The organism is Paenibacillus sp. FSL L8-0502, assembly GCF_038593055.1.
Lineage (GTDB): Bacteria > Bacillota > Bacilli > Paenibacillales > Paenibacillaceae > Paenibacillus > Paenibacillus polymyxa_D.
Window position 1 is genome coordinate 185001 of record NZ_CP151958.1, and the last position, 57671, is coordinate 242671.

At 45.4% G+C, this 57671-nt stretch carries 52 protein-coding genes, 9 tRNA genes, 1 rRNA gene and 1 other RNA gene (2 of these 63 cut by a window edge); 59 read left to right on the top strand and 4 right to left on the bottom strand.

The window, feature by feature from the left end; translation table 11 throughout:
- From NSQ57_RS00770 to NSQ57_RS00935, 34 genes are all read left to right on the top strand, one after another.
- Window positions 1-1587 (top strand): 23S ribosomal RNA (locus NSQ57_RS00770); it begins 1342 nt to the left of the window's first position.
- 129 nt (window positions 1588-1716) lie between these two features.
- Window positions 1717-1808 (top strand) — tRNA-Ser (locus NSQ57_RS00775).
- 31 nt (window positions 1809-1839) lie between these two features.
- Window positions 1840-1916 (top strand) — tRNA-Met (locus NSQ57_RS00780).
- A 10-nt stretch (window positions 1917-1926) separates the two neighbouring features.
- Window positions 1927-2002, top strand: a tRNA-Val gene (locus tag NSQ57_RS00785).
- A 4-nt stretch (window positions 2003-2006) separates the two neighbouring features.
- Window positions 2007-2082: transfer RNA gene (locus NSQ57_RS00790), tRNA-Thr, on the top strand.
- Window positions 2083-2105: 23 nt separating this feature from the next.
- A tRNA-Asp gene (locus tag NSQ57_RS00795) sits at window positions 2106-2182 on the top strand.
- A gap of 78 nt (window positions 2183-2260) precedes the next feature.
- Window positions 2261-2333: transfer RNA gene (locus tag NSQ57_RS00800), tRNA-Phe, on the top strand.
- Between the two features lie 9 nt (window positions 2334-2342).
- Window positions 2343-2428 (top strand) — tRNA-Tyr (locus NSQ57_RS00805).
- A gap of 7 nt (window positions 2429-2435) precedes the next feature.
- Window positions 2436-2508 (top strand) — tRNA-Lys (locus tag NSQ57_RS00810).
- Window positions 2509-2668: 160 nt separating this feature from the next.
- Window positions 2669-3811: a helix-turn-helix domain-containing protein gene (locus NSQ57_RS00815; RefSeq protein WP_165149384.1), complete on the top strand. Its 1143-nt coding sequence runs from the start codon at window positions 2669-2671 to the stop codon at window positions 3809-3811.
- A 103-nt stretch (window positions 3812-3914) separates the two neighbouring features.
- Window positions 3915-5039 carry a sn-glycerol-3-phosphate ABC transporter ATP-binding protein UgpC gene (gene ugpC, locus NSQ57_RS00820; protein ID WP_029519022.1) on the top strand — a complete coding sequence of 375 codons (1125 nt, stop codon included), beginning with the start codon at window positions 3915-3917 and terminating at the stop codon, window positions 5037-5039.
- 337 nt (window positions 5040-5376) lie between these two features.
- Complete coding sequence (hprK, locus tag NSQ57_RS00825; RefSeq protein ID WP_029519020.1) at window positions 5377-6315, top strand: HPr(Ser) kinase/phosphatase; 939 nt, start codon at window positions 5377-5379, stop codon at window positions 6313-6315.
- Window positions 6316-6358: 43 nt separating this feature from the next.
- Window positions 6359-7414 (top strand): prolipoprotein diacylglyceryl transferase, encoded by a 1056-nt coding sequence (gene lgt, locus NSQ57_RS00830; protein ID WP_318628126.1) that lies wholly within the window; start codon window positions 6359-6361, stop codon window positions 7412-7414.
- Window positions 7411-8064 carry a pyrophosphatase PpaX gene (ppaX, locus tag NSQ57_RS00835; protein ID WP_029519017.1) on the top strand — a complete coding sequence of 218 codons (654 nt, stop codon included), beginning with the start codon at window positions 7411-7413 and terminating at the stop codon, window positions 8062-8064. Before lgt ends, ppaX begins: the two co-directional genes overlap by 4 nt.
- Window positions 8061-8555, top strand: coding sequence for an acyltransferase (locus tag NSQ57_RS00840; RefSeq protein ID WP_029519016.1), 495 nt, complete (start codon window positions 8061-8063; stop codon window positions 8553-8555). The genes ppaX and NSQ57_RS00840 overlap by 4 nt, the downstream gene beginning before the upstream one ends.
- A gap of 147 nt (window positions 8556-8702) precedes the next feature.
- On the top strand, window positions 8703-9854 hold the full coding sequence (locus NSQ57_RS00845; RefSeq protein WP_342425500.1) for an acyltransferase: 1152 nt from the start codon (window positions 8703-8705) through the stop codon (window positions 9852-9854).
- A gap of 232 nt (window positions 9855-10086) precedes the next feature.
- Window positions 10087-11334: an ATP phosphoribosyltransferase regulatory subunit gene (locus NSQ57_RS00850; RefSeq protein WP_069012130.1), complete on the top strand. Its 1248-nt coding sequence runs from the start codon at window positions 10087-10089 to the stop codon at window positions 11332-11334.
- Complete coding sequence (hisG, locus tag NSQ57_RS00855; RefSeq protein WP_029519011.1) at window positions 11288-11932, top strand: ATP phosphoribosyltransferase; 645 nt, start codon at window positions 11288-11290, stop codon at window positions 11930-11932. Before NSQ57_RS00850 ends, hisG begins: the two co-directional genes overlap by 47 nt.
- 69 nt (window positions 11933-12001) lie before the next feature.
- The gene (hisD, locus tag NSQ57_RS00860; protein WP_340931159.1) at window positions 12002-13315 is read left to right on the top strand and encodes a histidinol dehydrogenase; all 1314 of its coding nucleotides are present in this window, start codon (window positions 12002-12004) and stop codon (window positions 13313-13315) included.
- Entirely contained in the window at window positions 13299-13907 is a 609-nt protein-coding gene (gene hisB / locus NSQ57_RS00865) for an imidazoleglycerol-phosphate dehydratase HisB (protein WP_029519009.1), read from the top strand. Before hisD ends, hisB begins: the two co-directional genes overlap by 17 nt.
- A 3-nt stretch (window positions 13908-13910) precedes the next feature.
- Window positions 13911-14540: an imidazole glycerol phosphate synthase subunit HisH gene (hisH, locus tag NSQ57_RS00870; protein WP_340931160.1), complete on the top strand. Its 630-nt coding sequence runs from the start codon at window positions 13911-13913 to the stop codon at window positions 14538-14540.
- A 95-nt stretch (window positions 14541-14635) separates the two neighbouring features.
- Window positions 14636-15367 (top strand): 1-(5-phosphoribosyl)-5-[(5-phosphoribosylamino)methylideneamino]imidazole-4-carboxamide isomerase, encoded by a 732-nt coding sequence (gene hisA, locus NSQ57_RS00875; RefSeq protein WP_029519006.1) that lies wholly within the window; start codon window positions 14636-14638, stop codon window positions 15365-15367.
- A gap of 11 nt (window positions 15368-15378) precedes the next feature.
- Complete coding sequence (gene hisF, locus NSQ57_RS00880) at window positions 15379-16137, top strand: imidazole glycerol phosphate synthase subunit HisF (protein ID WP_342425501.1); 759 nt, start codon at window positions 15379-15381, stop codon at window positions 16135-16137.
- Complete coding sequence (gene hisIE / locus NSQ57_RS00885; protein WP_069012126.1) at window positions 16134-16874, top strand: bifunctional phosphoribosyl-AMP cyclohydrolase/phosphoribosyl-ATP diphosphatase HisIE; 741 nt, start codon at window positions 16134-16136, stop codon at window positions 16872-16874. Before hisF ends, hisIE begins: the two co-directional genes overlap by 4 nt.
- A 36-nt stretch (window positions 16875-16910) precedes the next feature.
- A complete protein-coding gene (hisJ, locus tag NSQ57_RS00890) occupies window positions 16911-17735 on the top strand; it encodes a histidinol-phosphatase HisJ (RefSeq protein WP_069012124.1) in 825 nt (274 codons plus the stop codon).
- A 235-nt stretch (window positions 17736-17970) separates the two neighbouring features.
- The gene (locus tag NSQ57_RS00895; protein ID WP_165149358.1) at window positions 17971-19740 is read left to right on the top strand and encodes a tetratricopeptide repeat protein; all 1770 of its coding nucleotides are present in this window, start codon (window positions 17971-17973) and stop codon (window positions 19738-19740) included.
- 39 nt (window positions 19741-19779) lie between these two features.
- Window positions 19780-20733, top strand: a complete 954-nt coding sequence (gene trxB / locus NSQ57_RS00900; protein ID WP_029518998.1) for a thioredoxin-disulfide reductase — start codon at window positions 19780-19782, stop codon at window positions 20731-20733.
- Window positions 20734-21025: 292 nt separating this feature from the next.
- Window positions 21026-21976 carry an ROK family glucokinase gene (locus NSQ57_RS00905; protein WP_029518997.1) on the top strand — a complete coding sequence of 317 codons (951 nt, stop codon included), beginning with the start codon at window positions 21026-21028 and terminating at the stop codon, window positions 21974-21976.
- A gap of 65 nt (window positions 21977-22041) precedes the next feature.
- Window positions 22042-22941: an RNase adapter RapZ gene (gene rapZ, locus NSQ57_RS00910; RefSeq protein WP_013308254.1), complete on the top strand. Its 900-nt coding sequence runs from the start codon at window positions 22042-22044 to the stop codon at window positions 22939-22941.
- Between the two features lie 12 nt (window positions 22942-22953).
- Window positions 22954-23940, top strand: coding sequence for a YvcK family protein (locus tag NSQ57_RS00915; RefSeq protein WP_023986485.1), 987 nt, complete (start codon window positions 22954-22956; stop codon window positions 23938-23940).
- Between the two features lie 5 nt (window positions 23941-23945).
- Complete coding sequence (gene whiA / locus NSQ57_RS00920; protein WP_029518996.1) at window positions 23946-24890, top strand: DNA-binding protein WhiA; 945 nt, start codon at window positions 23946-23948, stop codon at window positions 24888-24890.
- 136 nt (window positions 24891-25026) lie between these two features.
- Window positions 25027-25296: an HPr family phosphocarrier protein gene (locus NSQ57_RS00925; RefSeq protein ID WP_013308257.1), complete on the top strand. Its 270-nt coding sequence runs from the start codon at window positions 25027-25029 to the stop codon at window positions 25294-25296.
- 271 nt (window positions 25297-25567) lie between these two features.
- The gene (locus NSQ57_RS00930; RefSeq protein ID WP_029518994.1) at window positions 25568-26329 is read left to right on the top strand and encodes an SIMPL domain-containing protein; all 762 of its coding nucleotides are present in this window, start codon (window positions 25568-25570) and stop codon (window positions 26327-26329) included.
- Window positions 26330-26570: 241 nt separating this feature from the next.
- A complete protein-coding gene (locus tag NSQ57_RS00935) occupies window positions 26571-27677 on the top strand; it encodes a DUF4163 domain-containing protein (RefSeq protein WP_069012119.1) in 1107 nt (368 codons plus the stop codon).
- A 127-nt stretch (window positions 27678-27804) separates the two neighbouring features.
- Here NSQ57_RS00935 and clpP read toward each other — a convergent pair whose 3' ends face one another.
- A complete protein-coding gene (gene clpP, locus NSQ57_RS00940; RefSeq protein WP_013368815.1) occupies window positions 27805-28401 on the bottom strand; it encodes an ATP-dependent Clp endopeptidase proteolytic subunit ClpP in 597 nt (198 codons plus the stop codon).
- 210 nt (window positions 28402-28611) lie between these two features.
- Window positions 28612-28686: transfer RNA gene (locus tag NSQ57_RS00945), tRNA-Arg, on the bottom strand.
- 255 nt (window positions 28687-28941) lie between these two features.
- Between NSQ57_RS00945 and NSQ57_RS00950 the strand changes: the two genes are divergently transcribed.
- The 19 genes from NSQ57_RS00950 to NSQ57_RS01040 all read left to right on the top strand — a co-directional run bounded on the left by NSQ57_RS00950 (window position 28942) and on the right by NSQ57_RS01040 (window position 48440).
- Window positions 28942-29979 (top strand): sugar-binding domain-containing protein, encoded by a 1038-nt coding sequence (locus NSQ57_RS00950; protein WP_029518990.1) that lies wholly within the window; start codon window positions 28942-28944, stop codon window positions 29977-29979.
- Between the two features lie 94 nt (window positions 29980-30073).
- Window positions 30074-31084, top strand: coding sequence for a type I glyceraldehyde-3-phosphate dehydrogenase (gene gap / locus NSQ57_RS00955; RefSeq protein WP_023986488.1), 1011 nt, complete (start codon window positions 30074-30076; stop codon window positions 31082-31084).
- Between the two features lie 123 nt (window positions 31085-31207).
- On the top strand, window positions 31208-32389 hold the full coding sequence (locus tag NSQ57_RS00960) for a phosphoglycerate kinase (protein WP_029518988.1): 1182 nt from the start codon (window positions 31208-31210) through the stop codon (window positions 32387-32389).
- 59 nt (window positions 32390-32448) lie between these two features.
- On the top strand, window positions 32449-33201 hold the full coding sequence (gene tpiA, locus NSQ57_RS00965; RefSeq protein WP_023986490.1) for a triose-phosphate isomerase: 753 nt from the start codon (window positions 32449-32451) through the stop codon (window positions 33199-33201).
- A gap of 1 nt (window position 33202) precedes the next feature.
- Window positions 33203-34747, top strand: a complete 1545-nt coding sequence (gpmI, locus tag NSQ57_RS00970) for a 2,3-bisphosphoglycerate-independent phosphoglycerate mutase (RefSeq protein ID WP_013308265.1) — start codon at window positions 33203-33205, stop codon at window positions 34745-34747.
- Between the two features lie 63 nt (window positions 34748-34810).
- The gene (gene eno, locus NSQ57_RS00975; protein WP_013308266.1) at window positions 34811-36097 is read left to right on the top strand and encodes a phosphopyruvate hydratase; all 1287 of its coding nucleotides are present in this window, start codon (window positions 34811-34813) and stop codon (window positions 36095-36097) included.
- A 341-nt stretch (window positions 36098-36438) separates the two neighbouring features.
- Window positions 36439-36672 carry a preprotein translocase subunit SecG gene (gene secG, locus NSQ57_RS00980; RefSeq protein WP_013308268.1) on the top strand — a complete coding sequence of 78 codons (234 nt, stop codon included), beginning with the start codon at window positions 36439-36441 and terminating at the stop codon, window positions 36670-36672.
- A 195-nt stretch (window positions 36673-36867) separates the two neighbouring features.
- Window positions 36868-39483: a ribonuclease R gene (gene rnr / locus NSQ57_RS00985; RefSeq protein ID WP_342425502.1), complete on the top strand. Its 2616-nt coding sequence runs from the start codon at window positions 36868-36870 to the stop codon at window positions 39481-39483.
- 283 nt (window positions 39484-39766) lie between these two features.
- Window positions 39767-40246 carry an SsrA-binding protein SmpB gene (gene smpB / locus NSQ57_RS00990; protein WP_013308270.1) on the top strand — a complete coding sequence of 160 codons (480 nt, stop codon included), beginning with the start codon at window positions 39767-39769 and terminating at the stop codon, window positions 40244-40246.
- A gap of 250 nt (window positions 40247-40496) precedes the next feature.
- Window positions 40497-40861: a transfer-messenger RNA gene (gene ssrA, locus NSQ57_RS00995) on the top strand.
- Window positions 40862-41195: 334 nt separating this feature from the next.
- The gene (locus NSQ57_RS01000; RefSeq protein WP_342425503.1) at window positions 41196-41489 is read left to right on the top strand and encodes a recombinase family protein; all 294 of its coding nucleotides are present in this window, start codon (window positions 41196-41198) and stop codon (window positions 41487-41489) included.
- 102 nt (window positions 41490-41591) lie between these two features.
- A complete protein-coding gene (locus tag NSQ57_RS01005) occupies window positions 41592-41873 on the top strand; it encodes a recombinase family protein (protein ID WP_342425504.1) in 282 nt (93 codons plus the stop codon).
- 11 nt (window positions 41874-41884) lie between these two features.
- A complete protein-coding gene (locus tag NSQ57_RS01010; RefSeq protein ID WP_342426143.1) occupies window positions 41885-42628 on the top strand; it encodes a recombinase family protein in 744 nt (247 codons plus the stop codon).
- Entirely contained in the window at window positions 42526-43020 is a 495-nt protein-coding gene (locus tag NSQ57_RS01015; protein WP_342426108.1) for a zinc ribbon domain-containing protein, read from the top strand. Before NSQ57_RS01010 ends, NSQ57_RS01015 begins: the two co-directional genes overlap by 103 nt.
- 358 nt (window positions 43021-43378) lie before the next feature.
- Window positions 43379-45016: a hypothetical protein gene (locus NSQ57_RS01020; protein ID WP_342425505.1), complete on the top strand. Its 1638-nt coding sequence runs from the start codon at window positions 43379-43381 to the stop codon at window positions 45014-45016.
- Window positions 45017-45170: 154 nt separating this feature from the next.
- Complete coding sequence (locus tag NSQ57_RS01025; protein ID WP_342425506.1) at window positions 45171-46289, top strand: hypothetical protein; 1119 nt, start codon at window positions 45171-45173, stop codon at window positions 46287-46289.
- Window positions 46290-46722: 433 nt separating this feature from the next.
- On the top strand, window positions 46723-46950 hold the full coding sequence (locus NSQ57_RS01030; protein WP_342425507.1) for a DUF896 domain-containing protein: 228 nt from the start codon (window positions 46723-46725) through the stop codon (window positions 46948-46950).
- A 67-nt stretch (window positions 46951-47017) separates the two neighbouring features.
- On the top strand, window positions 47018-47416 hold the full coding sequence (locus NSQ57_RS01035) for a DoxX family protein (protein WP_342425508.1): 399 nt from the start codon (window positions 47018-47020) through the stop codon (window positions 47414-47416).
- Between the two features lie 73 nt (window positions 47417-47489).
- Complete coding sequence (locus NSQ57_RS01040; protein ID WP_342425509.1) at window positions 47490-48440, top strand: ring-cleaving dioxygenase; 951 nt, start codon at window positions 47490-47492, stop codon at window positions 48438-48440.
- A gap of 75 nt (window positions 48441-48515) precedes the next feature.
- On the opposite strand, the gene NSQ57_RS01045 is transcribed toward NSQ57_RS01040, so the two are convergent.
- On the bottom strand, window positions 48516-48848 hold the full coding sequence (locus NSQ57_RS01045) for a helix-turn-helix domain-containing protein (RefSeq protein ID WP_342425510.1): 333 nt from the start codon (window positions 48846-48848) through the stop codon (window positions 48516-48518).
- A 175-nt stretch (window positions 48849-49023) separates the two neighbouring features.
- Here NSQ57_RS01045 and NSQ57_RS01050 point away from each other — a divergent pair, with 175 nt between their 5' ends.
- The gene (locus NSQ57_RS01050; protein WP_165149348.1) at window positions 49024-49671 is read left to right on the top strand and encodes an NAD(P)H-dependent oxidoreductase; all 648 of its coding nucleotides are present in this window, start codon (window positions 49024-49026) and stop codon (window positions 49669-49671) included.
- A 182-nt stretch (window positions 49672-49853) separates the two neighbouring features.
- Here NSQ57_RS01050 and NSQ57_RS01055 read toward each other — a convergent pair whose 3' ends face one another.
- Window positions 49854-51005 (bottom strand): glycosyltransferase, encoded by a 1152-nt coding sequence (locus tag NSQ57_RS01055; RefSeq protein WP_341071496.1) that lies wholly within the window; start codon window positions 51003-51005, stop codon window positions 49854-49856.
- Window positions 51006-51357: 352 nt separating this feature from the next.
- Between NSQ57_RS01055 and NSQ57_RS01060 the strand changes: the two genes are divergently transcribed.
- From NSQ57_RS01060 to NSQ57_RS01080, 5 genes are all read left to right on the top strand, one after another.
- Window positions 51358-52080 carry a GntR family transcriptional regulator gene (locus NSQ57_RS01060; protein ID WP_023986502.1) on the top strand — a complete coding sequence of 241 codons (723 nt, stop codon included), beginning with the start codon at window positions 51358-51360 and terminating at the stop codon, window positions 52078-52080.
- A 294-nt stretch (window positions 52081-52374) separates the two neighbouring features.
- On the top strand, window positions 52375-54759 hold the full coding sequence (locus tag NSQ57_RS01065; RefSeq protein WP_241113452.1) for a phosphoketolase family protein: 2385 nt from the start codon (window positions 52375-52377) through the stop codon (window positions 54757-54759).
- Between the two features lie 273 nt (window positions 54760-55032).
- Window positions 55033-55875 (top strand): aldo/keto reductase, encoded by an 843-nt coding sequence (locus NSQ57_RS01070; protein WP_318628139.1) that lies wholly within the window; start codon window positions 55033-55035, stop codon window positions 55873-55875.
- A gap of 184 nt (window positions 55876-56059) precedes the next feature.
- Complete coding sequence (locus tag NSQ57_RS01075) at window positions 56060-56680, top strand: PspA/IM30 family protein (protein WP_342425511.1); 621 nt, start codon at window positions 56060-56062, stop codon at window positions 56678-56680.
- A gap of 27 nt (window positions 56681-56707) precedes the next feature.
- On the top strand, window positions 56708-57671 hold the 5' portion of the coding sequence (locus tag NSQ57_RS01080) for a TFIIB-type zinc ribbon-containing protein (protein WP_342425512.1). It continues 71 nt past the right edge of the window; 964 of the gene's 1035 nt are visible here — the first part of the coding sequence; it begins with the start codon at window positions 56708-56710; its stop codon lies off the right edge, out of view.

Below are 57671 nucleotides of genomic sequence, written 5' to 3' on the forward strand. Positions count from 1 at the left end.
GAAAGCCTAAGGGTTCCTGAGGAAGGTTCGTCCGCTCAGGGTAAGTCGGGACCTAAGGCGAGGCCGATAGGCGTAGTCGAAGGACAACAGGTCGAAATTCCTGTACCACCGTAATCCGTTATGAGCGATGGGGTGACGCAGTAGGGTAGTGACGCGGACTGATGGATGTCCGTCTAAGCAGTGAGGCTGATGTGTAGGCAAATCCGCACATCGTTAAGGCTGGGCTGTGATGGGGAGCGAAAATTATAGTAGCGAAGGTCATGATCTCAGACTGCCAAGAAAAGCCTCTAGCCAGGAGAAGGTGCCCGTACCGCAAACCGACACAGGTAGGCGAGAAGAGAATTCTAAGGCGCGCGGAAGAACTCTCGTTAAGGAACTCGGCAAAATGACCCCGTAACTTCGGGAGAAGGGGTGCCTCGGTAGGGTGAATAGCCCGAGGGGGCCGCAGTGAAAAGGCCCAAGCGACTGTTTAGCAAAAACACAGGTCTGTGCGAAGCCGCAAGGCGAAGTATACGGGCTGACGCCTGCCCGGTGCTGGAAGGTTAAGGGGAGTGGTAAGCCCTTCGGGGCGAAGCTATGAACCGAAGCCCCAGTAAACGGCGGCCGTAACTATAACGGTCCTAAGGTAGCGAAATTCCTTGTCAGGTAAATTCTGACCCGCACGAATGGCGTAACGACTTGGGCGCTGTCTCAACGAGAGATCCGGTGAAATTTTAATACCTGTGAAGATGCAGGTTACCCGCGACAAGACGGAAAGACCCCATGGAGCTTTACTGCAGCTTGATATTGAATTTGGGTACGATCTGTACAGGATAGGTGGGAGCCGTCGAACTTTGAGCGCCAGCTTGAAGGGAGGCATCCTTGGGATACCACCCTGATCGTATCTAGGTTCTAACTTGGTACCGTAAACCGGTGCGAGGACAGTGTCAGGTGGGCAGTTTGACTGGGGCGGTCGCCTCCTAAAGAGTAACGGAGGCGCCCCAAGGTTCCCTCAGAATGGTTGGAAATCATTCGAAGAGTGCAAAGGCAGAAGGGAGCTTGACTGCGAGACCTACAAGTCGAGCAGGGACGAAAGTCGGGCTTAGTGATCCGGTGGTACCGCATGGAAGGGCCATCGCTCAACGGATAAAAGCTACCCTGGGGATAACAGGCTTATCTCCCCCAAGAGTCCACATCGACGGGGAGGTTTGGCACCTCGATGTCGGCTCATCGCATCCTGGGGCTGAAGTAGGTCCCAAGGGTTGGGCTGTTCGCCCATTAAAGCGGTACGCGAGCTGGGTTCAGAACGTCGTGAGACAGTTCGGTCCCTATCTGTCGTGGGCGTAGGAAATTTGAGAGGAGCTGTCCTTAGTACGAGAGGACCGGGATGGACGTACCGCTGGTGTACCAGTTGTTCCGCCAGGAGCACCGCTGGGTAGCTATGTACGGAAGGGATAAGCGCTGAAAGCATCTAAGCGTGAAGCCCCCCTCAAGATGAGATTTCCCAGTATGTAAGACCCCTTGAAGACGACGAGGTAGATAGGTTGGGGGTGGAAGTGCAGTAATGCATGGAGCTGACCAATACTAATCGGTCGAGGGCTTATCCTAAGATAAAACGCAAATGAGTTTCGGATCCAGTTTTCAGGGTGTAACCTTGAAATTGCGCTTGATATTCCAAATCACTTTGTTGAGATACAGAATAACTTGCGGAGTTTTGCTAAGTGAGTCCATTTATATGGAGAGATACCCAAGTGGCTATAAGGGGACCCTCTGCTAAGGGGTTAGACTGCGAAAGTGGTGCGAGGGTTCGAATCCCTCTCTCTCCGCCATTTAGGACAAGCTAGCGAAATATTATGTTATGGCGGTGTAGCTCAGCTGGCTAGAGCGTACGGTTCATACCCGTGAGGTCGGGGGTTCGATCCCCTCCGCCGCTACCATACATACCCAGGAGGCTTAGCTCAGCTGGGAGAGCATCTGCCTTACAAGCAGAGGGTCGGGGGTTCGATCCCCTCAGCCTCCACCATTGTGCCGGTGTAGCTCAACTGGTAGAGCAACTGACTTGTAATCAGTAGGTTGGGGGTTCAAGTCCTCTCGCCGGCACCATTTTTGAATTTTGAAAAATCCAGGGAACTGTGGTGTAGAGGCCTAACATGCCTGCCTGTCACGCAGGAGATCGCGGGTTCGAATCCCGTCAGTTCCGCCATTTTTCAATTCAATAGTTTTACCGTACTAAAGTGGGAAGGGGTATCCCTCCGCACTTTATTTTTTTGTTAATGGATATGGCTCGGTAGCTCAGTCGGTAGAGCAGAGGACTGAAAATCCTCGTGTCGGCGGTTCGATTCCGTCCCGAGCCACCTTTATATGGAGGATTAGCGAAGTGGCCAAACGCATCAGACTGTAAATCTGCTCCCTTACGGGTTCGGTGGTTCGAATCCATCATCCTCCACCAGTTTTACGAGCCATTAGCTCAGTTGGTAGAGCACCTGACTTTTAATCAGGGTGTCGAAGGTTCGAGTCCTTCATGGCTCATCAGAAGTCATCAACTATAGGTTGATGGCTTTTTTTGTATTGTTTTAAGTTATGTTTTTATATAGCCTTTTTATTTTACGGTATCGACAGGTTATAATGAGTTCATTATGTTCGCTTAGTGCTTATTCTATATTCTAAAAAAAAGTGAAGTGGTGATCGCGTGACTCTGGATACAGAATGGATTCAGCAACAGCTTCAGAATATTATTCAAGCGCCTTTTACCATAGTGCCTTGGTGCCCGGAAATGATGGCAGAGGGAGAGACAGCCGATTCAGTTATTCCGGATAGATCGTTTGTCCGTGACAACAAGTTATATTTTCCATTTCGTGCGTCGGCAGGTGAACTGGCTGCATTTGTGGTAGAGGCCAGATATTTGACGGATCGAGAACGGAAACTGGTAGAAGCGCTATTGGGGAACATGGAGCAGGTCTGGCAGAACGGTCCACAATTGTCGGATAACCCGGTTTATAGCGAGGAAGAGCGCATGAATCGTTATGGACAATGGCTTATACAGCAGGCTGCCAATCTAAACAAGGAAGAAGAGGTTCCAGATGAATTGCAGCTTCGTGATTCGCTATCAGCGTGTATGGTTCCGATTTTACTGAATGGCGAGGGAACACAGGAGGGGGCTATTACTTATACCCAGCTCCATCGATTGTTCGCGAGCTATTTTGGAGGGGATGTGCTGCTTACTCCATTGGACAAACAGTCTTGGCTGATTATGGCTAAAAAGGAGCTTTTATTAGGAGCGGACGATGAACGGGATAAAGACACTGAGTCCAGGGATGCAGATTTTACGGAATCGTTGGAGGAGGTTCTCACGGCTTTTAGCTTGGGTCTATATGAGCTTATTGCGAATGAGTGGGTGGGTGTATTCCATTTGGCGGTTTCTAAGCCTTCAATCCCTTTGCAAAGTCTTCCCCAAGAGCTGAATTTGTTATGGGAGACCATACATTTGGGCAAGATTTTTCATGTAACAGAGCACATCCACTTTTCATGGGAGCTTCATTTGGAAAGGCTGTTAAACCGCATTTCCAAGGAACAACGCGTATTATTTTTAGAGCAGGTAATGAAGTCATCTGTCATACTGGAAGACTCAGAAACGATGGCCACATTAGACATCTTTTTTCAACTGGATTGTAATGTGAGTGAGACAGCTAAGCGTCTATATGTGCATCGAAATACGTTAATTTACCGTTTGGACAAGATCAAACAGGAGACTGGATTGGACGTGCGGACGTTTAATGATGCGGTTTTAGTCAAGCTCTATCTTCTATTGTACAAAGTGACAAAAAGGAAATAGCATTTTTGTGCAGTTTGCGAATAGCCATGCTACGGGGACTAGGATAAGATACAAGTAAGAAATGTATTCGATTTCATAACTTGATCTTAGGGAGGCAAAAGCTATGGCTGGTGTACGTTTAGAGCATATTTTCAAAAAATATCCGGGTGCAGATAAAGCTACGGTTGTTGATGTCAATTTGGACATTCAAGATAAAGAGTTTCTCGTGTTGGTTGGTCCTTCCGGTTGTGGTAAATCTACTACGCTCCGTATGATCGCTGGTCTAGAGGAAATTTCAGACGGTAAATTGTACATTGGAGATCGTGTTGTGAACGACGTGGCTCCAAAGGACCGCGATATCGCGATGGTATTCCAATCCTATGCCTTGTATCCGCATATGAATGTATATCAAAACATGGCTTTTGGTCTGAAACTCCGTAAGGTGAAGAAAGAAGAAATTGACAAACGTGTACGTGAAGCGGCTAAAATCCTTGATATTGAGCATCTGCTGGACCGCAAGCCGAAAGCGTTATCAGGTGGTCAACGCCAGCGTGTTGCCTTGGGACGTGCGATTGTGCGTGACCCGCAAGTGTTCTTGATGGATGAGCCACTGTCCAACTTGGATGCCAAGCTGCGTGGTCAGATGCGTGCGGAAATCACGAAGCTGGCTAAGCGTCTGGAAACGACTGTTATCTACGTAACCCATGACCAGGTCGAAGCCATGACGATGGGTGACCGGATTGTAGTTATGAAGGATGGTATTATCCAACAAGCTGCATCCCCAGATGAACTGTACAACCGTCCAGTGAATCTGTTCGTAGCTGGTTTTATCGGCTCTCCTACGATGAACTTTATCACAGGTAAGCTGGTTGAAAAAGAAGGTGCATTGCATTTTGCTGCGCCGGGTCTGGATCTGTTTGTACCAGAAGGTAAAGGACAGATTTTAAAAGCGAAGGGCTATATCGGGAAAGAAGTGATCTTGGGTATCCGTCCTGAGGATATTCATGAAGAGCCTGTATTCTTGGAGGCTTCTCCGAATACGATCTTTACATCCACTGTGGATGTAACGGAAAACCTCGGTCATGAAATGCTGTTGTACCTGAGCGGTGCTGGAAATGATACGATTATTGCCCGTGTAGACGGACGCTCCAATACTCGTGATGGTGTCAAAGCGAAGTTGGCTGTTGATATGAACAAGGTTCATATTTTTGATAAGGAATCGGAATTGAGTGTTCTGGTTGGCGAATAAAATTTGCCTCTGGAAGAGAGTCGCAGTTTTCCCCGAGCGGAGAACTGCGACTCTTTTTATATATCGCATACGGCTACTAGCTTCGGCATTGCATTCATTGGAAAATTCCGATACGATGGGTACAATGGACAGGTCTAGATGTAGGTTCGTTGGCAGGAGTCCTAGATGGGATCAACCCAGCTGGCGGAATGGAGCTAGCCTGGAACCATATGTTAAATCAAGTGGAGTGTGCATTGGCGCAGGATAGACTGGCGTTGGGTTGTATGGTTAATAGGGTAAAGCTACATAAATCAAGTGACGTATAGAATCTGGTTTTGCAGATGAAGGGGAGAATAAAATGGCTAAACAGGTAAAGGTATCCGAGCTTGTACAGCAGTTTCAAATGGAAGTTATTTCCGGTGAAAAAGGTCTGCGAAGACTGATCACAGTGGACGATTTAAATCGCCCAGGTCTGGAGATGGCCGGGTATTTTGAATATCATACACAAGAGCGGGTACAGCTTCTGGGAAGGTCTGAGTTGGCTTTTCTGGGAATGCTTCCTCCTGAGGAACGCCGGGATCGGATGGAGCGTCTGTGTACAGAGCTGACTCCATGCATTATCGTCACACGTGGTCTAGAGGTACCGGCTGAGTTAGTGGAGGCGAGCGCAGAGCGAGATATTCCTGTACTGCGCACTAATATGGCGACGACGATTTTATCAAGCCGCATCACAGGCTTTCTCGAAAGAAAGCTGGCTCCTACAGCAACTATTCATGGTGTACTGTGTGACGTGTATGGCGTGGGAATGCTTATCACAGGAAGTAGTGGAATTGGTAAAAGTGAAACGGCACTGGAACTGGTTAAACGTGGACATCGCTTGGTAGCAGATGACGCGGTAGAAATTCGGCAAACGTCCGATTTTCAGCTGCATGGTACAGCACCTGAGCTGATCCGTCACCTGTTGGAAATTCGTGGCGTGGGCATTATTAATGTGATGACGCTGTTTGGGGCCGGTGCAGTTCGTAATAACAAACGGATTACATTGGTTGTTCGTCTGGAGGCATGGCAGCAGGACAAGCAGTATGACCGTCTTGGTCTTGATGAGGAAACGACACGCATTATTGATACAGATGTTCCACTGGTTACGATTCCAGTTCGTCCGGGCCGAAACTTGGCTGTTATTATCGAGGTGGCGGCGATGAACTATCGTTTGAAACAAATGGGTGTTAATGCAGCCCTGCAATTTACAAACAAGCTGACTGCTACAATTTCTGAAGATATGGAAGAGATGGATTAAGGTTTGTTCGTTTGCAAGGAAGAACGAGGAGTGAGAGAAACATATGTCAACGGCAACATTACTGCTGAATCCGATCGCTTTTTCAATCGGGGCAATCAAGGTCCACTGGTATGGGCTTATTTTGGGGCTGGCGGCGCTTGTGGGTTTATATCTTGCCATCCGTGAAGGAAAAAGATTCGGTATTCCGCAGGACTTTTTTATGGATATGCTGCTTCTGGGTGTTCCCTCAGCTATTATTGGAGCGCGTATTTATTATGTAGCCTTCAAATGGGAAGACTACCGAGATAATCTATGGGATGTTTTTAAAATTTGGAATGGCGGTATTGCGATATACGGTGCCTTGATCGGGGCCATTATATGTGCGGTCATTTATTTCCGGTATAAAGGGTATAACTTCTGGCGTATCGCTGATATTTGTGCACCAGGCCTACTGATCGGTCAAGCGATTGGACGCTGGGGTAATTTTGTCAATCAGGAAGCCTACGGTGGACCGACGGAAGAGACATTCTTGCGAAATCAGCTCCATCTGCCGGATTTCATTGTGAATCAGATGAACGTTAACGGGGTGTTCCATCACCCTACATTTTTATATGAATCACTGTGGAGTATTGTAGGTGTGATTTTGCTGCTCGTCATTCGTCGTATGAAATTTGTGCGTGCAGGCGAAATGTTTGCATTTTACTTCATTTGGTACTCAATTGGCCGTTTCTTCATCGAGCGTGTACGGACGGACAGTTTGGCTTTTCAGGGACCGGATTGGCTGGCTTCCTTTGTGAATGCTTTGTGGTCTCCTATGGTATGGCTAGGGTTTGAACCAGGGCATCTGGACCCGAGTTACGGTAATGTACGGATCTCGCAATTGCTGCCTATCTTTATTGTTGTAGCTGCCGTGATTTTCATTTTGGTTCGTCGCCGGAAGGGTACATCTGTTGCTCGATATAGCGATCCGATTATCTCCAGCAAAGCGGGGATTGATCAGGTACCTGACGTGATGCCAGAGCAGGTATCCCGTCCAGGACAGGACGCGGTTCCTCCAACAGCTACGGCGGATAAGCTACCTAAGGAAGACACGGACGAGGACAAGAAGGAGCATCTATGATAAATACGATTTTGTTTGATTTAGACGGCACCATCATGGATACGAATGAGCTGATCATCAGCACATTTCTACACATTTTGAATCATCCGGATGCTGATCCGCTGACGCGGGAGCATATTATTCCTCATATGGGTGGAACGCTGGACGATCAACTCCGTACTTTTTCGGGATTAACGGATGTATCTAGGTTGGTTAAGGACTACCGTGCTTATAATCAGATTCATCATGACCAAATGGTGAAGCCATTTCCATATGTCATTGAGGTCATTCAGGAGTTGCGTGCGAGAGGGATTAAGCTGGGGGTTGTGACAACCAAAATACGACCATCCACGATACGTGTACTTAATCTGTTCAATCTGACTTCCTCAATGGACTATATTGTAACGGTAGACGATGTGGAACATCCAAAGCCACACGCTGAACCAGTGCTCAAGGCCTTGACAGGTTTGAATGCTGAAGCAAAGCATACATTGATGGTCGGAGACAGTTCTTTTGATATTTTGTCAGCTCAGGCAGCAGGTGTGAAATCGGCTGGTGTAGCTTGGTCGCTCAAGGGCGAGGAAACTCTGCGCGGATATGGGCCTGACTACATGTTGCATGATATGCGGGATTTGCTGAAGCTGGAGCTTCAAGGTGTCAATGTATCGTGAGAAGGGTGAACCGCTATCCTGTAGAAGGTCCCAATGCGTTGTGGCAGATTTATCGGACGGTGAGCCGCTGGAAAGGCATTAAGAACTTTATTTTTATACAGATTGCCCGGTATTGTCCTGTGCTTTCTCTGAAAAACGTCATTTACCGCAGAGTGCTGGGGATGAAGGTGGGGCAACATGCGGCCTTCGGCCTGATGGTGATGGTGGATGTTTTTTTTCCGGAGCATATTACGATAGGGAACAATTCGGTCATTGGATATAACACAACGATACTGGCTCACGAATACCTCATACAAGAGTATCGTATCGGTAAAGTGGTGATTGGTGATCATGTGCTGATCGGCGCCAACACAACCATTTTGCCGGGTGTCACCATCGGTGACGGAGCTATCGTAGCAGCCGGAGCGGTCGTGCATAAAGACGTGCCCGCAGGTGCATTTGTAGGTGGCAATCCGTTGCGTGATTTAAGACGCTCTGGTGTGGATGAGTAGGAAATAGCACAATAAGGAAGACCCCTTATGTATTAAGGGGTCTTCCTTATTGTTGTTTTTCTGTATAATAAGTGGGGTAATGCATGTTAATTATGTTTAAAAATTGATAACAGACATATTTGCAAAGCGATATGGGAGCGTGTTGATTTGGTCAAAAAAGAACGTATACCAGAGCTTGATGTTTACCGGGGAATATTAATTGCAGCCGTTGTTACCATTCATGCGACTTCAATGGCTTTAATTGATGCGCGCCATTCTCTATTGTTTTACCCTTTTCTATTTTTAAATATGTTTAGTAGCTTTGCGGTGCCAGTATTTATTTTTGTGAGCGGGTTTGTTTTATTTTACAATTATGTCGATAGGCCGCTTCGTGGTAAGAATATGCTTATATTCTTCCGAAAAAGACTGATGTTTATTGTGTTGCCGTACGTTTTGTTTTCTCTTGTGTATTATTTGACCTTGGTAACACGCGGGTTGATGCCGCTCAGTGATCTTCCGCTCGTGCTGTTAACGGGAAAGGCGTACACGCATTTGTATTATGTCATCATCATCATCCAATTTTATTTGGTCTTCCCACTGTTGTTGTGGGGAGTGCAGCGCTTATATCATTGGATATCGAGTCCACGGAGAGCAGCCTGTATCATTTTGGCAGTAGGGTTAGTCATTCAATGGGGGTTTGTATTGCTGAACAAATATGTTTGGCAAGAGGAAAGAGGAAGTCTCGCGATTACGTATATCAGTTATTTTGCCTTGGGCGCAGCTGTAGCGATTGGATATGAAGGGTTTAAAAAGTGGCTTTTTCCGGTGTCAGGTACAGTAATTAGACGCGGACAGTTGATCAGTTGGTGGGGCTTGTGGGTGGCTTGGCTACTCCTGGGTATAGCATATGTACAAATATGGTTTGTAGCATATCGCGAAGCCATCTATGCAGACTCGCTGATCTATGAACTGCTCCATAATGCATATGCCCTCGTCTCAGCGCTGGTGCTGTTTCAGTTCTCGGTTTTATTATATCGTCATGCTAACGATAGGCTGCGAATGTTAATCAGCTGGCTGGGCTCATGCTCATTCGGCATTTATTTACTTCACCCGGCGTTATTGAGAGTATATCGCAAGCTGGATTTGCACGGAACGCCAGTAGAATATATCTTCTCTGTTACGGGTGGATGGTTGTTGGCGTTGTTTGGCTCATGGTTGATTGTGACGTTGTGTTTTCGATATGTACCATTTGCATGGATCGGTTTGGGCACGGTTCCGAAGTTTCCTTCCCGGAGTAAAGATGAACAAATGAATAGCTAAATATTTTGATTGTATTGGACTGTTGGCTTAGGGCTGGCAGTCTTTTTTTTAGGATTCGTGTATTTTGCATTGGATAAAATATAGAAAGGGGCAGCGGCTTGGCGAATCTGTAAAAAAGGGCTGCTCCGTTCGGTTGACGTTCACAAGTAGAGCATGATAATATATCGAATATACTTTAGTTTGTTAGCACTTTACCATGATAAAGATATTGTGAAATCATGAGGTGATAGAGATGTCTAAGCCAAAAGGATTCGAAATCCCTGTAGGGGTTCGAGATTATCTTCCACGTGCAGTGTCGAAGCTGCGGGCCATTGAACTGAATGTACTCGAATGCATGGAGCGCTGGGGTTACCGCCAGATTATGACGCCTACGATGGAATACTACGATACGGTGGGAGTGGCTAGTTCTACTTCCGATCGAAAGCTGTTTAAATTACTCAATAACCGGGGAACCACGTTGGTGCTGCGATCGGATATGACCGCTCCCATTGCGCGGGTGGTATCTTCGCTGCTAAAGGAAGAGGAAGTACCACTCCGACTTTCCTACCACGCAAATGTATTTCGGGCGATTGAGGAAGAGGCAGGAAGAGAAGCGGAGTTTTTTCAGACAGGTGTGGAGCTGGTAGGTGATGATTCGCCTGAGGCTGATGCAGAAGTTGTAGCATTGGCTATTGCATCATTACAGGCGGCAGGAGTGGCCTCTTTTAAAATTGCCATGGGACATGTGGGATTTCTGAACGGCTTATTTGAGGAAATCATTCCAGGCCGTCAGGCTGAACAACAAGCGCTAAAGGAACTGTTGCTCAGTCGTGATGTAGTGGGCTACCGAACAGCGATTGAAGCTTTGGGCTTGGCTCCCGAACATCGGGATAAGCTGGAAGCTATTCTTCGGTTGCGCGGTGGAAAAGAAATTTGTGACCAGGCTACCCGTCTTAGTGTGGAGCAGCAGACGATTCGATCCATTGCACATTTGTGCGAGGTGTGGGAAGTACTGGAGGCATACGGCGTATCTGAGCATGTGTTAATCGACCTTACCATGATCGGGGATTTTTCATATTATACAGGAATGACTTTTGAGGGCTATGCGGCGGAGATTGGGTTCCCGGTATGCAACGGGGGTCGCTATGACAATCTGCTTCAGCAGTTTGGTCGATCCGTACCTGCAACGGGATTTGCATTGAAGACAAACCGGATCGTCGATGGTGTGGATGGTATCCAAATGGAGACGAAGCTTCCTGTACTTATCCGTTATGACGAACAGGGACGCCAAGAGGCGTTATCTGCAGCGGCACAGCTACGCGCAACAGGTCTTACTGTAGTAACAGGGCTCACGGGCGGACCGGAAGATCGACGTCGTGAGCAGCAGGGGCTGTACGCAGAGGTATACAGCTATACAGCCGAAGGAAGAGAGCCAGTACAAGGGGGGAACTGCCATGACAGAAACATTGAAAGTAGCCATGCCCAAGGGAAGGATTTATAAGCAGGCTTCCGAGCTGTTTCGCCAGGCGGGGGTTCCAATTCCACTGGATGTGGACGAAACGCGCAAGCTGGTCATTCCACTGCCTGAGCTAGGCATGGAATTTATTATGGCGAAGCCCGTCGATGTTCCTACGTATGTGGAGTACGGGGCGGCGGACATCGGCATTGTGGGCAAGGATGTTTTGCTGGAAGAAAACAAGGATGTGTATGAACTGCTGGATCTGGGGATTGCCCGTTGTCGGATGTCAGTGATTGCTTTACCAGATTGGCAGCCAGGTATTCGTCAGCGGGTCGCTACAAAGTATCCGAATGTGGCTTCCCAGTATTTTCGGGAGCAAGGCCAGCAGGTGGAGGTTATTAAGCTGAATGGCTCCATTGAGCTGGCGCCGTTAATTGGTCTGGCAGACCGCATTGTTGATATGGTAGAGACGGGGCAGACCTTGCGGGAGAATGGATTGGTCGAGCAGATCAGCATACTGGATATTACCAGTCGTCTGATTGCCAATCGGGTCAGCTACCGGATGAAAAACAGCTCGATTCAGGCATTGTGTGATCGATTGCATCAGGTGATTCCCAATGCGGTGGCACCTCGGGAGTAAATCAACTAAAGGAATAAGCCAAGGGTTAAAGGAGCATTCTGCAAGCTGCAAGTAAGGGGGAATGGACAAATGAAGATTGTATCAGCCCGTGATTTCAGTCTCCAACGGGAGGTGGATTACGGCACACCTGAGCAAAATGAGGCTGTGCGTACCATTATTCAGTCGGTACGCCAAGAGGGGGATGAGGCTGTCCTGCGGTATACGCAATCGTTTGATGGTGTATCGCTGATCGCAGAGCAACTTCGTGTGACGGAGGAAGAATTGAAGGCGGCATATGACAAGGTAGAGCCTTCTTTTTTACAGGCGATTCGAGAAGCGGCGGATAATATCCGTGCTTTTCACATGAAGCAAAAACGTAATTCTTGGATGGATTTACAGCCAGACGGTAGCTTGCTCGGCCAAATTATCCGACCGTTGAAACGTGTAGGCGTGTATGTTCCGGGTGGTAAAGCAGCCTATCCGTCCTCGGTGCTGATGAATGTCATTCCCGCTCAGGTGGCTGGTGTACCGGAGATTGTCATGGTGACCCCCCCGGCGACAGGCGGCAAGGCAGGGATAGATCCATATACACTGGTAGCTGCGGCAGAGGCTGGTGTAACGGAAATATATAGGGTTGGCGGAGCGCAGGCGATTGCTTCTCTCGCTTACGGAACACATAGCATTGAACCAGTCGATAAAATTTGCGGTCCCGGTAACATTTATGTAGCGCTGGCGAAGCGCGAGGTGTACGGCGCGGTGGATATCGACAGTATAGCGGGACCAAGTGAAATTGTCGTGTTGGCTGACGACACGGCGAATGCCTCATATGTAGCGGCTGACCTGCTTTCACAGGCGGAACATGACGAGATGGCCTCAGCCATACTGGTTACGCCCTCGCAACGCTTGGCCGAAGAAGTATCAGCTGAAGTACAGTGCCAATTGGCAGAGCTACCGCGTAGAGATATTGCTGCTGCATCGGTGGAGGCATACGGGGCTATCATTGTCGTCGACACTTTGGAAGAGGGCATCCATATTGTAAACCGACTGGCACCAGAACATTTGGAAATTATGACAGAGCAGCCGATGGAGCATGTAGGTCTGATCGAAAACGCGGGAGCTATTTTCCTGGGAGCGTACAGCTCGGAGCCAGTAGGCGATTATTTTGCCGGACCTAACCACATTATTCCGACGAATGGAACGGCGCGTTTTTCCTCACCAGTGGATGTTGATGATTTTATCAAGAAGTCGAGTATGATCTATTACAGCAAAGAAGCGCTACTGCGCAATGGTGAGACGATTATGCAGCTTGCCCGCCATGAAGGACTGGAAGGTCACGCACGGGCGATACAAGTTCGATTGGACAATGAAAAGAAGGCGGTGGATGGCGATGGGGAACGAAAATAACGTAGCAGGACGTACAGGCAGCGTCAGCCGAAAGACGAACGAAACGGATATTCAGCTATCTTTTGCAGTAGACGGCACAGGGCAAGCTGAGATTGAAACGGATGTTCCTTTTCTGAATCACATGCTGGACTTGTTCACCAAGCACGGACACTTTGATCTGAATGTGCAGGCCAGAGGGGATGTTGATATCGACGATCATCATACCGTAGAGGATATTGGTATTTGTCTGGGACAGACCTTGCTGGAAGCATTGGGTGATAAAAAAGGAATTAAGCGCTATGCCAGCGTCTTTGTACCAATGGATGAGGCGCTCGCACAGGTTGTCATTGATCTGAGTAACCGACCTCATTTTGAGTATCGTGCGGAGTATCCATCACAGCAGGTAGGGAGCTTTTCGACAGAGCTGGTGCATGAATTTCTGTGGAAATTTGCGTTGGAGGCCCGCATGACGCTACACGTCATCGTTCACTACGGGCAAAATACCCACCATATGATTGAGGCCGTGTTCAAAGCGCTGGGACGTGCACTGGATGAAGCGACATCCATTGATCCACGGGTGACTGGAGTGCCTTCAACGAAGGGAGTGCTGTAGCCTATGTCCATTGCCATTGTGGATTACGGCAGAGGCAATCTGCATAGTGTGAGCAAGGCAGTTGAGCGTCTTGGCTATGAGGCTGTAGTAACGGGAGATGCCCAAGTGATTCGTTCCTCCAGCGGTGTGATTTTGCCGGGTGTAGGGGCATTCGGGGATGCTATGGAGCATTTACGTTCCAGCGGATTGGATCGGGTGATTCAGGAGGTTGCAAGCGCTGGACAACCACTGCTCGGTGTTTGTCTAGGAATGCAACTGATGTTCACTCGTGGTGAAGAATACGGCAGTCACGAAGGGCTTAATATTTTACCAGGTGAGGTCGTTCGGTTTGCTCCTGATCTGGGGGTTAAAGTGCCGCATATGGGCTGGAATCGTCTGCGTATGACTCAGCCGAACCACCCGTTGTTACAGGACTTGGAGGAAGGACATGTGTATTTTGTACATTCCTATCATGCGAAGCCGGAGGCCGAAAGTGACCTACTGGCGGTGACTGACTACGGTGGGCCCGTAACGGCTATCGTGGGCAGAGGCCATGTATATGGCATGCAGTTCCACCCGGAGAAAAGCGGGGAAATGGGGATGCGGTTGCTTCGACAGTTTTTGGAACTGGCGGAAGCGGAAAAGCGAGCGTAACGATTCATGTGTCTATAGTTGAGGGTACGCCAACTTTGGTCGTTGATGGATGTAAAGGCATATAGATGTTGAATAGCTCACAAGGGGGTCATACTTTGTTCACGATATACCCAGCGATTGATATTCGCGATGGCAAATGTGTACGACTGGTACAAGGAGATTATAGCCAGGAGACGATATACAACGAAAACCCAGTGGAGGTTGCCCAAGAATGGGAGCGTATGGGCGGCTCCTACATTCACTTGGTTGATTTGGACGGTGCTAAAGCAGGCCAACCGGTGAACGATGAGCTCATTGGGCGCATCGCTTCTGCGGTGCAAGTGCCTGTACAAGTGGGTGGCGGCTTGCGTACGCGTGAACATGTGGAGCGGCTGTTGTCGTTGGGCGTGAGCCGTGTGATCTTGGGTACGGCAGCGATTGAGGACCGTGCTTTTACGGAAGCGGTATTGGGTACCTACGGTGATCGGATCGCCATTGGTCTGGATGCACGGAATGGCTATGTGGCCACGCGCGGATGGCTTGAAACCTCGGAGGTTCGAGCGGACGAATTGGCTGCTGAGTTGGCCTCCAAGGGAGCGGAAACGTTCATTTTCACAGACATTTCCCGCGACGGAATGATGCAAGGCCCGAATGTCGAGGCGGTCGTAGCGCTTGCGAAAAGCAGTGGACGAACCGTGATCGCTTCCGGCGGTGTCAGTAAGATGGAAGATCTAATCACGCTGAGCACCTATGCGAAGGAGGGTGTAGGTGGTGCTATTGTGGGTAAAGCATTGTATACAGGGAGCATTGATTTACAGGTTGCCATACAAGCTGTAGCAAAGGCATAGGGGGAGTAGGCATGCTGGCTAAACGTATTATTCCCTGCTTGGATGTAAAGGATGGCAGGGTGGTTAAGGGCGTTAATTTTGTGAACCTACGCGATGCAGGTGATCCGGTGGAATTGGCGGCGCTTTATGACCGGGAAGGGGCAGATGAAATCGTATTTCTGGATATTTCTGCTTCAGTTGAAGGGCGTGCCACCATGGAAGAAGTAGTTCGTCAGACAGCCGGGGAAATTGCCATTCCTTTCACCGTAGGTGGCGGGATATCTCATGTCGATGATATGAGACGCATTTTGCGTGCAGGGGCTGATAAAATCGGCGTAAATACGGCGGCTGTCCGTAATCCTCAGCTGATTGCGGAGGGGGCGCGCAGCTTTGGCTCACAATGTATCGTTGTTGCCATTGATGCCAAGTACAACGAGGCGTGGGGCGAGTGGGAAGTATATACCCACGGAGGCCGCACGCCATCTGGTATTCGCGCCTTGGCCTGGGCCAAGGAAGCTGAACAGTTGGGAGCCGGTGAGATTCTGCTGACCAGCATGAATGCGGACGGAACCAAGGACGGCTTTGACCTGCCGCTGACTTCTGCGGTATCGGATACCGTCGGAATTCCAGTTATTGCTTCTGGCGGAGCAGGCAAACAGGAGCATTTCTATGACGTGTTTACGGCGGGCAGAGCGGATGCTGGATTAGCAGCAACGATTTTTCACTATAAAGAAATAGGAATCCCTGACCTAAAACGGGATTTGAAGCGCAGAGGAGTGGAGATACGATGAGCAACGAATTGAACCAACAGCTATCTCTGGAGCAGATACTGGATAATGTCCGCTGGAATGAGGTGGGTCTTGTCTCGGCGATTGTGCAGGATGATGCCACCCTTCAGGTGCTTACGCTGGCCTACATGAACCGCGAGTCGCTGAAACTGTCTTTGGAGTCGGGAGAGACCTGGTTCTGGTCTCGTTCCAGACAGGAGCTGTGGCACAAGGGGGCTACTTCAGGGAATACGCAAAAAATCACTTCCATCCAGTTGGATTGTGACGGTGATGCTCTGTTGATACGTGTCATTCCGAACGGTCCTGCCTGTCATACAGGAGCAACGAGCTGCTTTTTCCGTGATATTTCCGCGCCAGGGACGGCTGTAGCACCTGTTGCAGGAAATGCAGGAGACCACACGCTGGTAAATCAAACCGATGATATTTCCAATGCTTCAGCAGACCGCTTTGAGGTACTTGCCCAGCTGGAGGCGATTATTAAGGAGCGCGAAGAGACACGTCCTGAAGGGGCCTATACGACCTATCTTTTTGATAAAGGTGTAGACAAAATCTTGAAAAAGGTTGGCGAAGAAGCATCCGAGACGATCATTGCCGCCAAAAATAAAGATAATGATGAACTGCGCCTGGAGGTTAGCGACCTGATTTATCACCTGCTGGTGCTGTTGCAGGAGCGCAAGCTACCGCTAGATCACGTGCTGGCTGAGCTGAATCGCCGTCATGAACGACCTCGTCGTGATTAGTACGATTTGTTGTAGTGTTGAAAGGGGGAGGATCGCATGAAAATTGACTATCATACGCATCACGCCCGCTGTGGGCATGCCATAGGGAGTCTGGAAGAGTATGTACAGCAGGGAATTCGGCTGGGGCTGGATCAGCTCGGCTTGTCCGATCACATGCCACTACTGCATGTAAAACCGGCTGACTATTACCCGGAAATGGCGATGCCTATGGAGGAGCTGCCCCGATACGTGGAAGAATGTTTGGAACTGAAGGAACGTTTTAAAGAGCAAATTGATATTCGTGTTGGCTTGGAAGGCGACTACATTGAGGGCTGGGAACGAGAAATCGAAGATATCATCACCGCGTATCCCTGGGATTATGTGATTGGTTCCGTCCATTTTCTAGGTGAATGGGATATCACGGACTTCCGTCAGGTACACCATTGGGAAGGCAAAAATGTGCTTGAGGTGTACCGCACGTATTATAATGCGGTTTCTAAGGCGGCAGCTACCGGTTTGTATGACATCATGGGGCATTTGGATGTCATTAAGCGCTTCGGCTATCATCCGAAGCCGGAGGAAATGGAGGAGCTGCGTGAACTGGAGCGCTCCGCACTCTCAGCCGTTGCCCGCAGCGGTCGGGCGATGGAACTGAATGCATCAGGGCTTTCGAAGCCCTGTGCTGAGATGTTCCCGAGCCGCCGCATGCTGGACGAAGCTTTTTCGCTAGGCATCCCGCTGACCGTAGGATCGGATGCCCATGATCCGGCGAAGCTGTCCGAGCACTTGGAGAAGGCACGCGCGCTTCTATATGAAGTCGGCTATCGCGAGCTTGCCGTATTTCAGCATCGCGAGCGCTCGCCGGTGCCGCTGACGCTTTAATTATTACGTTTATTGGGTCTAAGTATCATATCCAGTGGCTAGCCGAACGCTCCTTATTTATACAGGGAAAAGCGTTCGGCTATTTAGCGTATTCTTGTATATATATCTATCGTATACGAGCATATATCCGTTTTTTGGAATGAGGTAGGATCGACTGTCAAGTCGTTTTGAAGTTGTGGTATACTGAAGGGTATGAACATGTCAGTTACTTTTAAAGGAGGTGCCTTGGTTATTTATGAAAGGGAAACATCTGCGAGTATCGGAACCTAGCCCTAAGATTATTGCTTTGCGTTTCGACGCATCTTTCTTTTTTGAGAAAGCTGTGCGCTCGCTTGATCGCAATCATTATGACAAGGCATTGAAATATTTTCGCAAAGCCGTTGAATATGAACCGGATAATCCGGTGAATCATTGCAATATGGCGGGTATATTATCAGAGATGGGGGATTATGCAGGTTCGAATGAGATCCTGTCCTCTGTTCTGAGTGACGTAGACTCGTCGATGACAGAGTGTTATTTCTATATGGCGAATAATTACGCTAATATGGAGCAGTTTGAAGAAGCGGAGAAAGCATTGGTCACGTACCTGGAGGAGGACGAAGAAGGCCAGTTTCTTGATGAAGCGGAGGAAATGATGGAGCTGCTGTATTATGAGCTGGACCGTCCAACGAAGCTGAACCGCATTAAGGCCCGGCAGGGAGTAGTAGAGCATGATCAGGCTCGTGTCCTGCTGGAGGAGGGGAAATTTGCTCAGGCAGCCCAGTTGCTCAAGCAAATTTCAGAGGAACAACCGGATATGTTCGCTGCGCGAAATAATCTGGCGTTAGCGTATTACTACATGGGATTGTTCCAAAATGCTAAGGCTACCATTATTCAAGTGTTGGAGGATGAGCCGGGGAATTTACACGCATTGTGCAACTTGGCGATCTTTTATCAGCACGAGGGCGGCGGCCCGGAATTGGATCGTCTGGTGCAGACTTTGGCGGTCACTATACCGTTTCAGGAGGAGCAGGTATTCAAGCTGGCGACCACTATGGGCATTCTCGGACGCCATGAGGAGGCCTACAGACATTTCCGCAGGTTGCTTCATGGCGATGGAGAGAACAATGCGGACGCTTCTTTGTACCATTACACGGCGGTAGCTGCCAGCAATACGGGAAGATATGCGGAAGCACGGCGGTTGTGGAGTCATTTGCAAAAGCAGGATGCTTCCTCGGAAGTTCCGCGGTTTTTCCTGTCCCGACTGGAGGAACTCCAGCAGGAGGGTACACCGCTGCAAGTGCTCAGCTATCATTATCATCTCCCGTTTGAGGAGCAATTCCGCATGTGGGAGAAGTTTGGTGCTGACCAGGTGCCTGACAGCATGAAGAAGGACCCGCTAATCCGGTCATCCTTCTTCTGGGCCTTGCGCCACGGGGACCGGGCGACTCAGCTTCAGGTCATTCAGGCGTTAAGCTTGATCGGTGATGATGAGGTGCGTCAGGCACTGGAGTCCTTCGTAGAAGACCCGGACCAGGAGGATGAGCTGAAACGCCGTGCCTTGCAAGTATTGCAAGAGCTGGCGGAGCAGGGTGAGCAGAAAATGTACCCGGAAACGGAACGTTCTGATCAGTTGGAGGTTGAGAACGATCCTCATACAATTGAAGGTGATGTATCTGCCTCCCCGGTTGATCCACAATGGCAGGCAGTGCTGGATAAGGTACTGACCGTTATGAGCAAGCCATCCGATCCGGTCATGCAGCACGACTTGAGATCGCTGTGGCTGGAGTATTTGGATCGGCTTGCCCCGGAAGTTCCGATGGTTCAGCATACTGAGGGATGGGCAGCGGCGCTGGAATATTTGACTGCCAAAATGCATCATCATTCAGTCACCTATCAGGAAGTAGCCGATCGCTATGGTATTTCCGTATCGACCGTAAGCCGCTATGCACGCCAGATTGACAGCGTGTGTGGTATCAAACAGAAGCTGAAGCAGCCGCTCTCCACGTTTAAAAAGCAGGTCTGAGACCTGCTCCAAACATCACTTAAAGGAGGCAACAAACGTATGTATAAATCCATAATTATTGGTACAGGTCCTGCAGGCTACACAGCGGCTATTTATTTGGCACGTGCTAACATGAATCCGCTGATCATTGAAGGGATGCAGCCCGGTGGGCAGCTTACTACAACGACCGAAATTGAAAATTTTCCGGGTTTTGAGCAAGGTATCCTCGGGCCTGAACTGATGGATAATATGCGCAAGCAGGCTGAACGTTTTGGCGCTGAATTTACTTCCGGTTGGGTAGAGGAAGTGGATTTTAGCAAACGTCCTTTTAAAGTGAAGGTAGAGGGTAAAGGCATCATTGAGGCGGAGTCGGTCATTATTGCTACAGGTGCGTCCGCCAAATATCTTGGTATTCCGGGTGAGCAGGACAATGTAGGTCGCGGAGTCAGCACTTGCGCAACTTGCGATGGCTTCTTTTTCCGCGGGAAAAAGATTGTCGTGGTTGGCGGTGGCGATTCAGCCATGGAGGAAGCGAGCTTCTTGACCCGTTTTGCTTCCAGTGTAACCTTGGTCCATCGTCGCGATGAGTTGCGGGCATCCAAAATTATGCAAGATCGCGCGCGTGAGAACGAAAAAGTACATTGGGCATTAAACCGGACTCCTCTGGAAGTTGTGACGGGAGAATCTGGTTTAAAGGGTTTGAAGGTACACAATAATGAGACCAATCAGGATGAGCTGATTGAGGTAGATGGCGTGTTCGTAGCCATCGGGCATACACCGAATACAGGTTTCCTGAACGGACAAATCCATACGGATGAACACGGCTATATTGTAGTGAAGCCAGGCACAACGGAAACGAACATCCCCGGAGTTTTTGCCTGTGGGGACGTACAGGATAATCGTTACCGTCAAGCGATTACGGCTGCGGGAACGGGCTGTATGGCGGCTATGGACTGCGAGAAATATCTCGAAGGCAGTGCTGTTCACGACTGGAGCGAAACACTGGATCAATAAAAGCGTGTCTATAGTACACAAAAAGGCTAACGGGAGAGCGAAGGAAACCTCTGTTATGCCACATCTTTTGTTCAGGAAGAGAAAGCCTGCTGCGTTTGCACGGGCTTTCTCCTTTTTATGGGTGCATAAGGTTAAAAGTTCCTCTAATCGTACACTTTTCAACAAGGAAGTGTCCTTGACCGTAACGAGGGCTTCAATTATAGTTGGAACGTAGGATTACTATTATGAAGTAGGAATTATAAGCATATATTTCATACCAGGTTTTTAAGTAAACATAAAGGTGGCTTGGAACATGTCTGAAAGTATCTATGTGGGTGTCGATTTGGGCGGTACAGCGATTAAAGTAGGCATTTGTAATGAGAACGGACAGCTTTTGCACACATACGAGGGACCAACCGAAACCGATAAAGGTGTAGATGTTGTCATTGGTAATATCGAAAAATATGTGCGGCACATTGTTGAGGAATCTCCTTATGAGTGGGATCAACTCAAGGGTGTCGGTGCAGGCGTTGCAGGTTTTACGAATGTTCGTGATGGTATTATTGTCCTCGCTCCTAATATTGGCTTTCGTGACGTACCGATCCGTGCGCTCCTAGAGAACCGGATTGGCAAGCCTGTGAAAATAGACAATGATGCGAATGTTGCTGCGCTAGGTGAGGCTTGGGCTGGTGCAGGCAAAGGCATCGAAAACTGCGTATGCTATACCCTGGGAACAGGAGTAGGTGGCGGTATTATTATAAACGGTAGAATATACCAAGGTTCTTCAGGCATGGCCGGGGAAATTGGTCATATCAGCGTCGTACCTGATCTGGAGGCAATTCAGTGTGGATGCGGCAAAATGGGTTGCTTGGAAACTGTATCTTCTGCAACAGGCATCATTCGTATGGCCAAGGATGCTGTGGAACGTGGCGACCGGACCTCTCTGGCGCTGGAGGATCAAATTGCCGCCAAGGAAGTATTTGATGCTGCTAAAGCCGGGGATGAAGTCGCACTGCGTATCGTGAACCGGGCTGCCTTTTATTTGGGGAAATCCATGGCAGCGGTTGCCGCTGTGCTTAATCCAGAGTTGTTTATTATAGGCGGCGGTGTTTCTAAAGCAGGCGACTTTTTGTTTGAAGAGATGCGTCGCGTATACGCCAAGCTGGCACCTGAACCGCTTCAAAAAGGTGTATATATCGTACCAGCGGTGTTAGGCAATGACGCGGGTGTTGTAGGGGCTGCAGGGTTGCTGCTACGCTCCTGACCACAGGTTACTGATAATACGGGTACTGGCATAGAGCGAAGAAGCAAAAGGAGAGGGAAGTCCATATGACAGATAACCTAAAAAATGCTGCGCCGTGGGCAACGCTCATTATTATTACGGGGATGTCAGGCGCAGGGAAGACCATTGCGGTTCAGAGCCTGGAAGACTTGGGCTTCTTCTGTGTTGATAATTTGCCCCCTGTACTGATTCCCAAATTTGCAGAGTTGATTGAGCAGTCTAATGGTAAAATAGGCAAGGTTGCACTCGTCATTGATTTACGCGGACGAGAATTTTTCACTGCCTTGTCGGAATCGTTGAATTATATTAAAGATCATTTTACGATTCATTGTGAAATTTTATTCTTAAATGCGAATGATGGCGTTCTCGTACAGCGGTATAAGGAAAGTCGTAGACGTCATCCGCTGGCTCCAGACGGTATGCCTTTGGATGGGATTCGGTTGGAGCGCAAGATGTTGGAAGAACTAAAAAGCTCGGCTACACAGGTTATTGACACAAGTGTGATGAAGCCTGCAACTTTAAAGGCAAGGATTATTTCACGATTTTCTCATCTGGAGAGCAGTATGCTTTCCGTGAACATTACTTCTTTTGGCTTCAAGTATGGTATTCCCATTGATGCCGATCTTATATTCGATGTGCGCTTCCTGCCTAATCCCCACTATGTGGATCAACTACGTCCCCACACTGGACAGGATAGCGATGTATATGATTATGTCATGAAATGGCCCGAGACTCAGGCATTCTTGACCAAGTTGCTGGATATGTTACACTTTTTGATTCCGCAATATCGCAAAGAAGGCAAAAGCCAGGTCATTATCGGCATTGGCTGTACTGGCGGTAAGCATCGTTCTGTTGCAATATCGGAGTATTTAGGAAAAATGCTGGGTGCCAGCGAGACAGAATCTGTTTCTGTTTCGCATCGGGATGCTGATCGGGACCGGCATTAATGAGGTGAAATCATGAAAGAGACCGGATCACAACGGGAGCGCCCACGTATAGTTGTTATGGGCGGCGGAACCGGCTTGTCCGTCATGCTGCGGGGCTTAAAGCAAAAGCCGCTAGATATTACGGCTATTGTTACAGTCGCTGACGATGGCGGAAGTTCCGGGATTTTGCGCAGTGAGCTGCAGATGCCCCCCCCAGGGGATATTCGCAATGTGCTGACTGCCTTGGCTGACGTGGAACCAGTGATGTCAGATATGCTGAAATACCGTTTCGGTGCGGGATCAGGATTGTCAGGCCATAGTCTGGGCAATCTGATTTTAGCAGCGATGACCGATATATCGGGAGATTTTGTAACGGCGGTGCGTGAGCTTAGCCGTGTATTTGCTGTCCGGGGACGTGTGCTGCCAGCAGCCGAGGAAGGCGTTGTGCTAAGCGCCGAAATGGAGGATGGCACGGTGATTACCGGAGAGTCCAAGATCCCAGAAGCGGGCGGACGAATCAAACGCGTCTTTCTTGAACCGACTCACGTGGAGCCGTTGCCTGAGGCTGTAGAGGCCATTAATGAAGCTGATGCGATTTTGATTGGCCCCGGCAGTCTATATACCAGCATATTACCGAATTTGCTTGTACCTAAACTCGCTGAAGCTGTAGTGAAATCAGACGCTATCAAAATATTTGTCTGTAACGTTATGACCCAGCCTGGTGAAACCGATGGCTATACAGTAGGAGACCATCTGCAAGCTATTTTTGAGCATGTAGGGCATCATCTCTTCGACTATGTCATTGTAAATAACGGAGAAATTCCACCCCAAGTACAGGAAATGTATGCCGAGCAGGGAGCCAAGCCAGTTCAAGTAGACATGGGCGAGCTGACCGACCGGGGATATAAAGTGGTGGCAGATACATTAGTTCTGTTCCGCACGTATTTACGGCATGATGCAGACAAATTGAGCCAGCATATTTACCAATTGGTACAAAACTGGATATTAAGAAGGAGGTGAGTCCCTTGTCCTTTGCGGCACAAACGAAAAAAGAGCTTACGATGATTGAAAGCCAGTCCTGCTGTGAGAAAGCGGAACTATCTGCGCTCATACGTATGCTCGGATCCGTACAACTGTCGAATAAAAGGGTGATATTGGACGTGTCCACAGAAAATGCCGCGATTGCAAGGCGGATTTACTCCTTGATCAAGAAGCATTTTCAACTTCATATCGAACTGCTTGTACGGAAAAAAATGCGCTTGAAAAAAAATAATGTGTACATTGTCCGTATTCCTAATGATGTGCAACAACTGCTAAAGGATCTTTATATCGTCTCAGAAGGTTTCTTGTTCACTGACGGGATTAATCGGGATATTGTTCGGAAAAACTGTTGTAAGAGAGCTTATTTACGGGGCGCCTTTATGGCAGGTGGCTCTGTCAACAATCCTGAAGGATCATCTTACCACCTTGAAATTTCTTCGATGTATGAGGAGCATTGTCAGGCACTCGTTGATCTTGCGAATGAGTTTCATCTAAATGCTCGCTGTATTGAGCGAAAAAAGGGTTTTATTCTCTACATCAAGGAAGGCGAGAAGATCATTGAGCTGCTTAGCATCATTGGGGCGCATCAAGCCTTGTTCAAATTTGAAGATGTACGCATTATGCGCGATATGCGCAATTCCGTGAATCGTATTGTCAATTGTGAAACGGCTAATTTGAACAAGACAATTGGAGCTGCTGTCCGGCAAATTGAGAATATTAAGTTGCTGGAGAGAGAAGTTGGCTTGGAGACCTTGCCGGATAAACTGCGTGAAGTGGCAGAAGTTCGGCTCGCTCATCCCGATTTGAATTTGAAAGAAGTCGGGGAAATGCTCAAAGGGGTCGTGAGTAAATCGGGTGTAAATCATCGGCTTCGCAAAATTGATGAGATGGCTGACAAAATCAGGGGCGAAAATGGCCTGATTCCGTAAAAAGAATGTTGGTGGGGCTTTTAGCCCCAGTTTTTTTAGTTTTTTTTCTAGTGTCTGTCCCGGGTTAATGTTATAATGTGATAAATAAAATGGAGTAAGTAGTGTCCAGATTTATTTGATGAGGGGGTAAGCTGACATGTCAAAACATCCGGTAGTCGTACGTTTGAAAACAGGACTGCACGCCAGACCTGCTGCGTTGTTCGTACAGGAAGCGAATAAATATTCATCTGAGATTTTTGTGGAAAAAGATGACAAAAAGGTTAATGCCAAGAGCATCATGGGTATTATGAGTCTTGCCATCAGCACAGGTACTGAAATCAATATTAGTGCTGAAGGTGCGGATGCCGAACAGGCTGTAAACGCTTTAGTAAGTCTGGTTAGTAAGGTAGAGCTGGAAAATCAATAAACAAAGAATTGCTTGTAATATAGTGTATGATCTTAGTGAAAAGCCCCTTTGGGGCTTTTTTTATATCCAGAAAAAAATCCTTCGAACACTCCTCAGCTAACTGTTTTATTGTGGATTTATTGGATATAGAGGCCGTATTAAGTTCAAACTATAAATAATGAAAATCCTCGTGGTCATGCTCTGTTTCGGAAATTTGTACGCTTGGCTGCAACCTTTTTCCGTCTTTTCCGTCTGGAAGGTACAAACATTTACTAGAAAGAGGTTGAATTCAATGAGACTTTGGACAAAAACAGTAGCCACAGCAGTTCTCACAGGTGCATTAATAGCAGGGGGAGTAGCAGGAGGATTATGGACAGGGGCAGATCGTGCTTATGCTGCGTCAACAGCTTCGACGGTAAACGGTGTAATTAATGTGACTGGAAGCGGGGAAGTATTGGCAAAGCCCAATATTGCTTATCTCTCTATCGGTGTACAATCGGAAGGGAATACGGCAGCCGCTGCTCAAAAAGCTAATGCTACAAAATTGAACAAGGTTACACAACTGCTGAAAGAAAAGTGGAGCATCAGCGGAGATGACATTCAGACCAGCCAGTTTTATGTACAGCCTAACTACACCTATAACGAAAAAGAAGGGCAGAAGCTCAAAGGCTACACTGCCAACCATACAATTTCCGTTAAATACCGCGATTTGGATAAAATAGGTCAGTTGTTGGATGAGGCGACCAAGTCCGGAGCCAATAACGTAGATAATATTCGTTTTTCCGTGGAAGATCCTTCGACTTATGAGGAAGAAGCCATTACTAAAGCATTGGGAAGCGCACAATCTAAAGCTAGTGCTGTAGCTAAAGCGGCCAAACGCGGATTAGGTGCTCTTGTGAATGTGACGGTAGATGGCGGAGAAGCACAAGTCTTTACACAACGTGAAAATGCCATGTCAAAATCGCTCATGGATTTAGCAGGTAGCGGGACAGAGATACAATCGGGGCAAGTAACAGTGAAAGTTCAGGTGTCGGCTCAATACGAAATGAACTAATATAGATCATCAAACGAAGCCACAAGCGGCCTGCATCATGCGCAGGCTGGCTTGCTGGCTTTTTTTGTATACCGAAACCTTTTTGTAATGAGTCTGTCATAGCTAAGGGTTACTAGGTGTACAGATTGAAATCGGGGAGTGTACAGATTGTAAACTACATACAATGGGGTATAGATATAATAAGTAAAGTGATTATTTACACATAGACAATACAGAAATAATAACAGGAGGAATACTTAATATGAATAAGCATACGAAAAAATGGGGTTCAGCACTGCTGGCAGCAGGGATTTTAGCAGGAGTCGCAGCTGTTCCCGTTTCATATATCCAGGCAGCATCGATTAAACAGCAGCAAGCGGCAACACAGCAACCAGGAATCACTATCCAATGGAATGGTAAAACGTTGCCCGCTAAAGGTGTTCAAGTGAACGGGAGTACAATGATTCCGGTGGCCGCACTGCGTGACAGCTTGGGGATTCCAGTAAGCTATGATGCGAAAGCAACGACATATACCGTAGGTAGCGGGTACAATAAACTTTACATTATGGCTTCTTCCTCGGATGCCTACGTCAACGTCAATGGAATCAATACACGTAGTATGGATGCCAAACAGATCGCTGGGAAGCTATACATTCCTATGAGTCTGTTGAAAGACTATCTAGGCATAGATGCTCAATGGAACGCAGCTCAGAAGACAGTAACGCTAAGTAAAAGTCAGCTAAACCCGATCACAATTGCGTCTCAAACACTTCCAGCTTCGAGTAATGCGAAGGTATCTTACAAAGTTAAGTATCCGCAAATCAGCGGCAGCCAGCTGAATCCTGAGGCAGAGCAGGCCATTAACCATGTGCTTAAAAAGCATGCAGAGGGTATATTGGCAGCAGGCAAAAAGATGGTGGCTGAGGGAGAGGCTACAACAGAAAGACCGTATGATTTCGAAAATGATTTTGCAATTGCCTATAACAAGGACGGTATTCTAAGTGTGATTATGCAGGATTACTCGTATATGGGTGGCGCACATGGAATGACGGTACGTAAAGGATATACGTTCTCGCTCGCTGATGGTAAACTGCTGCAGTTGTCTGACGTATTGAAGGCGAATCCAAATTACAAAAAGTTCCTCAATGCTGATTTGAAGAAAAAAATCGATGCGCTTCAGGCTGGTGAAGGATTCGGTAAATTTAAAGAGTTGGCGGCAGATCAGAATTTTTATGTGACGAACAGTGGAGTAACAATCGTGTTTGATTTGTATGATTATGCGCCATACGCGTATGGAATTCCGGAGTTTACCTACTCGTTCGGTCAACTGCTGCCTCAAGGCGGAAAGCCTTTTGCGGGACAGATTTAATAGTAGAAATGAGTAAGTTGGACTGTCTATACTCTAAAAAACAATAAAGCAAAAAAGCTGCCTACCGGATAATAACATCCGGAGCAGCTTTTTCATTTACCAGCTATCGAGAGGCAAATTTTTTCTCTTATACACCTTCTGGAGAGGAGCTAGTTAGCACTTTATCAATAATACCGTATTCTTTGGCATCATCAGCAGACATGAAGTAGTCACGGTCTGTATCTTTTTCAATACGTTCCAGTGGTTGGCCTGTGCGATCTGCGAGAATGCGGTTCAGTTTATCACGCATTTTCAGAATGCGGCGTGCGCGGATTTCGATATCCGTTGCCTGGCCTTGTGCACCACCCAGAGGTTGGTGAATCATAATTTCACTGTTTGGCAAAGCGAAACGTTTACCTTTGGCGCCTGCATTCAGCAAGAACGCGCCCATGGAAGCCGCCATACCTACACAAATCGTAGATACATCAGGTTTAATGTATTGCATCGTATCGAAAATGGCCATACCAGCTGTAATGGAACCGCCAGGACTGTTAATATACAAGTGAATATCTTTTTCAGGATCTTCGGCAGCCAAAAACAGCATTTGCGCAATTATAGAGTTGGCTACAACGTCATTGACGTCCGAGCCTAACAAAATAATGCGATCCTTTAACAGTCTGGAATAAATGTCATAGGCGCGTTCGCCGCGGTTACTTTGTTCTACTACCATAGGAACATAGCTCACGTCAAAAAACCTCCCTTAAATATCGTTAGTGGATTTGGTGGACATGCCGAGTACACGTCCCTTATTTATAAACTGTTACCGTATTAACCACATGATAAACAATTTCAAACAAAAAGTCAAAGAAAGTCAAACTAATGATTAAAAAAAAGAGCCCTCAGCGCTCTTATTGGTTAAAACATTATATAGAAGCATTTAAGCGTTCATTTAAAATGGCGCGCCCGCGAGGAATCGAACCTCGATCTCAGGCTCCGGAGGCCTACGTCATATCCGTTGGACCACGGGCGCATAGTTGATTCAATGCAAACAACTAACTAATTAAACAGCTAATTGGAAACAAAGATGATTATATGATATACAGCAGTGAATTGCAAGCTTTTATTAAATGCGCATATTCAGACAAATGGTTGAGAAATATAGGTTCAGATAGACTTGCATATGGAGCAAATATTGGTTAAGATATACGTGGGACTTAAAAAGTTATCCCGGGACGTTTTAAGACCAGTTAGAGACAGAACTTAGAAGTGTGCGGGAGTGGAAAGCATGCGAAAGATATTAGAAATACAGAAGCAGCTTCTGCCCGACCTCATGGATGTTTTGAAAAAAAGGTACACGATCCTGCATCAGATTATGCTGTCCGATGTTGTTGGACGCAGAACACTGGCAGCTTCACTGAACATGACCGAGCGCGTGTTGCGCGCCGAAACCGATCTTCTTAAAGCTCAGGGGCTAATTGAGATTGAGAGTGTAGGCATGAAGGTGAGCAAAGCAGGACTGGATCTGCTGGAACAGCTGGAGCCGATTGCGAATAACTTGTTCGGCCTGTCCCAATTGGAGGACCAGATTCGTCAAGCCTATGGTTTGAGGAAGGTGGTTGTCGTTCCAGGGGATTCGGATGTTTCTCCGTTAACAAAGCAGGAGCTGGGGCGCGCTGGAGCAAAAGCGTTGCTAAGTGTTATGGACGACGAGGATGTGGTCGCTGTAACAGGTGGCACGACGATTGCAGACGTGGCGGAACAACTGGCATTGCCTTCTAATGGCCCCCTTAAGGGTGGGTGGTTTGTACCGGCACGCGGGGGTTTGGGAGAAAGCATGGAAATGCAGGCCAACACAATTGCTTCCACAATGGCTCGCAAGGTCGGCGCTCAATACCGTCTGCTCCATGTACCGGATTTGCTCAGCAATCATGCTTACAACTCCTTGCTTGAAGATACGAACATTCAGGATATATTGAGCCTGATTCGCGAGAGTCGTATCATCATTCACGGGATAGGCAACGCCATAGCGATGGCACATAGACGTAAACTTGATCCCGAAACCTTTGCCCAGATCAGCAGTGAAGGGGCGGTAGCCGAATCGTTTGGTTATTATTTTAACGAAGATGGCGTCGTTGTTCACAGAATGCTGACGCTTGGACTCCGATTGGAGGACATTAGGCGTACCGATACGGTTCTAGGTGTAGCTGGAGGCAAGAACAAGGCGGCCGCTATTCATGCGGTACTGCGTTTCGGGCAAGAAGACATTCTGGTCACCGACGAAGGCGCTGCTGTTGAGATTGTAAGTCGTTATTTAAATGATTAATATAGGATTTATGAATCGTGTTGTCTTGACAGGCTTTCGGGTCTGTCTTGAATATATAAAACTAAACTAAACGAACTTTGGGAGGAACTCACTCATGACAGTTAAAGTTGGTATTAATGGTTTCGGACGTATTGGACGCCTTGCTTTCCGTCGGATTCAAAACGTGGAAGGTATTGAAGTAGTAGCAATCAATGACTTGACAGATTCCAAAATGTTGGCACATTTGTTGAAATATGATACAACACAAGGTAATTTCCAAGGACAAGTAGAAGTACATGATGGCTTCTTCAAAGTAAACGGTAAAGAAGTTAAAGTTTTGGCTAACCGCAACCCTGAAGAACTGCCTTGGGGAGACCTGGGTGTAGACATCGTTCTGGAATGCACAGGTTTCTTCACAACTAAAGAAGCTGCTGAGAAACATTTGAAAGGCGGCGCTAAAAAAGTTGTTATCTCCGCTCCAGCTACTGGCGACATGAAAACTGTCGTTTACAACGTAAACCATGAAATTCTGGATGGAACTGAAACTGTAATCTCTGGTGCTTCTTGCACAACGAACTGCCTGGCTCCTATGGCTAAAACACTGCAAGATAAATTTGGTATCGTTGAAGGTTTGATGACTACAATTCATGCTTACACTGGCGACCAAAACACTTTGGATGCTCCACATGCTAAAGGTGACTTCCGTCGTGCTCGTGCAGCAGCTGAAAACATCATTCCTAACACAACTGGTGCTGCTAAAGCAATCGGTTTGGTTATCCCTGAGTTGAAAGGTAAATTGGATGGCGCGGCTCAACGTGTTCCAGTACCTACAGGTTCCCTGACTGAGTTGGTAACAGTTCTGGAGAAAAACGTAACTGCTGAAGAAATCAACGCAGCGATGAAAGAAGCTTCCGATCCTGAAACTTATGGATACACTGAAGATCAAATCGTTTCTTCCGACATCAAAGGCCTCACTTTCGGTTCTTTGTTCGATGCAACTCAAACTAAAGTTCTGACTGTCGGCGACAAACAACTGGTGAAAACTGTAGCTTGGTATGACAACGAAATGTCCTACACTGCACAATTGATCCGCACGTTGGAATACTTCGCTAAACTGGCTAAATAATAAGAACTTTCTTATTAGCAACATCATAGAGCGGAAACAGGTTATTGTTTCCGCTCTTTATATATCAAAATGTGCCTTGAATTCCTGTTTCGTAAAATTATAAGGGTGCGGAGGAATATGGAGATGAACAAAAAGAGCGTACGTGATATAGAACTGAATGGAAAACGGGTGTTTGTTCGTGTAGATTTTAACGTTCCGGTTGAAGACGGTAAAATTACAGATGACAAGCGTATTCGTGAAACCTTGCCAACCATTAACTACCTGATTGAAAAAGGTGCAAAAGTTATTTTGGCGAGTCACTTTGGACGTCCAAAAGGTCAGGTTGTTGAATCCATGCGTCTGACTCCTGTTGGCGTACGTTTGTCTGAACTGCTGAAAAAGCCAGTAGTTAAAGTGGACGAAGCGGTAGGCGAAGCTGTTAAAGCGAAAGTGGCTGAACTGCAAAACGGCGACGTGCTGTTGCTTGAAAATGTACGTTTCTATGCAGGAGAAGAAAAGAATGATCCTGAGTTGGCGAAGCAATTTGCTGAATTGGCTGACGTTTTCGTGAATGACGCATTCGGCGCAGCACACCGTGCTCATGCTTCCACTGAAGGTATCGCTCATATTCTTCCGGCTGTTTCCGGCCTGCTGATGGAAAAAGAATTGTCTGTTATTGGTAAAGCTCTGTCGAATCCAGATCGTCCTTTTACAGCCATTATCGGCGGTTCCAAAGTAAAAGACAAAATCGACGTGATCGACAACCTGCTGAACATTGCAGATAACGTAATCATTGGTGGCGGTTTGACTTATACATTCTTCAAAGCTCAAGGTTATGAAGTGGGTCAATCTTTGCTGGATGAATCCAAACTGGACGTAGCTCTTGGATTTATCGAAAAAGCGAAGAAACTCGGCAAAAACTTCTATCTTCCGGTAGATATTGTTGTGTCTGACGATTTCAGCGCTACGGCGAACACAGACATTGTGGATATCGACGGCATTCCTGCAGCTTGGGAAGGCGTGGACATTGGACCGAAAACACGTAAAATCTATGCAGATGTAATCAAAAACTCCAAACTGGTTGTATGGAACGGACCAATGGGCGTATTTGAAATCGAGCCTTTCGCTGGTGGTACTCGTGAAGTAGCGGAAGCTTGCGCAACAACTGAAGCATACACCATCATTGGTGGCGGTGATTCTGCGGCTGCGGCTGAAAAATTCCACTTGGCTGACAAGATGGATCATATTTCCACTGGCGGCGGCGCATCTCTGGAATTTATGGAAGGCAAAGCACTTCCGGGTGTTGTTGCACTGAACGATAAATAATCAAACGCACTATGCGTGAATAAAGCTTTAGGGCACCTAATAGTTAGGAGTTGAAACCATTGAGAACACCGATTATCGCGGGTAACTGGAAGATGTTTAAAACCGTACCAGAAGCTAAAACTTTCATCGAAGAGATCAAAGGCAAAGCAGAGGTTGCAGGAGTGGAAAGCGTGATTTGCGCACCATTTACGAATCTTCCTGCTCTGGTTGAAGCAGTAAAAGGCACGTCTATTAAAATTGGCGCACAAAACCTGCACTTTGCAGAAGATGGTGCATTTACAGGTGAAATTAGCGGCGGAATGCTGAAAGATCTGGGCGTAGACTACGTTGTGATCGGACACTCCGAACGTCGTGAATATTTTAATGAAACAGACGAAACGGTGAACAAAAAGGTTCATGCGGCATTCCGTCATGACCTGACTCCAATCGTATGTGTAGGCGAAAAGCTGGAAGATCGTGAAGCTGGACAAACCAAAGAAGTTGTAAAAGTGCAAACTGTAGCAGCTTTTGCTGGTTTGGCTAAGGATCAGGCTGCACAAGTAGTTGTTGCTTATGAGCCAATCTGGGCCATCGGAACAGGCAAATCCTCCACTTCGCAGGATGCGAATGAAGTGATTTCCTATATCCGCAGTCTGATTAAAGAGCTGTATGATGAAAATACAGCAAATGCTGTACGTATTCAGTATGGTGGTAGTGTAAAACCTGAAAATGTTACTGAGTACCTGGGTCAAAGCGATATCGACGGCGCGCTCGTGGGCGGTGCCAGTCTTCAACCGGCGTCGTACATCGCGCTTGTTGAGGGGGCGAAGTAAGATGACAGCACCAAAACCGGTAGCTTTAATTATTATGGACGGGTTCGGACTGCGTGACACCGTGGAAGGCAATGCGGTTGCACAGGCCAACAAACCGAATTACGACCGGTATTTACAACAGTATCCTCATACGACGCTGACGGCTTCTGGCGAAGCAGTAGGTTTGCCGGAAGGACAAATGGGTAACTCTGAAGTGGGTCACTTGAACATCGGCGCAGGCCGTATCGTATATCAAGACTTGACTCGTATTTCGAAGTCCATCCGTGAAGGTGAATTCTACGACAATGAAACACTGGTTAAAGCAGTGCAACATGCCAAGAAGAACAACACGAAACTTCACCTGTACGGACTTCTGTCCGACGGCGGCGTGCATAGCCATATCAGCCATCTGTTCGCTATGCTGGACTTGGCGAAAAAAGAAGGCCTAACAGAAGTGTACATTCATGCTTTCATGGATGGACGCGACGTTATGCCAGACAGCGGCGTAGGCTTCATGCAGCAGCTGATCGCTAAAATTCAAGAAGTGGGCGTAGGTAAAATTGCGACTGTACAAGGACGCTATTATGCTATGGACCGCGACAAACGTTGGGAACGTGTAGAGAAATCTTACCGTGCAATCGTATACGGAGAAGGACCTCAATACACAGATCCAATGGAAGCATTGAAAGAATCGTATGAAAAATCAGTGTTCGACGAATTTGTGGAGCCAACTGTTATTGTGAAGGCTGACGGAAGTCCTGTAGGGCTGGTCGAAAGCAATGACTCTGTTATCTTCCTCAACTTCCGTCCTGACCGTGCGATTCAACTGTCTCAGGTATTTACAAACGCGGACTTCCGTGGTTTTGACCGTGGCCCGAAATGGCCTAAAGATTTGCACTTTGTTTGCCTGACGTTGTTCAGCGAAACGGTTGAGGGCTTTGTAGCTTACGAACCGAAAAATCTGGATAACACGTTTGGTGAAGTGTTGGTTCAAAACAACAAGAAGCAATTGCGTATTGCCGAGACTGAAAAATATCCGCACGTTACTTTCTTTTTCAGTGGCGGACGTGATGTGGAGCTTCCTGGCGAAACTCGTATTTTGATCAACTCGCCTAAAGTGGCTACATATGACTTGCAGCCGGAAATGAGTGCGTATGAGGTAGCGGATGCTGCTGTCAAGGAAATCGAAGCCGACAAGCATGATGCGATTATCCTGAACTTTGCCAATCCGGATATGGTTGGACACTCCGGTATGCTGGAGCCAACGATTAAGGCGGTAGAGACGACGGATGAATGTGTTGGACGTGTTGTAGATGCGGTTAAAGCCAAAGGTGGCGTGGTTATTATCATTGCCGACCATGGTAATGCGGATATGGAAATTGATGAGCAGGGACGTCCGTTCACAGCTCACACAACGAATCCGGTTCCGTTCATTTTGACTGACGAGAATATCGTTTTGCGTGAGCATGGAATATTGGCTGACGTAGCTCCAACGCTTCTGGATTTGATGCAACTTCCGCAACCTGCGGAAATGACAGGAAAATCTATGATTGCATCCCGCAAGTAAGCTTGATTTAATAAGTATAGGCTTGACCAATAAATCATGATTCACAAAGGAGATTAAGTACAAATGACTATTATTTCTGACGTGTACGCTCGCGAAGTCCTCGACTCCCGTGGTAACCCTACAGTTGAAGTTGAAGTATATCTGGAATCCGGTGCTATCGGTAGTGCTATCGTTCCTTCCGGTGCCTCCACAGGCGCTCACGAAGCTGTAGAACTTCGTGATAACGACAAATCCCGTTACCTGGGTAAAGGCGTTCTGCAAGCTGTTAAAAACGTGAACGAAATTATTGCTCCTGAAGTAATCGGCTTGGATGCTGTGAACCAAGTAGAAATCGACACGCTGATGATCAAATTGGATGGTACACATAACAAAGGTAAATTGGGTGCAAACGCAATTCTGGCAGTATCCATGGCTGTAGCTCGCGCTGCTGCTGAAGCTCTGGGCTTGCCACTGTACACTTACCTAGGCGGATTCAATGCTAAACAATTGCCAGTACCAATGATGAACATCGTTAACGGTGGCGCTCATGCCGACAATAACGTTGACGTACAAGAGTTCATGGTTCTGCCTGTAGGCGCTCCTACATTTAAAGAAGCTCTGCGTGTAGGCGCAGAAATCTTCCACAACCTGAAATCCGTACTGAACTCCAAAGGTTTGAACACAGCTGTTGGTGATGAAGGTGGTTTTGCTCCTAACTTCAAATCTAACGAAGAAGCTCTGTCCACTATTATCGAAGCGATCGAAAAAGCTGGTTACAAACCAGGTGTTGACGTATTCCTCGGTATGGACGTTGCTTCCACTGAGTTCTTCAAAGATGGAAAATATACTTTGGAAGGCGAAGGCAAATCCTTCACTTCTGCTGAGTTCGTTGACCTGCTTGCTTCTTGGGTTGATAAATACCCAATCATCACTATTGAAGATGGTTGCTCCGAAGATGACTGGGAAGGTTGGAAATTGCTCACTGAAAAATTGGGCAACAAAATCCAATTGGTTGGTGACGACCTGTTCGTAACAAACACAGAGCGTCTGGCTAAAGGTATCGATGAAAACATCGGTAACTCCATCCTGATCAAAGTAAACCAAATCGGTACGCTGACTGAAACATTCGATGCTATCGAATTGGCTAAACGTGCAGGATACACAGCTGTTATCTCTCACCGTTCCGGTGAATCCGAAGACAGCACAATCGCTGATATCGCTGTTGCAACAAATGCAGGCCAAATTAAAACAGGTGCTCCTTCCCGTACTGACCGTATTGCGAAGTACAACCAATTGCTCCGCATTGAGGATCAACTGGGTGAACTGGCTCAATACCACGGCCTGAAATCTTTCTACAACCTGAAAAAATAATATTGCGCAAAAATGCTGATGGCGTCTCTTGACTCATGGTTTATGATCACGAAGTCTGAACGCTCAAAGCTTTTACGCATGAATAAAACAGGCCTACTCGCCACCGCGAGCAGGTCTGTTTTTTGTTATTATGGATGTGTATGAGAATTTATAACTTTGCAAAGGCTTAATGGCTGAGTGACTTGCTATAGCTGTTGTTATCTACTGGAAGCTGTGGTAGAATAAAAATAGTGTTTTGCGTTAATTTCCGGCTATTTATAACATGATATGTACATGTTTTCATAAAAGAGGCTGTGTTGTTTTGCAAAACAGATGTATAAGCTCAGGAGGTGGGATTTTTCATGGAAATCTTTTTGAAAGTGCTGCTCGTTGTGTTCTCGATTGCTGTTATTGCGGTTGTTTTACTGCAAAAGGGGAAAAGTGCAGGTTTGTCCGGTGCCATCTCTGGCGGTGCTGAGCATCTGTTCGGCAAGACAAAAGCTCGCGGTATGGATTTGATTTTACAACGCGCAACTGCTGTTTTGGGTGCGGGTTTCATGATCGTTTCTGTTTTAGTTGCATTTTTTGCAAAATAAGATAAATATGTACCTTAAGCCTTCGTTTCGCGGGAAACGGGGGCTTTTTTTAGATTTTGGACAGGCAGGGATGCCGTCGATTAAATTCGTGTATACTAGGGTATGAGTATATTAAGAGCCTTGTATCAGGAACAAGGAACAAGGACATGCGGATTTATTACTGAAAATTAAAGGTCACCCGAGGTGGACAATATTATGATAACAGAGCAACAACTACTCGATTTTATGCGCGAGACCGCATACAAACCCATGACTTACCAGGAGCTGGAGCAGCATTTTGATATTAAGGATGCCGAAGATTTCCGTGAATTTCTTAAGCTTTTGAATGCCTTGGAGGAAGAGGGGAAAATTCTGCTGACCCGCACAAACCGTTATGGCGTGCCGGAACGGATGGATTTGCAGCGTGGGCGTTTGCAGGCTCATGCCAAGGGATTTGCTTTTTTGATTCCAGAGGACCGGGAGCACCCGGATGTATATATTCATGCTAACGACTTAAAGAGTGCGATGAATGGAGATACGGTACTGGTAAGAGTGACGTCGAAGGGACCTGCGGGTGGCCGATTAGAAGGCGAAGTTGTGCGGATCGTGAAGCGCGCAGTGCTTCAAGTAGTAGGCGTGTTTCAGAGCCACGAAGCATACGGTTTTGTATTGCCGGATGATAAGCGCATTAACCGGGATATTTTCATTCCAAAGGATAGCTTCAACGGAGCTGTGAACGGGCAAAAGGTCGTTGTGCGCATTGTGAGCTATCCAGAAGGACGAGCTGCGGCGGAAGGCGAAGTGTTGGAGGTTTTGGGTCATAAGGATGATCCAGGCGTTGACATTTTGTCCGTTATTCGCAAGCATCAGCTTCCGGAAGCTTTTCCAGATGAAGTGACAGAGGAAGCCGAGAATGCTCCCGACGCGATTACGGAAGAAGAGATTGTACGTCAGGGGCGGCGCGATCTGCGTGATAAGATCATTGTTACCATTGATGGTGAGGATGCCAAAGACCTGGATGATGCTGTAAATGTAGAGCGCTTGCCGAACGGAAATTACCGTCTGGGCGTTCATATTGCCGACGTAGGGTATTATGTGCGTGAGAACTCCAAGCTGGATCAGGAGGCATATAACCGCGGTTGTAGCGTGTATTTGGTTGACCGTGTCATTCCTATGCTTCCACATCGACTTTCAAACGGAATATGTTCTTTGAATCCACAGGTGGATCGACTGACTTTATCCTGTGAGATGGAATTCAATGAGCATATGAAGGTTGTAAAGCATGATATTTTCACCAGTGTAATTAAAACGAAGGAACGGATGACGTACACTAACGTTCGCAAAATCCTCGAAGAGGAAGATGCTGAACTGATGGAACGGTACAAGGATCTGGTTGATGTATTCGGCACGATGAAGGAATTGGCATTGAAGCTGCGTGCTAATCGAATGCGCCGAGGTGCAGTTGATTTTGATTTTGATGAAGCCAAAGTGATTGTTGATGATGAAGGTAAAGCTGTCGATATTGTGAAGAGGGATCGTACGATAGCTGAACAAATTATTGAAGAGTTTATGTTGGCGGCCAATGAAACGGTAGCTGAACATTTCCATTGGCTCAAAGTACCTTTCTTGTACCGGATTCATGAGGACCCAGATCCAGAGAAGCTGCAAAACTTTATGGCTTTCGCAGCTAATTTTGGGCATCAGATCAAAGGTAGAGGGAATTCCATTCATCCGCGTGCACTGCAAACGTTGCTGGAAGACATTCAGGGTACGAAGGAGCAAACCGTGCTTAGCACGATGATGCTGCGTTCGATGAAGCAGGCAAAGTATGATGCGGAGTCGACAGGTCATTTTGGACTAGCAGCGGAATATTACTCTCATTTTACATCGCCGATTCGTCGTTACCCTGACTTGGTGATTCACCGTGTCATTCGTGAGGTATTGGAGAATGGCGGGGCTTTAACAGCCGAACGTCAGGAATATTTGACTGCACGTATGCCTGATATTGCGCAGCAATCTTCCGAGCGTGAGCGTGTAGCTGTGGATGCAGAGCGTGATACAGAGCAGATGAAAAAGGCTGAGTACATGCTGGATAAGGTCGGCGAGGAATTCGAGGGAATCATCAGCAGTGTAACCAGCTTCGGAATGTTCATAGAGCTCGACAATACAGTGGAGGGTCTGACGCGACTGAGTGCGCTTACGGACGACTATTATCATTTTGACGAGCAGCATATGGCGTTGATCGGCGAACGCACCTCCAAGGTGTTCCGCATTGGAGATGAGGTTAAGGTTCGGGTCGCGCGTGTAAATATGGAAGATTACACAATTGACTTTGAACTTGTCGATATGAAGCAACGGCAACGCCGTGAACGGACTGGCGGTACAGGACAGGGCGGAGGCTTTGCGCGTGGCGAGAGCCGTGGTAAAGGCAAAGGCCGAGAAGGGCGTGACCGCAAGGGCGGCAAGGATAAGACTGGCAAAGAGGGTAAAGGCAGTCGTGATGTTACCGGGAAGCCAAAAGAGGCTGGCGCAGGTAACGGAGGCATTAGCACCGCAGGCCGTTCAGGGCGCGGCGGTGGGAACGGGGCAGGAGCTGGTTCAGCTAGCAGCTTCGGCTTTGGCAGTGGCAAGGGCGGGTATAACTCGCCAGCATCCGGGGCAAGCAAGCGACGGAAGAAGACGTCTGCCAACGGTATTTTCATCGGCGGAGCAGCTACACCAGGAAGTGATGCCAGACCAAACGGTGAAGGCGCAGCACGACGCAAACGGAAGAATAAGGGCGGAAGTGGCGGCAATAGCACCGCTGGCTTTGTGCGGAAAAAGAAGAAGTAGGTGGCTATACTTGCTTGCTAGAAGGCAGGAGTCTTCTTTCGTGGCAGGGGATGAAACTAATCATGCGACTTAGGTATAAAGGCGGTTTCTGTCTGCAGTAACGGATAGAAGCCGCCTTGTTTTAAGTGTGATGTTAGTGTTAGTTAGAAATGTAGAAGGCTTGACCCTTCTTGCTTTTACCATCTGAAATTTGTTACAATATATTTCTAGGTGGCTCTTTGTAGCCAGATTTTGATGCCTGGATTTCAAGAGTGAATTACGTTATTCATAAGGAGTGGTATTCATGGGTAAGAAGGCAGACGGGAAAGTGCTCGCCCAGAACAAAAAAGCTTCCCATGACTATTTTATTGAGGACACCTACGAGGCGGGCATGGTATTAACGGGAACGGAAATTAAGTCTCTGCGAAATGGTCGTTCCAATATAAGTGATGCATTTGCTACGATCCGTAATGGCGAAATTCATATTCACAATATGCATATCAGTCCTTTTGAGCAAGGTAATCGTAATAATCCTACCGATCCGACGCGTACGCGTAAGCTGCTGTTGCATAAAGAGCAGATTCGCAAGCTTATCGGTCTGTCCAAACAGGAAGGTTACACGATTGTTCCGTTAAAGATTTATGTTCGCAATGGTTATGCCAAGCTTTTGCTCGGACTGGGTAGAGGTAAAAAGCAGTATGATAAACGTGATGCTGCCGCTAAACGCGATGCACAACGTGATATCCAACGTGCTTTACGTGAGAAGCAGAAAATTGCGAGATAAGTTATTGTATTATTAGTTATGGTACAAATTACGTGGAAAAGTTACTTGTTCCTCTAATGGTGCTATTTTATAAGGCTTAAATGGCTTCATTTCGTTTCGTAATGACCTGTAATATGGTATACTAACGAAGTAGTCAGTTTTAAAGCTTTTAACTTTGTTCGAGTGTTGAATCTTAGGATTCAGCTTTTGATATTATGCATGCTTATGCTCCGGTATTTCCGGATTTATCCGTGGAGCCCTTTTATAATAAGGGGGCGTTTATGGATTCGACGGGGATAGTTCGAGCATGGGTAGCGGGTAGTGGGGACGCGTCCGCTTCATCAACGCTAAAGCCTATTAAACGGCAAACAACAAAACAACTACGCTTTCGCAGCCTAAGAAACTGTGTGCGTGCTTCTACTCTGCATCGCCCATGTGACAGGGATAGGGGCTAACAAATAGTGGGATACGCTGTCTCATCTCCGCCTGCGGTGAGCTGAAGAAGATAATCAGGCTGACCCAACGTATAGCCGGTTACGGGGCGATACTCGGGTGACATCAAAACTGTGACTACACCCGTAGAAGCTTATGTGTCGTTATCTTCGGACAGGGGTTCGACTCCCCTCGCCTCCATATGTAGTATCAGTAACGGACACCATTCGGTGTCCGTTTTTGCTTGCTCGTATTCTAAGGGATGGGGTAAATCGCTTCGGCTCTAGGGCTTCGGGCTACTCTGACGTCGAATACGACATATTTCTGATGATGTACATGGCGGTACCTCTGTACGTAGCAGTTTTGATGTCACCCCAGTATATCTGCGTCATGAGGCGTTGAAGGGAATGAGGGAGAATGCCTCTCAAGGATTTCATTGCGGCGGCAGAGTGCCTTTCGGTTATCGGCGTATTCAGACAGGCAGAAGAGTCACTTATGAGCTTGGAAGTGATAAAGAGGTCAAATTTGAGTCCAGCAGATGTTCCAATTGGCCGAAGAAGGTCATGGAGGCAAGCGGATTGCCCATGAATTGAATCAACAAAACATCATTGAGGGGAAAAGGTGGGTTCTATCCACAGTGCTTGCCATCCTCAACAATCTAGTGTATCTTGGCAAGCGTGTATGGAATAAGAAGTCGGATGCAGGTGGTGAACAGAATGATGTGTCCCAATGGATTGTTGCAGAGAATGCACATCCAGCTATTGTCGATCAACAGCTTTGGGATGCCACTCAGGCATCGTTGAGCGCACGAAAAATCAATAAACCACAATAACATGAAATTTCATCGCAGGTACGCCAAAACGGTGTGCCTGCTTTTTATGCCCAAAACAACAAAAAGGGAGAGGTATTCAATGAAAGTAGCTATTTATGTCGTGTGTCTTCAGATCGTCAAGCAGAGAAGGAACTGTCCATTCCGGCACAATTGAAGGCCATTCAGCAATATTGTCTGGATAAAGGGTGGATCATCGTTAACGAGTTCATTGAAAAAGAGAAGTTGGCAAAGACAGATGATTATCCTGAGTTCCGGAAGATGATTGCATTGGCTAAACGCTCAAATCGACCGTTTGATGCGGTTGTTGCTCAAAAGTTTGATCGGTTCTCACGTAAGAGGGACGACCATGTCATCTACAAAGCCTTACTCAATCAATGTGGGTAAAGGTCAACTCTGTGACTGAGCAGACCGAGTTTGAGACACCGCAGGACATGTTGCTGGAGGGGATGTTGGAGGTCATTTCAGAGTTCTCCAACGCCAACTTAGCGACCGAGGTAAGGAAGGGCATGACGCAGAATGCGAAGCAGGGGTACAACAATGGTGGTACGCCTCCATATGGGTATCGGACGGAACACATTGCGATGGGAAATCAGAAGACAAAATCTGTGTGGGTGCCGGGGCCGAGGGAAGAAGTTGATTTAATTCGCTGGATATTCAATCAATATGCTTTTGAAAACAAAGGTTATCATAAAATTGCATCTGAACTGAACGAACAAAAAGTACCTACACAAAAAGGTGGTACTTGGTCAGCCAGCACATCAGGGCCATTATTTTCAATGAATCATACATTGGAAGCAAAGTGTGGAACAAGCAGGATTATCAAACGAAGGGGAGGAAGTGGAGAGATCGCTCCGAGTGGATTATTACAGAGAATGCTCACCCTGCACTCCTTACAAAAGAACTGTTTGAACAATGCCAGACGGTTGCTAAGCAACGCAACAATGGTGGTGGTGAGACGCATAAGTCATTTGGCACAAAGCCAGCATCTCCATTCTGGTTGCGTGGAGTCATGGTGTGCGACAAATGCGGATCAAGGATGGTTGGAAACTCTACATCTACACATACCAAGAGCGGCGGACAAAGATATTATGTATGCGGTGGTTACATGCGGAAAGGCAAGGAATTTTGTTCATATGTAGGATGGCGTAAAGAGCGTATTGAGGAAGTTGTCACTAATAAGCTCAGAACGACTCTGTTGCCGCTGTCGATGGACAATCAGTTGGAGGAAGAGATTCACATGTATTATAACGAGAAGAACAAGCATCTCGTTGCTCAGGCATCCAGTTTAGCGGCAGAGATTGCATTTTTGGAGAAACGTGTGGATGCTATTAAGGATGATATACAATCTGGCAAAGGGAAGCCATTTCATCAAGAGATGTTGGATGAGATGCAGACGGAATTAGTGGACAAGAATGTGGAGCATAAAGCGTTGTCTAAAGGACTGAATGAGGTTGATGTGCCAGAAGAGTTTATTGCGTCCGTGAAGTATGACATTCAGACGTTGATCGGTCTACTGGATGCTGAGGTTTAGAATCCGCAGATGTTGCATCAAATGATTAGTAAGTTTGTATCTCAGGTGAGAGTAATGAGGGAGACGAAGCAACTGCATATCAAGGTGCATTTTGCGAGTGAGGATGAGGTTTTGTATGAAAAGCACATGGTAACTGAATTGTAATTCATATTGAATAGGAAGTAGCCGATAATATCTTTGACAGTGATTTCAATCTATGGGAGTATATTATCCAAGATATTGAAGGAATTGTCGAGGTTATCGGCTGAACTTCCTATAAATAAAAATCAATCATCATTGGCGATAGAATATCAGAGCGGTTCATACTTTTATTTAATGACTACCTTGAAATGAACAATTAGGAATAGGAGAGAATTTTATGTTGAGGGATATGGAAGAGTTATTGAATAAAGTTCATGATAATGAAATAAAAGACTACTTAAATGAGGCGTTAAAGTGTTATGTGGGAGGTTCTTTCAGAGCGTGCGTTATTATGAGCGTTATTGCAGGAGGATATGATTTACATAAGAAGGTAAAAGCTTTGGCAGGAAGTGATTCAAGCTTTAGAAAATTAGATGAAGAGGTTGAACAGAGAAAGAGCAAAAATGAGGTATATGAAAAATACCTGTTTGAACAATGTGCAACTAAAGAAATTGATATGTTGAATAGTAGTGAGCTGAAGGAATTGCAACGCTGTTTAGACACTAGAAATGACTGTGCTCATCCTAGTAACTTCGTATGTTCCCCTGAGAAGGCAAGAGATATTTATTCTTCTATTATTGATGTCCTCGCATCTAAACCAGTTTTATTTGGTTTTAAACATATGAAGAATTTAATTGATGAGATGCAGGAAAAAACTTTTTTTCCAGTGATTAATACCGAAAAAATGAATCTTATGGTAAGTACAAATTTGAATAAGTTTCAAGATAAGGCAAAGCCTCCATTGTTTAAGTTATTAGTTACAACTATTAAAACAACAACTTTACCAATCCAAAAGATTAACGCGATAAGATTTCTAGCATTTTCAGCTGAACATGCAACAAATGAATTTGAAGGATGCATAAGGGAATTAATCGATAAAGATCAATATCAAGGTGAACTCTTAGAGATATTAAGTTTGAATACAAATATATTAAGTATATTATCTGAACTGAGCATTGAAAAAATCATGCGTAAATTGGAAGAAAATTTAGATACAAGTGAAATTAATAATGCGGATAACTGGATTAAGGTGATATTGTCTAGAAGATTCCAATCAGAAAACCATATTGAAAATGTGTCAAAATTAGTAGCTAATTACAGAGCAACGAATTTTTTTATGAATACCTCGTATAAGATAGATGTAAGATTCAAAGTGGTGAAAAACTTGTTAGTCGATGAAAGTAGTTCTGAAAAATTTAGGAATTTACTGCGAGAATCTTCACGCAAGGATTTCAGATTATCTCATTATTTGGATGGTAACTTGATAGATGTTTTAGTTTTATTAAAAGATAAGTGCTTATATGAACATTGGATGAAGAAGGTGATTGAAAATATACATGGTTATAATTTCAATACTGCTAATACTGCTGTGAGTGTCTTTAAGTCAATTGAAAAAGAGCATTGGTATGATATGGTCAATAATGATTTGAAAATAAGCTTAGTAAAAAATATTATATATGAGGGTGCGAAAGATAGTCAGTATTATTCTCATGATTGTCGCTCGTTGATGTATAGCTTACCTAGCAATTATCCAGAACTGACAAAATTATTTCTTGATCATTTGTTTGCTAACTTATCTAGTGAGCATACTCGATCATTCTTTGGTGAAAAATATTTAGGTGTCGTTTCTAGTTATATCGTAAATTGCAATGGTGAGGCTGAGTCATACTTAGAAAAGTTGAATTATTTAGAAGGCGATTTGCTAGATATTAAACAAATTACTAGACAATTAAAAGAAGATATTGAAGAAATACAGGATGATGAATTGAGACGCACACTTTTGAACAACTCTATATTCACAGTTACAATTTCTTGACATAAGAAGTAGACATGTATTTTGAAAAAAAAGGGATACTTTGCATAGATAGTAGAAATTTTAGTTTGCGGAGCTGGAAGCAATATCATAATATTATTTACTGTTGATTGATTCACTGAGTGTAGTAATTTTGTATCGGAGGGATACTCAAAAGATGACATACTGTTTAGCATGGAAAAAAGAAGACCGAATTTTTATTGTAGCCGATTCAGCGATTTCCACAACTGAAGAAATAAATAACTATGGGACTAGCTATTCAGCATTCGGTGAACTGCAGGATAAGTATAATGATTATTTTGTATATGAACATGAAAATAAGATTACTCGAATTAATGATAATGTAACTGTTTGCTTTTCAGGAGTAGTCTCTCATGCCTTTGACATGCTACGTATTTTTGAAGAGGTTCTATCATATGGTGTAAGTATAGATGAAGCAATACAGGTACTAAATAATTCTGCTACCTATTCTGATGTAGATTTAATTATAGGTTATACAAAAGATAATGAAACGAGACTTTTTCTTATAAAAGAAGGTCAAGTAATCGAAGGTGATCTTTTTGAGATCGGGTCTGGTGCTGGTGTTTCAAAGTGGAGCGAATCGATGAGGTTTTGGTTAGGAATTAATTATCCTATTGAGCACGTACTTACGATTATGGTAGTGGTGATGCAAGCAACGGCAATGACTATATTTATGTTGCCCGAGGGCGTGGGTGGAACTTTTACAGGGATTGAACTCACTCCAGAGGGAAGCAGATGGTGTTCGGATCTGTCATATTGTTTATATAATAACAATAAACAATATGAAGGATTTATTACTATTCTTAATAGAGATGATATGGTAGCAACCTCTTCCACGTTTAATAATGCAACTAAGATTTTACTTGGGTATACTCATAAGAAGAGTGGCGAGATACGAATTAAATCTGAAAGAGTTGAAGGAATTTCAAATGAGTTAAGCAAATCAGAGGTGGATTACTTAGTTCTTACAAACATTAACAGAAGAAAGGTATTAATAATGTATATTGATAAGTCTCTTCATAATCATGTATTCAAGATGTGGAGAAGAGATAGAGATAAAAAGACTGACTATATGTTGGTTTACGATGATAAAATAGGTGATTATATTTTTTCGAGTAAGCATGGGGATGACGATGAGATGTCACTTCATTTTTTAGATATTCACAGATTTAAAGCTGATTATATATCATTAACGGACTTCGAAGAACAGAATGGTGGTCGAGGAAATATAGAAAATATGGAGGGCTATTATTAATTACGTTTGCTTACTCGGGTGACATCAAAACTGTGACTACACCCGTAGAAGCTTATGTACCGTTATCTTCGGACAGGGGTTCGACTCCCCTCGCCTTCATCGATCAAACCCACAACTTGTAGCTAAAGATGACTTCTACATGCTCTTAGTAGACGATCACCTTTTCTACATAACTACCGATGAATTTATTGATCTTAGGAGGGGGCCCGCTGGTGATGTGGTACTTAAACTCAGGAAGCAGTTGTCGCAGTAAAGTCCCTCTGTGATGGGTGCTTTTTCTTTTTCTCTGTAAGCGTCCTCAAGAATTCATCTTCTCTTCTTTTAGAAAAAGTATTGACACGGATAGAAAAGTATTATATCTTTATATCAAGATAAATAAATTAAAGATAAAAAAACAAAACAATCAGAAAATTTTAAATAGGGAGGTATATACATGATCACCATTTTAGAAAGAATTAATCAACTTGCAAAAAAAGCAAAAGAAGTCGGGTTAACTGAAATCGAAAAAACGGAACAAACGGATCTTCGCAAAGAATACCTTCAAATCTTTCGGGGTTCTGTACAAAGCATTCTCTTGAATGCTACGATTTATGACCCGAATGGAGACGATGTTACGCCTGAAAAACTGAAAAAGGAACAGGCTCAAATCGCAAAAAAATAAGTTTAATTTCGTCTAATATCTCTAACTTAATAATCTTTAAATAAATATAAAATGGAGGATGATTTTTATGTTGGCAAGTGGATTGTTACTGATACGTTTGGTGGTTGGATTGTTATTGGTGGGGCACGGAGCACAGAAACTGTTTGGCTGGTTTGGCGGTTATGGTCCAAAAGGTACTGGCGGTTGGATGGAATCGATCGGCATTAAGCCCGGGGTATTCATGGCAGTGGCTGCTGGGTTGATGGAATTGTTGGGAGGAGCTCTATTTGCTGTAGGATTGCTCACTCCACTGGCTGCATTGTTGATTACGGCGACTATGCTCGGAGCAATTTTCAAAGTACATGGTCCAAACGGGATCTGGGCAACAGCTAATGGCTATGAATATCCGCTAGTTCTTATTGCAGTCGTAATTGGTATTGCGTTGACAGGGGCAGGCTCATATTCTATTGATGCATTGCTTAGATAAAACATGATGTTTAGGTCATTAAAAGTCATCAACAATAAAAATAAAGGTTCCAACGATTAAAGGAGGGTTTCATATGTCGCTTCAAACTACAGGTATCCATCATATTACAGCTTTCGCCGGTAATCCGCAGGAAAACTTCGACTTCTATGCCGGCGTCCTGGGACTTCGGTTAGTGAAGAAAACAATCAACTTCGATGCTCCTGAGGTTTACCACTTGTACTTTGGTAACGGTGCAGGAAGTCCTGGAACGATCATTACATTTTTTCCTGCACCAGGAACCCCCAAAGGACGAATCGGAGGCGGCCAGGTGGGCATAACCTCGTATGTGGTACCCCCAGGTTCACTTGATTTTTGGCAGCAGCGTTTGCAAAGCTTTGATGTTCAAGTTACGAAAACGAGCCGTTTTTCTGAACAGTATCTTCAATTTGAGGATAATGAGGGCTTACGTCTTGAGCTTGTCGAACGTGAAGCGGGAGCGAATAGTACTTGGTCTTACGGTGGCATTTCGGCTGATAAAGCAATTAAGGGATTCGGGGGTGCCGTGCTATTTAGTGTCAACCCACAGAAAACGATGGATGCATTGGAGAGCATACTCGGATTTACGAAAATCGCTGAAGACGCCGAATATGCCCGTTATCAGTCTATAGGAGAAATCGGCAACATCGTGGATGTCCCACTCGCCAAAATAGGTCTAGGCATTGGTGGAGCAGGCACGGTACATCACATTGCATGGCGTGCAAAAGACTTCGAACAACATGAAGAATGGAGAAGCGCAGTCCAGCATTATGGCTATCAGCCGACTCCAATCATAGACCGCCAATATTTTAATGCTATATATTTCAGAGAAGCGGGCGGCGTATTATTTGAAATTGCTACAGATCCACCGGGATTTGCTAACGATGAACCTGCTGAATCTATGGGGCAGAAATTAATGCTGCCAGAGTGGTATGAACCGCAGCGGGCTCAAATTGAGGCGAATCTGCATCCTATTAAAGTGAGAACATTAACTGGAAAACAACAGTAAACGAAACGGCTACTGTTTCGCCCCCAGAGGAAACAGGATTAAACCCACTTTGACAAAATTGGTCATAGTGGGTTTTCATTTTCTCGAGTGCTCCAGATGAACCTCCCCCCAATCATACATACTACGCAATATGGGGACGAAATTTGCTCCGTGAGCTGTTAGCGAGTATTCAACACGGGGAGGGATTTCTTTGAATACTTCCCGATGCACAAACCCGTCTTCTTCTAATTCTCTTAGCTGCTTGGTTAACATCGCTTGTGTGATATCAGGAAAGGCGCGTTTAATCTCACCGAATCTTCTGGTACCACGGGACAGAAACCATAAAATCACTATTTTCCATTTTCCTCCAATGATTTTCTGAACCTTTGTTAAGGGACAATCTGTAAAATGATTCAGATTTTCACTCATTTACTCCATCTCCTCCTCGTTTGTATCCCAGAAAACCCTATGAAATCAATTAGTATGATTTTTGATAGTATCTACTATAAATATGCCTACTTGTTGTTTCGATACCTTTGGCTTAACATTACATTAGCATTAAGGCTTTGACAAGCCATATGGAAATATTCTGGGGGCGAAGAAGATGAACATTAATATTCTATACGGTCACCCTTATCCTAAGAGCTTTAACAAAGCGATTTTGGAGCAGGTGATCGCTCATCTAAACGTACGAGGGGCGAATGTTAAGGTAAAAGACTTAATCCAAATGTCATTTAATCCGACGGTAGGCTTAAAGGATTTAGAGGCTAAGGTCACTAACGTATTGCCAGAGGAGATAGTAAAAGAACAGGAGGATTTATTGTGGGCAGATGCCTTGATTATTATTTCACCGGTATGGTGGGGCGGATTTCCCGCTGTTATTAAAGGATATATAGATAGAGTGTTCACAACAGGACTCATACGCTCTTCTGATGGTGTATATGGGCTTGAGGGCAAGAGAGCCTACTCGATTTTTACAACAGGATCGTCAGAAGACTATATTCGTATATCACGTCAGAAAGATATGCTCTACGCGGCGAACGATAATTTGTTTGGGTTCGCTAAGTTTTCGGATGCCGAGATTAAGCTTCTTTACTCGGTGCCGCGTGTAACCTTGGAGGAACGAAAAGCAATGCTGTTAGATGTCAATCGATTTGTCGATCGTATTTTTGATATGAGACCGGGAGAGGGAGGCAGTACGAGGGATAGCCTTTCTCTTCAAGCTTTGGAGCATGATTTGGCTAGCCATTAAGATTGCGTAAACTGAAGGATGTTTCTTTGTAGAAGCTTATGTATCGTTATCAGCGGACAAGGCCTCGACTCCTCCTCCATAAAGCTGCTTGCCAAGTTGGGCTCGCACCTTTATGGAGGAGTTTTTTATCCTGTAAGGAGGATGCAATACACGAGATTTTGTAAGCCGTAGATGAGTAACTATTATTCCACCAGCTTTTCAGACTTCACCAGCATTTCTCGTAATACGTGAGCGACTCGACTTTTCCGGTTCGCTGCTTTCCTTTTTATCAAGTGTAATGACTTTTTGTATGCAAGAGTATGGCTTTGATCGTAGAACTGTTTGGCTGCAATGCGTAGTGTTCTTCTTAATAACAGTGCTGATGAGCGTGTTAACCTAGAGCGGAATCCCCTGCGCAATACCCGCAACGTATTTTTGTAGGTCTCAAAATCCTCGGATGGAGGGATAAGGGCAAATAAATTTAACGAGGAGTCATGGAATCCGTAGGTTTCATACATGATTCTCAGATTTTCCGTATTTAACACGTTACCTCTAAGATAGGTTGGATGTTCCTGATGATATCCGACCACCTCTTTGATGCAATAAAAAGGAATCTTCAAGCGATGTAGTCTATAGCCAAGGTCCCAGTCCTCGAGTCCATAGAGCACAAACCGTTCATTGAAACCTCCAATACGAATCAAGTGACTGCGTTTGATGGCTACACAACGAGTAACCAGCAGCATCCAGGGGGCTACGTCCGTTGAGGCAAATTGTTTCTGCGTATTCGGAGGAACCCTTGTGGGACTAACTACTTTAGACAGTGCACCCGTTTGGTGAAGGATATCTTCTGGGGTTATGATCGGAGTAATTTCGTTTGCTGCTTCATAGTCAGCATTCCATAAGTTGGACTGCGTAAGTATGTTGCGACATTGTTCTTTTTCTTCAGGAGAAAAGTCAGGGTAATAATGGGTAAAAGCATCGTCCCACGAGTGAGGAATGCCTGAAAGCACGGACTTGGGATATTTACGGTGATAACGGCTCACGATCCTAATAAATTCCGGTAATACTACAAAGTCAGCGTCGCAGAAGATGATGTATAGCCCTCTTGCACGGCGCAGTCCCAAATTTCGAACGGCAGATCGACCGCGTTGTTCCTGATGTGACACATAGATAAGAGGATAGGATGCTTTGAAGTCTTCGACCATTTCTCTCGTTCCGTCTGTAGAACCGTCATCAGCTACAATGACTTCGAATAGTTGCTTTGGATAGGTTTGTGTCTCAAATGAAGCGAGTGTAAGCAACAATTGCTGGACTCGATTATAGGTTGGAATGATGACGCTGTAGCGGATAGCCAATATGATCTCCCCCCCACCATTTTTATTAGTGAACGTATGAACAAGATAAATAATAACAATGTATTCAAGGATTTTAGCCTGGTCTAGTCAAACATCCCTCAAGGTTCGAAACAGGCTTGTTCTTATCGCGGAAGTTAAGGTGGGAGTTCTGTATTTTCTGCTAATTTGCAGGTACGTTCAGTGGTGTTATGTATGTATAATCATGGTATTATGCATAGAGATGTAAAGTAAAAGCGCGGGCGTTTCCTATCCGCTGAAAGCCCACTCAGCATACAGAAACAAACATGAGATGAAATGGGCAAGTTATGGTAAACTATATGGAGTTATAGAAGACCTGAAAGAGGAGTACTATATGACACAATTTGTCTATAAGCAAATTATTGACGATCTCAAGATGAAAATCTTTGCTGGAAAGTTTGCAGATATGAGATTGCCAGATGAACGTAGTCTTAGTGAGACTTACCAGGTTAGTCGTAGTTCAATTAAACGTGCTCTGACTAAAATGGAGAATGTCGGAATTATTTTTAAAAAACAAGGTTCCGGGACATTTATTAATCCATTATACATAAGAAATGAATCTATCTTTAACTACGAAGGCTCTAATCTAGGAGTCACTGATAATTTTCAAATGCATGGTAAAAAGCCAAAAATCAAAGTACTGAGTTTTGAGGTCATTCCGCCAACAGAAGAATTACAGCGCGATTTGTTCTTGGAGACTCATGATTTTGTATACAAAATTGTCCGCTTACGTTTGTTTGATGATGATCCTTTTATGATTGAAACAGGCTATATCCCTATTAAAATTGTTCAGAATTTAAATCAGACTATTATCGAGGGGTCCATTTTTAATTATTTGGAAGACTCGCGGAACTTGGCCGTCACCAAATCTTTTTTATCCATTTTTGCAGAACCGTCCCAAGAGAATGATCAAAAGCTGCTACATTTAAATGAAAATGAGCCTGTAGGTATTATGGAAGGTGTGTTCTTTTTAGATAACGGTACGCCATTTGAGTTTTCTCATATGCGATTTCATTACAAATATTTAAAATTTAATACCTTTGTATCGGTTCACTAATGATAAGACTGGAGAATTCTCCGGTCTTTTTTTTATAATTTTGAGAAAAGGATTGGAGCCTGCGATTGCAACGGTTATTACAAATTTTATTGGTTTATACTTCTATATATTTTAATGTAAGAGCTTTTTTACTGTCTTTTTAATTTATATTTCATAGTATGTTCAAAATTTCACAAAATTGGACCGTATCACTTGTGAAAAAGGTTGAATTTAATCGGCGCGGCGTTATGATGTACATGTAGATGAAATTTCCGGAAATAAATTACAAACAATACTACTTAGGGAGTGGACACCATGTCATTATCACCCGTGTTAGCAGATTATTCATCTAAAACATATTTAGAAAAACTTGATGCATATTGGCGTGCAACGAACTACATTTCGGTAGGTCAGCTTTATTTAAAAGATAATCCTTTGTTGAGAGAGCCTTTAAAAGATTCAGATGTGAAGGTTAAGCCTATTGGACACTGGGGCACAATTCCAGGACAAAACTTTATTTATGCACATCTAAATCGTGTTATTAATAAATATGATTTGAACATGCTTTACATTGAGGGCCCTGGTCACGGCGGTCAGGTTATGGTTTCAAATTCATATCTGGATGGAAGTTACACCGAAATCTATCCGCAAATTACGCAAGATATCCCAGGTATGAAGAAATTGTTCAAACAATTCTCTTTCCCTGGCGGTATTGCTTCACATGCTGCTCCTGAAACACCTGGATCTATCCATGAAGGTGGAGAATTAGGCTACTCCCTTTCTCATGGTGTAGGTGCCATTCTGGATAATCCTGATCTGATTTCGGCTGTTGTTATTGGTGATGGCGAAGCTGAAACGGGTCCACTAGCCGCTTCGTGGTTCTCTAACAGATTTATCAACCCGATCACGGATGGTGCAGTGCTGCCAATCTTGCACTTGAATGGCTTTAAGATTAGTAACCCAACGATTATGTCTCGTCAATCGAAAGAAGAATTGACCTCATACTTTAAAGGTTTGGGCTGGGAGCCATTCTTTGTTGAAGGTGAAAATCCGGATCACATGCATCCAGAAATGGCGAAAGTATTGGATACGGCCATCGAGAAAATTGAAGCTATTCAAAAGAATGCGCGTGAAAATAATGATCTTACTCGTCCAGCGTGGCCGATGATTGTATTCCGTTCACCTAAAGGCTGGACGGGTCCAAAGGAATGGGACAACGTGCCGAATACAAATTCATTCCGTGCCCATCAGGTTCCAATTCCGGTTGATCAAAAAAATATGCAGCACGCACCTGCTTTGTTAGAATGGTTGAATAGCTACAGACCAGAGGAATTGTTCGACGAAAACGGTCGTTTAAACTCTGAGCTTGCTGAAATTCTGCCTACAGGCGATAAACGTATGGGAATGAACCCTGTTGCGAATGCGGGTAACCTCATTAAAGACTTGAAGTTACCGGATTTCCGTAACTATGCGCTGGATAATTCCGTACCTGGTAAAGTGATTGCGCAAGATATGTCGGTTTTAGGGAAATACGTTAAAGATGTGGTTGTCTTAAATGAAGAAAATCGTAATTTCAGAATCTTCGGACCGGATGAAACAATGTCTAATCGCTTGGCTCCTGTTTTTGAAGTAACCAAACGCCAATGGATGGACCAAATTATTGAACCTAATGATGAATTTTTGTCGTCCTATGGCCGCGTAATTGACTCCCAATTATCCGAACACCAGGCTGAAGGATTGCTGGAAGGTTATGTGTTAACTGGTCGTCATGGTTTCTTTGCAAGTTACGAAGCTTTCCTGCGTGTGGTTGACTCAATGATCACCCAACACTTTAAGTGGCTGCGTAAAGCAACGGATCAAGGATGGCGTGCAGATATCCCATCATTGAATGTCGTAGCAACTTCAACGGTGTTCCAACAGGATCATAATGGGTATACACACCAAGATCCAGGTTTGTTGGGTCATTTGGCTGATAAAAAACCGGAATTTATTCGGGAGTATCTGCCAGCGGATGCCAATTCCTTGTTGGCTGTTTTCGACACCATTTTAAACGACCGTCAAAAGATCAATTTGATTGTTTCGTCCAAACACCCACGTCCACAATGGTTTACTGCTGATGAAGCGAAGGAATTGGTGGATAAAGGGTTAAAGATCATTGACTGGGCAAGTACAGATCAAGGTGGAGAACCTGATCTTGTCATTGCTTCTGCTGGTACAGAGCCAACGATTGAAAGTTTAGCTGCGATTTCCATTTTGCATGAAAAACTGCCTGAATTGAAGATTCGGTACATCAACGTGGTAGATTTGCTGAAACTGAGAAGTCAAAAACTAGACCCGCGTGGATTATCTGACGCCGAGTTTGATCACTTTTTCACAAAGGATAAACCAGTAGTTTTCGCTTTCCATGGTTACGAAGGTCTGATCAAAGATCTGTTCTTTGATCGTCACAATCATAACTTGCATGTACATGGTTACCGTGAGAACGGCGATATTACGACACCGTTTGATATGCGTGTATTGAATCAAATGGATCGTTTTGACTTAGTGAAGGAAGCTGTTCTCAACTTACCTGACGCTGGGAAGTACACCAACATTGTGGATGAAATGGATGCTACGGTTAAGAAACATCATCAATTCATTCGCGAAGAGGGCATTGACTTGCCAGAGGTAGAGAACTGGGTATGGAAAGGCTTGAAATAAAAATTAAGACGCTTCAACTTTGTGTTGGACAACCAAGCAATTCAGCATGAAGTGGAATATATGATTTGGTAGCGGTATACGAGTGCCTGACTCCTTGAATTCAAGTATGATTTCAACGGGGATCAGGCACTTTTTGATGTAGCATACAGAGAATTTAATAGGAAAGTCACGAACTGGTGGGTAATAAGTATAGGAGGAACCGAGTCATACGCTGTATTTTTCTGAGCATTAAAGGTGTTGCGGTATAAGAGAATAGTAAAGGGGGCTGTTAATATGAACGATCCAATTCCGGAGAAGGTATTGAATGATGGCACTAAGGTGCCCGTCATTGGATTTGGGACTGCTGGATTGAAGGGTGCAGATGGAGTCAAGGCAATTACCAGCGCGATTAATGCAGGTTACCGTCTGATCGACACAGCGTTCAACTATGAAAATGAGGGTGCTGTCGGGAAAGCGGTCCAGCAGAGCTCTGTGCCCAGAGAAGAATTGTTGATTTGCTCCAAACTACCAGGTCGCCGACATGCTTACCAAGAAGCCATTGTAACGATCGAAGAGTCATTATATAGAGGAGGTCTGGACTATTATGATCTGTACCTAATCCATTGGCCGAATCCCCAAATTGATCGATATGTTGAAGCCTGGCAGGCGTTAATTGAGGCGAAGAAAAGGGGCTATATTCGTTCCATTGGGGTGTGCAATTTCTTGCCCGAGCATAATGAACGTTTAATTCGGGAAACAGGTGTCACGCCGAGCTTAAATCAAGTTGAATTGCACCCATTATTTAATCAGGAACATCAGCGTGCAAAAGATGCTGAACAGGGCATCGTGACGGAATCGTGGAGCCCCTTGGGTCGTGGTCACAGCATGCTGGAGAATGAAGAGATTGGGAAAATTGCTGCTGCTCATGGTAAAACGAATACACAAGCGATTTTACGTTGGCATATCCAACTTGGAGCAATCCCGATCCCGAAGGCCTCTTCTTTGAAACACCAAACGGAGAATTTGGATATTTTTGATTTTGAGTTGTCTCCAGAGGAAATGAACATGATTTCGGCATTTAGCAGTGAGGATGGACGGATCTGGGGGCAGGACCCCAAGTCCTATGAAGAACTATAATCAGGAACAATAAAATAAAGGGGTTCAAAAATCTGTCGCGGGTTTTTGGACCCTTTGCTTTTATCATAAAACGAACACACATCCGAAAGTGATCAGTGGGTCAGTATATAGAGCTATAATGAACATTTTTTACCGGATTTGATGTATGATATGGTGGGATGTAGTCCTTTCGAAGGAGGTCATCATGGGAATTTTGTCGAGGTTTAGGGATATTATGAAAGTGAATGTTAACGCCTTAATGGATAAGGTGGGAGATCCAGAGAAAACCATTGATGATTATATGCGGAATTTGAACAGTGATCTAGGCAAGGTGAAAGCGGAGACGGTATCGGTATTGGCTGATGAGAGAAGGGCCAAAAGAGCACTGGATGAATGCAAAGCCCAGATCAAAAAGCTCCAGTATTATGCCAGTAAGTCTGTGGAAGCTGGTAATGAAGAGGAAGCTCGAAAGTTTCTGGAGAGGAAGGGTTTGCAAACGGAGAAATTGGAACAATTACAAACGTCCTATGACTTAGCTTCAGTAAACGCCGTGAATATGAAACAAATGCAGGAGAAGTTAGTGTCCGATATGGGGCAGCTAGAAGCGCGTAGCGCTGAACTTAAAGGGAAGATGGCGGTTGCCAAAGCACAGCAAACCTTGAATTCTATAGGTAGCAAGAATTCTGCTTTTGAGGTTATGGAAGAGCAGGTGAACAGAGCGTATGATGAGGCGATGGCTATAGCTGAGCTTCGGGCAGGAACGAAGGACGACCTGGATGCTTTATTTGCACAATACGAGAAGAGTACGAATACAGAAGATGAATAACAGTATCTAACATGAGGAGGTGAGCAGATGCCGGTTATCGAATACAAATGCCCAAACTGCGGCAGCGGCATGGTCTTTGATAGTGAGACAGGGATGTTATCCTGTCATAGTTGCGGAAGAGAGGACAATATCGAATCTATTCCTGATCCTCTGATAAATCGTATTTTTTCAGAAGATGAGGCTCATGAGTATCATTGTAATAACTGCGGAGCCGTGATTATGACAGAAGTGGAGACGAGTGCAACGGTGTGCAGCTTTTGTGGTTCTGCCGTGGTTCTCGGGGATCGACTGACTGGGAAGCTGGCTCCAGCGCAGGTTATTCCTTTTTCAATCAGTAAGGAAGAAGCCATAGCTGCTTTCAAAAAATGGTGCAAGAATGGCCGTCTGACGCCGAATCGGTTCATGATAGCAGACCGAATCAAGGGAATAACCGGGATGTATGTGCCTTTCTGGTTATATGAATTACATAATAAAATTGAGGTTCAAGGTGAAGGTACCCAAGTGCGAACCTATACGAGTGGAGACTACGAATATACGGAAACGAAGCATTTTGATGTATATCGGAAAATCCGTTTGAATTATGTAAAGGTTCCGATTGATGCTGCGGAGAAAATGAACGACGAGCTGATGGATAAATTGGAGCCTTTTCCATACGATCAGCTAAAACCCTTTAAAACGCCATATCTAGCAGGTTATATTGCGGAGAAGTACAGTTATAACGAAGAAGAGCTTTTCCCGCGAGTGAAAGAAAAAGTAAAGGAATATATTGATGCTTATATTCATTCTACGGTGTCAGAGTATACGGCCGTGAGTTATACGGAAAAGCAAGTTGATACTACATTAAAACAAGCGGATTATGTCCTGCTCCCGGTGTGGGTCATACACTATGACTATAATCAATTGGAGCATACGTTTGCTATGAACGGACAGACGGGCAAGGTAGTCGGTAAGCCTCCGATTAGCAAGTTCAAGGTGACGGCTTGGTTTGCAG

Coding starts and splice junctions, on each gene's coding strand:
- ugpC (WP_029519022.1), top strand. CDS start 3,915: ATGGCTGGTGTACGTTTAGAGCATATTTTCAAAAAATATCCGGGTGCA.
- hprK (WP_029519020.1), top strand. CDS start 5,377: ATGGCTAAACAGGTAAAGGTATCCGAGCTTGTACAGCAGTTTCAAATG.
- lgt (WP_318628126.1), top strand. CDS start 6,359: ATGTCAACGGCAACATTACTGCTGAATCCGATCGCTTTTTCAATCGGG.
- ppaX (WP_029519017.1), top strand. CDS start 7,411: ATGATAAATACGATTTTGTTTGATTTAGACGGCACCATCATGGATACG.
- NSQ57_RS00850 (WP_069012130.1), top strand. CDS start 10,087: ATGTCTAAGCCAAAAGGATTCGAAATCCCTGTAGGGGTTCGAGATTAT.
- hisG (WP_029519011.1), top strand. CDS start 11,288: ATGACAGAAACATTGAAAGTAGCCATGCCCAAGGGAAGGATTTATAAG.
- hisD (WP_340931159.1), top strand. CDS start 12,002: ATGAAGATTGTATCAGCCCGTGATTTCAGTCTCCAACGGGAGGTGGAT.
- hisB (WP_029519009.1), top strand. CDS start 13,299: ATGGGGAACGAAAATAACGTAGCAGGACGTACAGGCAGCGTCAGCCGA.
- hisH (WP_340931160.1), top strand. CDS start 13,911: ATGTCCATTGCCATTGTGGATTACGGCAGAGGCAATCTGCATAGTGTG.
- hisF (WP_342425501.1), top strand. CDS start 15,379: ATGCTGGCTAAACGTATTATTCCCTGCTTGGATGTAAAGGATGGCAGG.
- hisIE (WP_069012126.1), top strand. CDS start 16,134: ATGAGCAACGAATTGAACCAACAGCTATCTCTGGAGCAGATACTGGAT.
- hisJ (WP_069012124.1), top strand. CDS start 16,911: ATGAAAATTGACTATCATACGCATCACGCCCGCTGTGGGCATGCCATA.
- NSQ57_RS00895 (WP_165149358.1), top strand. CDS start 17,971: ATGAAAGGGAAACATCTGCGAGTATCGGAACCTAGCCCTAAGATTATT.
- trxB (WP_029518998.1), top strand. CDS start 19,780: ATGTATAAATCCATAATTATTGGTACAGGTCCTGCAGGCTACACAGCG.
- NSQ57_RS00905 (WP_029518997.1), top strand. CDS start 21,026: ATGTCTGAAAGTATCTATGTGGGTGTCGATTTGGGCGGTACAGCGATT.
- rapZ (WP_013308254.1), top strand. CDS start 22,042: ATGACAGATAACCTAAAAAATGCTGCGCCGTGGGCAACGCTCATTATT.
- NSQ57_RS00915 (WP_023986485.1), top strand. CDS start 22,954: ATGAAAGAGACCGGATCACAACGGGAGCGCCCACGTATAGTTGTTATG.
- NSQ57_RS00925 (WP_013308257.1), top strand. CDS start 25,027: ATGTCAAAACATCCGGTAGTCGTACGTTTGAAAACAGGACTGCACGCC.
- NSQ57_RS00930 (WP_029518994.1), top strand. CDS start 25,568: ATGAGACTTTGGACAAAAACAGTAGCCACAGCAGTTCTCACAGGTGCA.
- NSQ57_RS00935 (WP_069012119.1), top strand. CDS start 26,571: ATGAATAAGCATACGAAAAAATGGGGTTCAGCACTGCTGGCAGCAGGG.
- NSQ57_RS00950 (WP_029518990.1), top strand. CDS start 28,942: ATGCGAAAGATATTAGAAATACAGAAGCAGCTTCTGCCCGACCTCATG.
- gap (WP_023986488.1), top strand. CDS start 30,074: ATGACAGTTAAAGTTGGTATTAATGGTTTCGGACGTATTGGACGCCTT.
- NSQ57_RS00960 (WP_029518988.1), top strand. CDS start 31,208: ATGAACAAAAAGAGCGTACGTGATATAGAACTGAATGGAAAACGGGTG.
- gpmI (WP_013308265.1), top strand. CDS start 33,203: ATGACAGCACCAAAACCGGTAGCTTTAATTATTATGGACGGGTTCGGA.
- eno (WP_013308266.1), top strand. CDS start 34,811: ATGACTATTATTTCTGACGTGTACGCTCGCGAAGTCCTCGACTCCCGT.
- secG (WP_013308268.1), top strand. CDS start 36,439: ATGGAAATCTTTTTGAAAGTGCTGCTCGTTGTGTTCTCGATTGCTGTT.
- rnr (WP_342425502.1), top strand. CDS start 36,868: ATGATAACAGAGCAACAACTACTCGATTTTATGCGCGAGACCGCATAC.
- smpB (WP_013308270.1), top strand. CDS start 39,767: ATGGGTAAGAAGGCAGACGGGAAAGTGCTCGCCCAGAACAAAAAAGCT.
- NSQ57_RS01000 (WP_342425503.1), top strand. CDS start 41,196: ATGTTCCAATTGGCCGAAGAAGGTCATGGAGGCAAGCGGATTGCCCAT.
- NSQ57_RS01015 (WP_342426108.1), top strand. CDS start 42,526: ATGGTTGGAAACTCTACATCTACACATACCAAGAGCGGCGGACAAAGA.
- NSQ57_RS01020 (WP_342425505.1), top strand. CDS start 43,379: ATGTTGAGGGATATGGAAGAGTTATTGAATAAAGTTCATGATAATGAA.
- NSQ57_RS01025 (WP_342425506.1), top strand. CDS start 45,171: ATGACATACTGTTTAGCATGGAAAAAAGAAGACCGAATTTTTATTGTA.
- NSQ57_RS01030 (WP_342425507.1), top strand. CDS start 46,723: ATGATCACCATTTTAGAAAGAATTAATCAACTTGCAAAAAAAGCAAAA.
- NSQ57_RS01035 (WP_342425508.1), top strand. CDS start 47,018: ATGTTGGCAAGTGGATTGTTACTGATACGTTTGGTGGTTGGATTGTTA.
- NSQ57_RS01040 (WP_342425509.1), top strand. CDS start 47,490: ATGTCGCTTCAAACTACAGGTATCCATCATATTACAGCTTTCGCCGGT.
- NSQ57_RS01045 (WP_342425510.1), bottom strand. CDS start 48,848: ATGAGTGAAAATCTGAATCATTTTACAGATTGTCCCTTAACAAAGGTT.
- NSQ57_RS01050 (WP_165149348.1), top strand. CDS start 49,024: ATGAACATTAATATTCTATACGGTCACCCTTATCCTAAGAGCTTTAAC.
- NSQ57_RS01060 (WP_023986502.1), top strand. CDS start 51,358: ATGACACAATTTGTCTATAAGCAAATTATTGACGATCTCAAGATGAAA.
- NSQ57_RS01065 (WP_241113452.1), top strand. CDS start 52,375: ATGTCATTATCACCCGTGTTAGCAGATTATTCATCTAAAACATATTTA.
- NSQ57_RS01070 (WP_318628139.1), top strand. CDS start 55,033: ATGAACGATCCAATTCCGGAGAAGGTATTGAATGATGGCACTAAGGTG.
- NSQ57_RS01075 (WP_342425511.1), top strand. CDS start 56,060: ATGGGAATTTTGTCGAGGTTTAGGGATATTATGAAAGTGAATGTTAAC.